At 71.1% G+C, this 56325-nt stretch carries 52 protein-coding genes (2 of these 52 running past the window's edge); 32 read left to right on the top strand and 20 right to left on the bottom strand.

Annotated features, from left to right (window positions below):
- Together EHO50_RS32745 and EHO50_RS32740 are read right to left on the bottom strand one after the other, a co-directional pair.
- Window positions 1-2774, bottom strand: the 5' portion of a protein-coding gene (locus tag EHO50_RS32745) for an alpha-L-rhamnosidase (RefSeq protein ID WP_425472294.1). Its footprint begins 283 nt before the window's first position; 2774 of the gene's 3057 nt are visible here — the first part of the coding sequence; its start codon is at window positions 2772-2774; its stop codon lies off the left edge, out of view.
- Between the two features lie 189 nt (window positions 2775-2963).
- Window positions 2964-4352 (bottom strand): glycoside hydrolase family 43 protein, encoded by a 1389-nt coding sequence (locus tag EHO50_RS32740; RefSeq protein ID WP_128434868.1) that lies wholly within the window; start codon window positions 4350-4352, stop codon window positions 2964-2966.
- Between the two features lie 267 nt (window positions 4353-4619).
- Here EHO50_RS32740 and EHO50_RS32735 point away from each other — a divergent pair, with 267 nt between their 5' ends.
- The 4 genes from EHO50_RS32735 to EHO50_RS32720 all read left to right on the top strand — a co-directional run bounded on the left by EHO50_RS32735 (window position 4620) and on the right by EHO50_RS32720 (window position 8470).
- Window positions 4620-6044, top strand: coding sequence for an amidase (locus tag EHO50_RS32735; RefSeq protein ID WP_128434867.1), 1425 nt, complete (start codon window positions 4620-4622; stop codon window positions 6042-6044).
- A 62-nt stretch (window positions 6045-6106) separates the two neighbouring features.
- Entirely contained in the window at window positions 6107-6325 is a 219-nt protein-coding gene (locus EHO50_RS32730; RefSeq protein ID WP_246101628.1) for a hypothetical protein, read from the top strand.
- Between the two features lie 133 nt (window positions 6326-6458).
- On the top strand, window positions 6459-7928 hold the full coding sequence (locus tag EHO50_RS32725; protein ID WP_128434866.1) for an SPFH domain-containing protein: 1470 nt from the start codon (window positions 6459-6461) through the stop codon (window positions 7926-7928).
- A 95-nt stretch (window positions 7929-8023) separates the two neighbouring features.
- Window positions 8024-8470: a type II toxin-antitoxin system PemK/MazF family toxin gene (locus EHO50_RS32720; RefSeq protein WP_128434865.1), complete on the top strand. Its 447-nt coding sequence runs from the start codon at window positions 8024-8026 to the stop codon at window positions 8468-8470.
- On the opposite strand, the gene EHO50_RS32715 is transcribed toward EHO50_RS32720, so the two are convergent.
- Entirely contained in the window at window positions 8424-9278 is an 855-nt protein-coding gene (locus EHO50_RS32715) for a TIGR02452 family protein (protein WP_164905010.1), read from the bottom strand. The genes EHO50_RS32720 and EHO50_RS32715 overlap by 47 nt on opposite strands.
- Before the next feature lie 325 nt (window positions 9279-9603).
- Between EHO50_RS32715 and egtA the strand changes: the two genes are divergently transcribed.
- From egtA to EHO50_RS32690, 5 genes are all read left to right on the top strand, one after another.
- Window positions 9604-10908 carry an ergothioneine biosynthesis glutamate--cysteine ligase EgtA gene (gene egtA / locus EHO50_RS32710; protein WP_128434864.1) on the top strand — a complete coding sequence of 435 codons (1305 nt, stop codon included), beginning with the start codon at window positions 9604-9606 and terminating at the stop codon, window positions 10906-10908.
- The gene (gene egtB, locus EHO50_RS32705; protein ID WP_128434863.1) at window positions 10905-12224 is read left to right on the top strand and encodes an ergothioneine biosynthesis protein EgtB; all 1320 of its coding nucleotides are present in this window, start codon (window positions 10905-10907) and stop codon (window positions 12222-12224) included. Before egtA ends, egtB begins: the two co-directional genes overlap by 4 nt.
- Window positions 12224-13015: an ergothioneine biosynthesis protein EgtC gene (gene egtC, locus EHO50_RS32700; RefSeq protein WP_128434862.1), complete on the top strand. Its 792-nt coding sequence runs from the start codon at window positions 12224-12226 to the stop codon at window positions 13013-13015. The genes egtB and egtC overlap by 1 nt, the downstream gene beginning before the upstream one ends.
- Complete coding sequence (gene egtD, locus EHO50_RS32695; RefSeq protein ID WP_128434861.1) at window positions 13012-13974, top strand: L-histidine N(alpha)-methyltransferase; 963 nt, start codon at window positions 13012-13014, stop codon at window positions 13972-13974. The genes egtC and egtD overlap by 4 nt, the downstream gene beginning before the upstream one ends.
- 66 nt (window positions 13975-14040) lie before the next feature.
- Window positions 14041-14256: a dodecin gene (locus tag EHO50_RS32690; protein ID WP_128434860.1), complete on the top strand. Its 216-nt coding sequence runs from the start codon at window positions 14041-14043 to the stop codon at window positions 14254-14256.
- Window positions 14257-14286: 30 nt separating this feature from the next.
- On the opposite strand, the gene EHO50_RS32685 is transcribed toward EHO50_RS32690, so the two are convergent.
- On the bottom strand, window positions 14287-14778 hold the full coding sequence (locus EHO50_RS32685) for a phosphatase domain-containing protein (RefSeq protein WP_128434859.1): 492 nt from the start codon (window positions 14776-14778) through the stop codon (window positions 14287-14289).
- Between the two features lie 70 nt (window positions 14779-14848).
- Here EHO50_RS32685 and EHO50_RS32680 point away from each other — a divergent pair, with 70 nt between their 5' ends.
- The 10 genes from EHO50_RS32680 to EHO50_RS32635 all read left to right on the top strand — a co-directional run bounded on the left by EHO50_RS32680 (window position 14849) and on the right by EHO50_RS32635 (window position 25455).
- On the top strand, window positions 14849-15637 hold the full coding sequence (locus tag EHO50_RS32680) for an MBL fold metallo-hydrolase (protein WP_128434858.1): 789 nt from the start codon (window positions 14849-14851) through the stop codon (window positions 15635-15637).
- Window positions 15638-15732: 95 nt separating this feature from the next.
- The gene (locus EHO50_RS32675) at window positions 15733-16956 is read left to right on the top strand and encodes a right-handed parallel beta-helix repeat-containing protein (protein WP_128434857.1); all 1224 of its coding nucleotides are present in this window, start codon (window positions 15733-15735) and stop codon (window positions 16954-16956) included.
- A 30-nt stretch (window positions 16957-16986) separates the two neighbouring features.
- Window positions 16987-17691: a DUF485 domain-containing protein gene (locus tag EHO50_RS45895; RefSeq protein ID WP_342787016.1), complete on the top strand. Its 705-nt coding sequence runs from the start codon at window positions 16987-16989 to the stop codon at window positions 17689-17691.
- A 2-nt stretch (window positions 17692-17693) separates the two neighbouring features.
- A complete protein-coding gene (locus EHO50_RS32665; RefSeq protein ID WP_425472310.1) occupies window positions 17694-19289 on the top strand; it encodes a solute symporter family protein in 1596 nt (531 codons plus the stop codon).
- A 14-nt stretch (window positions 19290-19303) separates the two neighbouring features.
- Entirely contained in the window at window positions 19304-19711 is a 408-nt protein-coding gene (locus tag EHO50_RS32660; protein WP_128434854.1) for a (2Fe-2S) ferredoxin domain-containing protein, read from the top strand.
- 82 nt (window positions 19712-19793) lie between these two features.
- A complete protein-coding gene (rpmF, locus tag EHO50_RS32655) occupies window positions 19794-19964 on the top strand; it encodes a 50S ribosomal protein L32 (RefSeq protein ID WP_003996023.1) in 171 nt (56 codons plus the stop codon).
- Window positions 19965-19970: 6 nt separating this feature from the next.
- On the top strand, window positions 19971-21152 hold the full coding sequence (locus EHO50_RS32650; protein WP_128434853.1) for a GTP-binding protein: 1182 nt from the start codon (window positions 19971-19973) through the stop codon (window positions 21150-21152).
- A gap of 74 nt (window positions 21153-21226) precedes the next feature.
- The gene (locus tag EHO50_RS32645; RefSeq protein WP_128434852.1) at window positions 21227-22900 is read left to right on the top strand and encodes a LuxR family transcriptional regulator; all 1674 of its coding nucleotides are present in this window, start codon (window positions 21227-21229) and stop codon (window positions 22898-22900) included.
- A gap of 136 nt (window positions 22901-23036) precedes the next feature.
- Window positions 23037-24422 carry an FAD-binding oxidoreductase gene (locus EHO50_RS32640; RefSeq protein WP_128434851.1) on the top strand — a complete coding sequence of 462 codons (1386 nt, stop codon included), beginning with the start codon at window positions 23037-23039 and terminating at the stop codon, window positions 24420-24422.
- 34 nt (window positions 24423-24456) lie between these two features.
- Entirely contained in the window at window positions 24457-25455 is a 999-nt protein-coding gene (locus EHO50_RS32635) for an LLM class flavin-dependent oxidoreductase (RefSeq protein WP_128434850.1), read from the top strand.
- Window positions 25456-25476: 21 nt separating this feature from the next.
- On the opposite strand, the gene EHO50_RS32630 is transcribed toward EHO50_RS32635, so the two are convergent.
- The gene (locus EHO50_RS32630) at window positions 25477-26793 is read right to left on the bottom strand and encodes a phytase (protein ID WP_128434849.1); all 1317 of its coding nucleotides are present in this window, start codon (window positions 26791-26793) and stop codon (window positions 25477-25479) included.
- A 167-nt stretch (window positions 26794-26960) separates the two neighbouring features.
- Here EHO50_RS32630 and EHO50_RS32625 point away from each other — a divergent pair, with 167 nt between their 5' ends.
- Window positions 26961-29297: an ATP-binding cassette domain-containing protein gene (locus tag EHO50_RS32625; protein WP_128434848.1), complete on the top strand. Its 2337-nt coding sequence runs from the start codon at window positions 26961-26963 to the stop codon at window positions 29295-29297.
- Here the strand turns inward: EHO50_RS32625 and EHO50_RS32620 are convergent.
- From EHO50_RS32620 to EHO50_RS32600, 5 genes are all read right to left on the bottom strand, one after another.
- The gene (locus EHO50_RS32620) at window positions 29287-30297 is read right to left on the bottom strand and encodes a lysophospholipid acyltransferase family protein (protein ID WP_128434847.1); all 1011 of its coding nucleotides are present in this window, start codon (window positions 30295-30297) and stop codon (window positions 29287-29289) included. The two genes, EHO50_RS32625 and EHO50_RS32620, sit on opposite strands and share 11 nt — an antisense overlap.
- A gap of 14 nt (window positions 30298-30311) precedes the next feature.
- A complete protein-coding gene (locus EHO50_RS32615) occupies window positions 30312-31082 on the bottom strand; it encodes a GNAT family N-acetyltransferase (protein ID WP_128434846.1) in 771 nt (256 codons plus the stop codon).
- Between the two features lie 301 nt (window positions 31083-31383).
- Window positions 31384-32130, bottom strand: a complete 747-nt coding sequence (locus EHO50_RS32610) for a succinate dehydrogenase/fumarate reductase iron-sulfur subunit (RefSeq protein ID WP_128434845.1) — start codon at window positions 32128-32130, stop codon at window positions 31384-31386.
- Window positions 32127-34076 (bottom strand): fumarate reductase/succinate dehydrogenase flavoprotein subunit, encoded by a 1950-nt coding sequence (locus EHO50_RS32605; protein WP_128434844.1) that lies wholly within the window; start codon window positions 34074-34076, stop codon window positions 32127-32129. Before EHO50_RS32605 ends, EHO50_RS32610 begins: the two co-directional genes overlap by 4 nt.
- Window position 34077: 1 nt before the next feature.
- The gene (locus EHO50_RS32600; RefSeq protein ID WP_128435059.1) at window positions 34078-34749 is read right to left on the bottom strand and encodes a succinate dehydrogenase; all 672 of its coding nucleotides are present in this window, start codon (window positions 34747-34749) and stop codon (window positions 34078-34080) included.
- A 119-nt stretch (window positions 34750-34868) separates the two neighbouring features.
- On the opposite strand from EHO50_RS32600, the gene EHO50_RS32595 reads away from it, so the two are divergent.
- Window positions 34869-35753, top strand: a complete 885-nt coding sequence (locus EHO50_RS32595) for a LysR family transcriptional regulator (protein WP_128434843.1) — start codon at window positions 34869-34871, stop codon at window positions 35751-35753.
- Between the two features lie 13 nt (window positions 35754-35766).
- Window positions 35767-36519, top strand: coding sequence for a hypothetical protein (locus EHO50_RS32590; RefSeq protein WP_181449735.1), 753 nt, complete (start codon window positions 35767-35769; stop codon window positions 36517-36519).
- 4 nt (window positions 36520-36523) lie between these two features.
- Here the strand turns inward: EHO50_RS32590 and EHO50_RS32585 are convergent, their stop codons facing one another.
- The 3 genes from EHO50_RS32585 to EHO50_RS32575 form a co-directional block, all read right to left on the bottom strand.
- Window positions 36524-38659: a putative bifunctional diguanylate cyclase/phosphodiesterase gene (locus EHO50_RS32585; protein WP_128434842.1), complete on the bottom strand. Its 2136-nt coding sequence runs from the start codon at window positions 38657-38659 to the stop codon at window positions 36524-36526.
- Entirely contained in the window at window positions 38656-39468 is an 813-nt protein-coding gene (locus tag EHO50_RS32580) for an SAM-dependent methyltransferase (RefSeq protein WP_128434841.1), read from the bottom strand. The genes EHO50_RS32585 and EHO50_RS32580 overlap by 4 nt, the downstream gene beginning before the upstream one ends.
- A 307-nt stretch (window positions 39469-39775) precedes the next feature.
- Entirely contained in the window at window positions 39776-40759 is a 984-nt protein-coding gene (locus tag EHO50_RS32575) for an SCO0930 family lipoprotein (RefSeq protein WP_128434840.1), read from the bottom strand.
- Window positions 40760-41085: 326 nt separating this feature from the next.
- Between EHO50_RS32575 and EHO50_RS44570 the strand changes: the two genes are divergently transcribed.
- From EHO50_RS44570 to EHO50_RS32560, 3 genes are all read left to right on the top strand, one after another.
- Complete coding sequence (locus tag EHO50_RS44570; protein ID WP_164905009.1) at window positions 41086-41628, top strand: hypothetical protein; 543 nt, start codon at window positions 41086-41088, stop codon at window positions 41626-41628.
- A 15-nt stretch (window positions 41629-41643) separates the two neighbouring features.
- Complete coding sequence (locus tag EHO50_RS32565) at window positions 41644-42408, top strand: bestrophin-like domain (protein WP_128434839.1); 765 nt, start codon at window positions 41644-41646, stop codon at window positions 42406-42408.
- A gap of 254 nt (window positions 42409-42662) precedes the next feature.
- The gene (locus EHO50_RS32560; RefSeq protein ID WP_128434838.1) at window positions 42663-43217 is read left to right on the top strand and encodes a hypothetical protein; all 555 of its coding nucleotides are present in this window, start codon (window positions 42663-42665) and stop codon (window positions 43215-43217) included.
- A 103-nt stretch (window positions 43218-43320) separates the two neighbouring features.
- Here the strand turns inward: EHO50_RS32560 and EHO50_RS32555 are convergent, their stop codons facing one another.
- Window positions 43321-43812, bottom strand: a complete 492-nt coding sequence (locus EHO50_RS32555; RefSeq protein ID WP_128434837.1) for a hypothetical protein — start codon at window positions 43810-43812, stop codon at window positions 43321-43323.
- Window positions 43813-44142: 330 nt separating this feature from the next.
- Between EHO50_RS32555 and EHO50_RS32550 the strand changes: the two genes are divergently transcribed.
- A complete protein-coding gene (locus EHO50_RS32550; protein WP_128434836.1) occupies window positions 44143-44808 on the top strand; it encodes a class F sortase in 666 nt (221 codons plus the stop codon).
- 29 nt (window positions 44809-44837) lie between these two features.
- Here the strand turns inward: EHO50_RS32550 and EHO50_RS32545 are convergent, their stop codons facing one another.
- Window positions 44838-45686 (bottom strand): polysaccharide deacetylase family protein, encoded by an 849-nt coding sequence (locus EHO50_RS32545; RefSeq protein ID WP_128434835.1) that lies wholly within the window; start codon window positions 45684-45686, stop codon window positions 44838-44840.
- A gap of 121 nt (window positions 45687-45807) precedes the next feature.
- Entirely contained in the window at window positions 45808-49086 is a 3279-nt protein-coding gene (lysX, locus tag EHO50_RS32540; protein WP_128434834.1) for a bifunctional lysylphosphatidylglycerol synthetase/lysine--tRNA ligase LysX, read from the bottom strand.
- A gap of 88 nt (window positions 49087-49174) precedes the next feature.
- Between lysX and EHO50_RS32535 the strand changes: the two genes are divergently transcribed.
- Window positions 49175-49636, top strand: a complete 462-nt coding sequence (locus tag EHO50_RS32535; RefSeq protein WP_128434833.1) for a universal stress protein — start codon at window positions 49175-49177, stop codon at window positions 49634-49636.
- Window positions 49637-49696: 60 nt separating this feature from the next.
- On the top strand, window positions 49697-50158 hold the full coding sequence (locus EHO50_RS32530) for a pyridoxamine 5'-phosphate oxidase family protein (RefSeq protein WP_128434832.1): 462 nt from the start codon (window positions 49697-49699) through the stop codon (window positions 50156-50158).
- 12 nt (window positions 50159-50170) lie between these two features.
- On the opposite strand, the gene EHO50_RS32525 is transcribed toward EHO50_RS32530, so the two are convergent.
- Window positions 50171-51007: an alpha/beta fold hydrolase gene (locus tag EHO50_RS32525; protein WP_246101626.1), complete on the bottom strand. Its 837-nt coding sequence runs from the start codon at window positions 51005-51007 to the stop codon at window positions 50171-50173.
- Window positions 51008-51064: 57 nt separating this feature from the next.
- Between EHO50_RS32525 and EHO50_RS32520 the strand changes: the two genes are divergently transcribed.
- Window positions 51065-51538, top strand: a complete 474-nt coding sequence (locus EHO50_RS32520; protein ID WP_128434830.1) for a MarR family winged helix-turn-helix transcriptional regulator — start codon at window positions 51065-51067, stop codon at window positions 51536-51538.
- A 10-nt stretch (window positions 51539-51548) separates the two neighbouring features.
- On the opposite strand, the gene EHO50_RS32515 is transcribed toward EHO50_RS32520, so the two are convergent.
- Window positions 51549-52697, bottom strand: coding sequence for a CapA family protein (locus EHO50_RS32515; RefSeq protein ID WP_128434829.1), 1149 nt, complete (start codon window positions 52695-52697; stop codon window positions 51549-51551).
- A 211-nt stretch (window positions 52698-52908) separates the two neighbouring features.
- Here EHO50_RS32515 and EHO50_RS32510 point away from each other — a divergent pair, with 211 nt between their 5' ends.
- The 3 genes from EHO50_RS32510 (at window position 52909) to EHO50_RS32500 (ending at window position 54924) form a co-directional block, all read left to right on the top strand.
- Window positions 52909-53457 (top strand): sigma-70 family RNA polymerase sigma factor, encoded by a 549-nt coding sequence (locus EHO50_RS32510; protein ID WP_128434828.1) that lies wholly within the window; start codon window positions 52909-52911, stop codon window positions 53455-53457.
- A gap of 146 nt (window positions 53458-53603) precedes the next feature.
- The gene (locus EHO50_RS32505; protein WP_128434827.1) at window positions 53604-54119 is read left to right on the top strand and encodes a hypothetical protein; all 516 of its coding nucleotides are present in this window, start codon (window positions 53604-53606) and stop codon (window positions 54117-54119) included.
- Between the two features lie 151 nt (window positions 54120-54270).
- Window positions 54271-54924 (top strand): zf-HC2 domain-containing protein, encoded by a 654-nt coding sequence (locus EHO50_RS32500; RefSeq protein ID WP_128434826.1) that lies wholly within the window; start codon window positions 54271-54273, stop codon window positions 54922-54924.
- A gap of 2 nt (window positions 54925-54926) precedes the next feature.
- Here the strand turns inward: EHO50_RS32500 and EHO50_RS32495 are convergent, their stop codons facing one another.
- Entirely contained in the window at window positions 54927-55790 is an 864-nt protein-coding gene (locus EHO50_RS32495; RefSeq protein ID WP_128434825.1) for an Fpg/Nei family DNA glycosylase, read from the bottom strand.
- Between the two features lie 71 nt (window positions 55791-55861).
- Window positions 55862-56325, bottom strand: partial view of a SpoIIE family protein phosphatase gene (locus tag EHO50_RS32490; protein ID WP_128434824.1) — the final stretch only. Its footprint extends 1612 nt past the window's final position; 464 of the gene's 2076 nt are visible here — the last part of the coding sequence; the start codon falls outside the window, past its right edge; it ends in the stop codon at window positions 55862-55864.

Here is a 56325-nt window from a genome sequence, read left to right as displayed (position 1 = left end):
CGCGTGATCCTTCCCGTCGGATCGATGTGGGGTTGGAGCAGGAAGTGCTTGAAGCCGGGGCTGTCCGGGTCGCGTGCGATGCCGGCCATGTAGGCGTACATCCACTCCATGACGGCGCCGTAGGCGTAGTGGTTGAAGGAGTTCATGCTGACCGGCCCGAACCCGTCGTCCTTGGAGTAGGAGTTCCATCGCTCCCAGACGGTGGTGGCGCCGTTCTTCACTGAGAACAGCCAGGACGGCAGCTGGTCCTGGTGGAGCAGCTCGTACGCCAGGTCGGCGCGGCCCTCGTCGGTGAGGACGGGGGCGAGGACGTTGACGCCGAGGAAGCCGACGGAGAGCGTGTTCTCGGCGTACCTGACCCGGCTGCTGTTCGGGTGGGCCGCCTTGTAGGCCTCGTCGTTGCCGATGTTGTCGGCGAGATGTCCGACGAGCATGCGGCGTTGGGCCTCCGTTTCGTAGAAGCCGAGCTTGAGGACCCAGAGCAGTGCCGTCTGGCTGTTGTCCTCCGTCTTCTGGTTGGGGTCGGAGCCCGGTTCGATCGGAGAGGCGTCGCCGAGGCTGGACTTGACCGTGGCCGTGCCGCCCTCGGTGCTCAGGTACTTGGTGACGAACGCCTGCTTGATGCGTCCGAAGAGCCGGTCGTACTTCTCCCCCTCTGCCGTCCTGCCGATCGCGCGGGCCATCTGCGCCATCAGTCGGGTGCTGTAGCCGTAGTAGACGTCGCTCATCAGCTGGGCGCTGGTCTTCTGCGGCGCCAGCCAGTCGCCGGTGAGGGAGCCCTGTCCGGCGTAGGTGTCACCGGTCTGCTCCTGGATCCAGTCCAGGTACCGGGTCATCGCCGACCAGTTGTCCTTGACGATGGTCGCGTCGCCGGTCATCTGCCACACGGTCCAGGGCACGATGACACCGGCGTCCGCCCAGCCGCTGCCGCCGCCCGGGAAGTTGAAACGTCCGGTGGGGGCCACCCCGGTGAACTGTGCCTTGTCCATGCCGTAGATGGCCTGGGAGTCGACGACCGTGTCCTGGAAGTGGCTGAGGAAGACACCGGCGTCCACGTTGTACAGACCGGTCGTGGAGAAGACCTGGGTGTCGCCGGTCCAGCCGAGCCTCTCGTCGCGCTGCGGGCAGTCGGTCGGCACCCAGAGGTAGTTGCCGCGCTGGCCCCAACGGATGTTGCTCGCCAGCTGGTTGATGTCGGGATCGTTGGTGGTGACGGTGCCGATCTCGCGGATCGCGGACGTGGCGACCTTCCCGGTCAGGCCGATGATCGTGACGGTGTCCGTCGCGGTGACGGACACGTAGCGGAAGCCGTAGAAGGTCAGGGAGTCCTGGTGGGTCTCGCCGCGCCGGTCGCCCTTGAGGATGTACGTGCTGGTGGCCTTGGCGCTGCGGAGGTTGGCCCGGTAGAGGGAGCCCTCGGGGCCGTCCGCGCCGGCGCTGTCGTCGTTGAGCATCTCGCCGAACTTGAACTCGACCTTGGCTCCGGCGGGGCCACGTAGGCCGTATCGGGCCACGCCGACCATGTTCTGGCCGAGGTCGAAGACAGCCGTCTCGCCGCTGGCGATCGTGACCGAGGCGGAGGCCGCCGTCGCGGGATCGGTCACCGTCCGGGCGGGGTCCACGACGATGCGGCCCCTGCCGTTGGGGCTGCCGTCCTGTCCGGTCACCCCGGTGGCAACGGTGATCGACTGCGGTCGCCGGTCCCAGCGATGCATGAAGCGTGCGGTCTCGCCCGGGTAGGCGAGAAGTTGCGCGTCCGGGTACTTGTCGTCGAAGGCGACTCGCTCCACGTCCGACCATGCGGAGTCGTCGAACCCGCGTGCCGTCCAGCCCGGCAGTTCCATCCGGGCGTCGTAGGTCTGGCCGTCGTAGATGTCGTCGGCGCGGTAAGGGCCGGTGTCCGTGGCCTTCCAGCCGCCGCCCGGCCCGGTGACGACCGTCTGCGAGGTCCCGTCGGCATACCGGATCAGCAGCTTGGCCTTGACGGCCAGGGCGTTGCCGTCCTCCGAGTAGTACGTACTGCCCTCGGATATACGGCCGTTGTACCAGCCGTTGCCCAGGACGACCGCGAGGGTGATGTCCGGCTCGCGTGTCACGAGGCCGGTGACGTCATACGTCATGTAGTTGACGCGCGCGTCGTAGTTCGTCGAGCCCGGGGGCAGCAGTTCGGTCGTGGTGTCGCCGTCCTGTTCGACGGTCACATGCTGTCCGTTGACGTAGGCCTCGTACACGCCGAGGGCCGAGACGTACAGCCGCGCCGCGCGGACCTTGGGCCGGTCCTTCAGGGCTGCTTCCTTGCGCAGCATCGGTGCCCCGGCCGAGTTGGGGGTCTTGCCCTTCATACCGATCCACTGCGCGCCCTCCCATCCGCCGACGCCGTCGGTGCTCATGAGGCCGGTCTCGAAGAAGGCGGGGGGCGCCATGCCGACCGGACGGCCTTCGGCGTCCCAGACGGTGACGGTCCAGTGGTAGCGGGTCGAGGCGCGAAGTGCCCGGCCCGCGTAGGGGACAGCCACGGAGTCGGCGGAGCGCACGCGGCCGCTGTTCCAGACGTCCGCGCGACCGGAGGTCAGCCTGTCCGGTGAGCTCGCCACCAGGATCTGGTACGCCCCCTGGCTCCGCCCGCGCACCGCGGACCGCATGCGCCAGCCGAAGCGCGGCCGGTCGGCGTCCACGCCGAGGGGGTCTGTGCGGTGTTCCACGGTGAGTCCCCACACCGGACCACGCTGCGGACGGGCGGACGCTTCGGCCGCCGCACTCGTTCCTCCTGCCATGGCAGCGGCCCCTAGCGACATGGCGCCGGCCGTTGCGGCGAGCACGGTTCGACGACGGACAACATGGCTCACGCCTCGTTCCTTTCACAACTAGTGCACACTCGACCGGGAACTCCTGGGGAATCCCTGGAACTGGAGGGAGTGCTCCGCAACCACCAGCACGATTGCCCAGGTCAGCAGGTGTGCAGGTCAGGCCCAGGCCGTCACCGGCACGAACGAACTGTCCTGCCGGAACAGGTCCGTTCCGTCCGACCGTTCCACCCGCAGCTGGTAGCTGTAGTGCCGCAGGTAGTAACCGGGGTAGTTGTACGACTCGAAGCGGATCGAGCCGCTCGACGTGCCCGTGCGGGCGACGAACGTGGCGTCCTTGGCGAACGTCGACGTCCCGTCGTTGGCGTCGAAACGGGCCCGGAAGTCCCAGTGGCGCAGATACCTGCCGGACGAGTCGCGGAAGGAGTAGCCGTTCGCGTCGGCGAGGCCGGGCACGACCGTGAACGTCGAGGCCTGCTTCTCGGCGGTGGCGCTGGTGCTGCTGACCACCGGCAGGTTGAGCAGGGAGGACTGCACCTGCCAGTAGCGGGTGGAGTAGTTGGCCGACTGGAAGGAGCGGGTGACGTTCTTCGCCAGGGTCGGGCCGCCCGAGACGGTCTCCTTGATGACCGTGAAGTGGCGGGCCGTTCCCGAGACCGCGGGCAGGGCGGCGGGGGCGGACCAGGTGGCGAAGGCGTCGTAGCTGTCGCTGTAGTAGTACGTGCCGTCGCCGTAGCCGTCGAAGAAGAGCCGCCAGCCGCCGTTGTCGAGCTGGACCAGCGCGGGGCCCTCGCGGTAGCTGCCCCAGCCCGCCCAGTTGCCGGTGCGGGAGATCGTGTAGGGGCCGGTGAGGTTCGACGCCGTGGCGTACTCGATGTACTTCGTCGTCTCGTTCTTCGTGAAGGCGTGGTAGGTGGAGCCGATCTTCACGATGAAGGTGTCGATGTGGTTCGCGCCGATGCCGGACAGCGCCACCGGTGAACTCCACGCCGTCAGCGCGGAGTTCGTGGCCTTCAGCAGATACGGCGTGAAGATCCACTCGTCGTTGGTGGTCGAGCAGGACACAATGACGTTCACGCTGCCGTCGCTGTCGACGAACCACTCCGGCGCCCAGGCCCGGGAGAGGTTGGTGATCGGGACCGTGTAGTCGTACAGGAACGTCCAGTTGACCCGGTCGGTGCTGCGCGCGAAGCCGATGGTGGTGCTGGTGTCCTGCCAGGTGTGGGTCGTGTAGGTGATGTAGTAGTAACCGTTGGTGTGCTTGAAGATGCTCGCGTCGCGGATGCGGTTGCTCGGCGGCGTGTAGGCGGAGGCCTTGGCCAGCCGGAAGTCGGTGGCGTCGTCCGACTGATAGACGTTCACGGTCCCGTCGTTGCTGTTCAGGAACGGCACGATCGTGTAGCGAGTGGCCGAGCCGCTGGGCGGTGCGGCCGCCAGTGCCGTGCCGAGCAGGCCGGGGGCCTCGCCCAGGATCAGCGCCGAGGCGGGCAGGACGGCCATCGCGCGCAGCAGGCTGCGGCGGGACGGGGTGTGGGGACGTCTGGTCACGTGCGGCTCTCCCTAACGGTTCAAGGGACCATTCCGAATGCCTGCAGTCGGCCTGCGTTCAACCTATGTTCGGAGTTTCGAACGCAGTTCGGAAATTCGATCAGAAGGTAGAGGTGAGGTACCGGCGCGTCAATGGTTTGCGCATGAGGAAGCGAGGCCCAGGAGAAACCTGTGAAGAACCTTGGTGCCGCGCCCGGCGAGAGCGTTCCACCACCGGCCCGCGGACGTTACCGTTCGGTAGACGACGTCGTCCCGGAGGTGACCCGTATGACGCCCGACCGTGCCGTAGGCCTCGCCGAGTCCGCCCGCGCGCTGGCTGACGGGGAGGTGACTTCGCGGGCGCTCGTCGCTCAGGCGCTGGCGCGGATCGAGGCGACCCAGGGATCCGTCAACGCGTTCCGGGTGGTCAGGGCGGAGGCCGCGCTCGCGGAGGCCGAGGCCGCGGACGAGGAGCTGGCCGCCGGAGTGCGCCGGCCGCTGCTCGGTGTGCCGGTCGCGGTGAAGGACGACATGGACGTGGCGGGCGAGCCGACCGCGTTCGGCTGCGGCGGGGAGTTCCCGCCGGTCGCCGAGGACGGCGAGGCGGTACGGCGGCTGCGCGCGGCCGGTGCCGTGATCGTCGGCAAGACCAACACCTGCGAGCTGGGGCAGTGGCCGTTCACCGAGGGACCCGCCTTCGGCGCGACCCGCAATCCATGGCACCCGGAGCACACGCCGGGCGGCTCGTCCGGCGGTTCCGCGGCCGCCGTCGCCGCCGGTCTGGTGCCCGCCGCGCTCGGCTCGGACGGCGCCGGCTCGGTACGGATCCCCGCGTCCTGGACCCATCTGATCGGCATCAAGCCACAGCGCGGCCGCATCTCCACCTGGCCGCGCGGCGAGTCGTTCCAGGGCATCACCGTCAACGGCACCCTCGCCCGTACGGTGGCCGACGCGGCCCTCCTGCTGGACGCGGCCGCCGGCAACCACGACCTCGACCCGCACCGCCCACCGGCGATCAACGCCTCCGAGGCCGTGGGCCGCGAACCCGGCCGGCTGCGCGTCGCGCTCTCCCTCAAGCCTCCGTTCACCGCCGTGCCCGCCCGCCTGCAGCCTCAGGTGCGGGCCAGGGTCGTCCAACTCGCGGAGAAACTCAGCGCGTTGGGGCACACTGTGGAGGAGGCGGATCCGCCGTACGGCCAGATCGGACTGACCTTCGTTCCCCGCGCGACGGTCGGTATCGCCGAGTGGGTGAGTGCGACGCCGTTCCCCGCACTCCTCGACCCGCGCACCCGGGGCGCCGCCCGGCTGGGCCGGCTGCTCGGCGGGGCACCGCTGCGGGCGGCCAGGCGCGCGGAGGCGGTTCTGCACCGTCGTATCGGCACGTTCTACGAGTCGTACGACGTGATCCTGGCCCCCACCACGGCCGCTCCCCCGCCCCGGATCGGCGCGATGCTCGAGCTCGGCGGATTCGCCACCGACCGGGCGATGATCGCCGCCTGCCCCTACGCCTGGCCGTGGAACGTGCTGGGCTGGCCGGGCATCAACGTCCCGGCCGGGTTCGTGGGTGGGCTGCCCGTCGGTGCCCAGTTGCTGGGGCCGGCGAACAGTGAGCCCCTGCTGATCTCGCTGGCCGCGCAGTTGGAGGCGGAGCTGCGCTGGCACGAGCTGTGGCCGCCGCAGCAGGGCGAGGAAGAACCCGTCGCGGTCGGCTGAGGCACACCAGCCCTCGGGCGCAAGCCCACGCCAACTCTGCGCGCAGGCCCTACCCTGTGGCCATGAACGACGCGTCGATGGTCGGGCTCATGGGGCGGGTCACGGGGACGGTCGGGCCGGGACTCGTCGGCGAGGTGATCGTTCGGGTGCGCGGCGGCGCCGAGCACTTCCTCGCCTATCCCGCGACCGGCACGGACCGCATCGACCGGGGCACGGTGGTGATGGTGGTGGAGTATCTGCCGCCGAGAACCGTCTACGTCCAGGCCGCATACGACAGTTGAGCCCGCGCAGGCGCAGGTGAGGGCCGTCTGCGTCAAGGTTTCGACAAGGATCCGTCAGCGCCTGTACCCGGGCCCCGCGCAGGCGCACACTCCCTTCGTTCGGTGCCGAAAGGGCACCATGCAAAGGGGGCGTATGCCGATGGTTGTCGGCGTCGTTGCGGGGGCGGCAGTTGCCGCCGTCCTCGTTCTGATCGGTGTGTTCAAGATGATGTGGCGGGTCGCGGAGCCGAACGAGGCGCTCATCATCTCCGGCTCCAAGCACCGTACGGAAGGCATCGAGGAGGGCATGGGCTTCCGTATCGTCACCGGGCGCGGCACGCTGGTGCTGCCCGGTGTGCAGGCGGTGCGCAAGCTGTCGCTCGACCTGAACGAGACCGAGCTGCACGTGGATTGCGTGACCCATCAGGGCATTCCGCTGAAGGTGCGCGGCGTGGTCATCTTCAAGGTCGGCGACGACTTCGTGTCGATCGCGAACGCGGCCCGCCGCTTCCTGGACCAGCAGAAGCTGATGTCGGAGCGGGTGCACAACGTCTTCGCCGGTCATCTGCGGTCCATCGTCGGCGGGTTGACGGTCGAGGACATGATCCGCGACCGCGAGAAGCTCACCGGGCAGACGCGTGCGGCGTGCGGTACGGAGATGGAGAAGCTGGGGCTCATCGTCGACTCGTTGCAGATCCACGAGATCGAGGACCCGACCGGCTACATCCGGAATCTCGCCATGCCGCACGCGGCGGCCGTCCAGCGGGACGCGCGCATCGCGCAGGCCGAGGCGAACCGGCTGGCCACGGAGGCGGAGCAGCAGTCGTTCGCGCGGATGGCCGAGGCGACCCGGGACAGCGAGATCCTCCAGGCCGGCTACCAGGCCGAGCGCGACAAGGCGGGCGCCAAGGCCCGGCAGGCCGGTCCGCTCGCCGACGCGGCCGCCCGGCAGGAGGTCGTCGTCCAGGAGACGCGGGTCGCCGAGCTGGAGGCGCACCGGCGCGAGCAGCAGCTCCAGGCCGATGTCCGCAAGCCCGCCGACGCGCAGGCGTATGAGAAGCGCACGCTGGCCGAGGCCGAGCGCGACGCGCGGATCTCGGCGGCGCAGGCCAAGGCGAAGGAGACGGAGCTGGCTGCCGCGGCCGAGGCGACCCGGGTCAAGACGGCCGCGGGCGCCGAGGCCGAGGCGACCAAGACGCGCGGTGCGGCCACGGCGGCCGCCACCCGGGCCACCGGTGAGGCCGAAGCGGCCGCGGCCCAGGCCAGAGGTCTGGCGGAGGCCGAGGCGACCAAGGCGCAGGGCCTCGCGGAGGCGGAAGCCATCAAGGCCCGTGCCGCCGCCCTCGCCGAGAACCAGGAGGCCGTCGTCGCCCAGCAACTCGCCGAGAACTGGCCGGAGATCGTCAGGGCCGGTGCGTCCGCCTTCGGCAACGTCGACAACATGGTGCTGCTCAACGGGGCCGACGGCATGGCGGACATGTTCGCCAAGGCGCTCACCATGGGCGGTACGGGGCTGGGGCTGGCGCGTCAGCTGCTGGCGTCGATGAACCAGAACGGGCAGGCGTCGAAGGAGGCTTCGCCGCTCAACGGGCTCGCCCAGAAGGTGCCGATGGACGACAAGTGACCCTTCACGAGACGTGACCCTTCACGAGACGTGATTCTCCACGCGGAGCAGACCCTTCACGCCTGACTCACGGGGGCAGCCCTTAGGGTGCCCCCGTGAGCACGTTTACCGACGAGAATGTCCCGGGCCGCTACGGCCCCACCGCCACCGCCGAAGCCGACCCGCGCGCGGTCGGCAAGGTCCGCACCGAGTACTCCCCCGCGCACGACGGCGACCCCGACCCCGGGGAGATCGTCTGGACCTGGGTGCCCTTCGAGGAGAACGACGGGCGGGGCAAGGACCGCCCGGTGCTCGTGGTGGCCCGGGATGCCGCCGGTACCTTCCTCGCCGTGCAGTTGTCGAGCAAGCGGCACGACGGGGACCGCGAGTGGGTGGCCATCGGCGGCGGACCGTGGGACCGGTCGGGGCGCGACTCCTGGGTGGACGTCGACCGCATCCTCCGGCTGCACGAGGAGGGCATGCGCCGGGAGGCGTGCGCGCTGGACCGCGGGCGGTTCAACCTGGTGAGGCACCGGCTGCACGAGCGCTACGGCTGGACCTGACGCTCGGGAACGCCCGTACGAACGCGGCTCGAACCGGGCTGTCCGGCGTGCGGTCCAGGATCCCGAACACCACGTGCTCGAAGGCGGCGGCGAACCGTCCGCCGGGACCGAGCAGCGCCCGGAACGCCCCCGCCACCTGCGCCGGGTCGTTCTGGAACACCCCGCAGCCCCACGCACCCAGCACCAGTCGCCGGTACCCGTGCGCCGCGGCGGTCTCCAGCACGCGCTCGGCCCGTGTCGCGAGCGCGTGCGGCAACTCGGCCGTGCGATCCGGGGCCGTACGCCGTACGACGCCCGCGTTCGGCGCGGCGGCGGTCAGGAAGCCGGTGGTGTACGGCTCGTCCAGGAGGCGGCCGCGGTCGTCGCGGAAGACGGGCACGCCAGGTGAGTGGATGACACGGTGCGTGTAGAACGGGTCGCGGTGGGCGCGGTGGTGGTCGTAGAACTCACGGGCCCCGAGCAGACAGCTGTACAGCGCCGAGGCGCGGCACAGGGCCTCTTCCTGGGCCTGGGCGCCGTTCAGGTAGCCGCCGCCGGGGTTGCGGGCCGAGGCGAAGTTCAAAACGGCCACCGGGCCGGAGATCCGACGGGCGGCCTCCAGGCTGCTCTCGCCCGTGACCTCGAAGGACGTCTCCACTGCGGAGATCCGCGGCACCGGCACCGGGTCCGGCCCGTGCATCCGGGTGCCGTCCCGCGCGGCGTCGAGCGCCGCCGCGACGGACACCTCGCGGCCGTCCGGCGCGCGGTACGTCCCCGCCGCCACGATCTGTTCCGTCTGCTGCGCGATGGCGCGCAGACGCGCGCTCATGGCGCCACCCCCGTGCGCGCCATGACCGTGCGACCGCGTCGGCTGCTCGCGATCTCCCCCGTGGTGATCTCCCCCGTCGTGCTCACCCAGGCATCGTGAGCGATGCTGGTCGTGCGGTGCAACAGAGTTTCCCGGGCCCCACAGCCGACCGAGAACGACCGGGAAAGTCCTCGCGAACGCCCGGAGAGCGGAGATTACCGACCCGGAACGTGGCGGTACGCACTCTTGTGCGAAGCGACGCGAGGGTCTTGGGTGGGACGAGTGTGCCGGCCCGCCCACAAGATCCGGGCCGGTCGGCATCGTGGACTCTCAGGAGGATCCCGACATGTCAGATTCGGTGAGTGACTGTACGGAGCAGCCCCGCACCGCAGTCACCGAAGCAGAGGTGGAGGCCCTGGTCAGGGGCATCTGCTTCAAGACCGGCCCACCCCGCACCCTCGGGGTCGAAGTGGAATGGCTCGTCCATGAGCTGCGAAACCCGCGGCTCCCCGTGACACCCGAACGACTCGAAGCGGCCTACGCCGCACTACGGACCGTGCCCCTGAGGTCGGCGCTCACCGTCGAGCCCGGCGGCCAGCTGGAGCTCAGCTCGCCGCCCGCCGCCTCCCTGATGGAGTGCATCGGTACCGTCTCCGCCGACCTCGCCGCCGCCCGCGCGGTACTGCGCAAGCACGATCTCGGCCTCGTCGGCATCGGCAACGACCCCTGGCGCTCGCCCCGCCGGTTCCTGCGCGAGCCGCGGTACGACGCCATGGAGGCCTGTCTGGACCGCACGGGCCCGGCCGGCCGCGCCATGATGTGCACCTCGGCCTCCGTGCAGGTGTGCCTGGACGCCGGATACGAGGAGCCCGGCCCGCTCGGGCACGGGCGGCGCTGGTGGCTGGCGCACCAGCTGGGCGCGGTCCTGGTCGCCGCCTTCGCCAACTCCCCGCTGGCCGGGCGCGAGCCCACCGGCTGGCTCTCCACCCGGCAGCTGCTGTGGATGGAGATCGGCGCGGCCCGCGCGGGCGCACCCCCGCTGAACGGCGATCCGCGGGCCGCCTGGGCGCGGCACGTGCTGGACGCGCCGGTGATGTGTGTGCGGCAGGACGGTGGCCCGTGGCATGTCCCGGACGGGCTGACGTTCCGGGAGTGGACCAGATCCGGGGTGCCCAGGCCGCCGCTGCCCGAGGACCTGGACTACCACCTCACGACCCTGTTCCCGCCGGTCAGGCCGCGTGGCCATCTGGAGCTGCGCATGATCGACGCGCAGCCCGGCGAGGACGGCTGGATCGTGCCGCTGGCCGTGACGACCGCGCTGTTCGACGACCCCGAGGCCGCCGAGACCGCCTATCGCGCCGTGAAGCCGCTGGCCGAGCGCTCGCTGTCGCTGCCCGCGCCGCACAATCCGCTGTGGATCGACGCGGCCCGCTCGGGCCTCGCCGACGCCGAGCTGCGGGAGGTGGCGGACACCTGCTTCGCGGCGGCGCTGGAGGCCCTGCCCCGGCTGGGGGCCACGACCGAGGTCACGGACGCCGTGGCGGCGTACCGGGACCGCTATGTCAGCAAGGGCCGCTGCCCCGCCGACGACCTGCTGGACGAGCTCTACGGCACGGACCGCACCCTGCACGGGAAGGACTTCCGGACATGACCGACCCCGCCCTCGACGCCGAGACGCTCCGCGAGCGGGCACTGACCACCCTCACCACCGCCCGTGCCCGGACGACCCTGCTCACCAGCTGCGTCGACGACCCCGACCTGACCGCCCAGCACTCCCCGCTGATGTCTCCGCTGGTGTGGGACCTCGCGCACATCGGCAACCAGGAGGAGCAGTGGCTGCTGCGGGCGGTCGCCGGGCGGGAGGCGATGCGGCCCGAGATCGACGGCCTCTACGACGCCTTCGAGCACCCTCGCGCCGAACGCCCCTCGCTGCCCCTGCTGCCCCCGACCGAGGCCCGTCACTACGCGTCCGAGGTGCGCGGCCGCGTCCTGGACATCCTGGAGAGCACCGCGTTCCACGGGACGCGGCTGACCGAGGCGGGCTTCGCCTTCGGGATGATCGCGCAGCACGAGCAGCAGCACGACGAGACGATGCTGATCACCCATCAGCTCCGCAAGGGCCCGCAGGCCCTGACCGCCCCCGACCCGGAACCGGCCCCCCTGCTCACGGGGCCGTCCGAAGTGCTGGTCCCCGGCGGCCCGTTCACCATGGGCACCTCGACCGAGCCGTGGGCGCTGGACAACGAACGCCCGGCGCATGTGCGCGAGGTGCCGGCGTTCTACATCGACACGACGCCGGTGACGAACGCCGCGTACCAGGCGTTCATCGAGGACGGTGGCTACGACACCGAACGCTGGTGGACGGCGGAGGGCTGGGCGCACATCCGGCAGCACTCCATCCACGCCCCGCTGTTCTGGCGCCGGGACGGCAAGCAGTGGCTCAGGCGCCGCTTCGGCGTCACCGAGGTCGTACCGCCCGACGAGCCCGTGCTGCACGTGTGCTGGTACGAGGCCGACGCCTACGCCCGCTGGGCCGGGCGCCGGCTGCCCACCGAGGCCGAGTGGGAGAAGGCCGCCCGGCACGACCCGGCCGGGGACCGCTCGATGCGCTACCCGTGGGGCGACGCCGACCCGGCGCCCGAGCACGCCAACCTCGGCCAACGGCATCTGCGCCCGGCGCCGGCCGGAAGCTACCCGGAGGGCGAATCGCCGCTCGGCGTACGGCAGTTGATCGGTGACGTGTGGGAGTGGACGGCGAGCGACTTCCTGCCGTACCCGGGGTTCCAGGCGTTCCCGTACAAGGAGTACTCGGAGGTGTTCTTCGGGCCCGAGCACAAGGTGCTGCGCGGTGGTTCGTTCGCCGTGGACGCGGTCGCCTGCCGGGGCACCTTCCGCAACTGGGACTATCCGATCCGGCGGCAGATCTTCTCCGGGTTCCGTACGGCCCGCTCCGCGGGGGACGTCTGATGTGCCGTCACCTCGCCTATCTGGGGCCCGAGGAGCCGCTCGGCCGGCTCCTCGTGGAGCCCGCGCACGCCCTGTACCGCCAGTCGTGGGCGCCTCGGCGACAGCGGTACGGCACGGTCAACGCCGATGGTTTCGGGGTCGGTTGGTATGCCGAGGGGGACCCGGTGCCGGCGCGGTACCGCCGGGCCGGGCCCATCTGGGCGGATCTGTCCTTCACCGATCTGGCCCGGGTGGTGCGCTCCACCGCGCTGCTGGCCGCCGTACGGGACGCGACGCTGGCAGGCGCCGACGCCGAGGCCGCGGCGGCGCCGTTCGCCGCTGGCCCCTGGCTGTTCAGCCACAACGGCGCCGTGAAGGGCTGGCCGGGCTCGCTGGCACCGCTCGTTTCGACCCTGCCCGCGGTGGACCTGCTGTCGATGGAGGCCCGCAACGACTCGGCGCTCGTGTGGGCGCTGGTCCTGGCCCGGCTGCACGGCGGCGACGAGGAGGGGCAGGCGCTGGCCGACACAGTTCTGGAGGTCGCCGAGGCGGCCCCGGGTTCCCGGCTGAACCTGCTGCTCACCAACGGCGAGACCATCACGGCGACCGCCTGGGGCGACACCCTCTGGTACCTGCAACGGCCCGGCGGCGGCACCGTCGTGGCCTCCGAGCCCTACGACGACGATCCGCACTGGCAGGAGGTCCCCGACCGCACCCTCCTCGCGGCGAGCCGCACCGACGTCCTGCTCACCCCGCTCAAGGAACCCAACGACCCCCTGGCATCCGCACCACCGAAGGAGCCCAGCACGTGAGTCCGTTCCTTCTCACCCGCACCCTGCCCGAGGACGCCACCGACGCCGCACTGCGCGCCGACGTCCTGAAGGGCCTGACGAGCACGCCCAAGACGCTGCCGCCGAAGTGGTTCTACGACGCGAGGGGCAGCGAACTCTTCGAGCAGATCACCGAGTTGCCCGAGTACTACCCGACCCGCGCCGAGCGCGAGATCCTCGTCGACCGGGCCGGCGAGATCGCCGCCGTCACCGGTGCCCGCACCCTGGTCGAGCTGGGCTCCGGCTCCTCGGAGAAGACGCGGTACGTCATCGACGCGCTCACCGAGTTGCACACGTACATCCCCGTCGACGTCAGCGACAGCGCGCTCACCCAGGCCGGGCACGCGCTCATCGAGGAGCGGCCCGGGCTGGACGTGCACGCGCTGATCGCCGACTTCACCGGCGGGCTGGCCCTGCCGAAGACGCCGGGGCCCCGGCTGGTGGCGTTCCTCGGCGGCACGATCGGCAATCTGCTGCCGGTCGAGCGCGCGGCTTTCCTGGCCTCGGTGCGCGCCCTGCTCTCCCCCGGTGACGCGCTGCTGCTCGGCACGGATCTGGTCAAGGACGAGAAGGTCCTGGTCGAGGCGTACGACGACGCGGCCGGGGTGACGGCCGCGTTCAACAAGAACGTCCTGACGGTGATCGACCGCGAGTTGGGTGCCGACTTCGATCCCGGCGCCTTCGACCACGTGGCGCTCTGGGACGCGGACAACGAGTGGATCGAGATGCGGCTGCGCTCCCGTACCGCGCAGACCGTGAAGGTGCCCGCGCTCGACCTGGCCGTCGACTTCGCGGCGGGCGAGGAGATGCGCACCGAGGTGTCGGCCAAGTTCCGCAGGGACGGCGTCCGCGCGGAACTGTCGGCGGCGGGGCTGGAGCTGGCGCACTGGTGGACGGACGGTCAGGGCCGTTTCGCGCTGTCGCTGAGCGTCGCGCGGTGACGGACGGCTCGCGCGTTGCTCCGCCGTGGGGCACGGTGGAGTGACGCGTGTGAGAGGAGCACCCACATGTCGAACCACACCTACCGGGTCACCGATATCGTCGGCACCTCGCCCGAGGGCGTGGACCAAGCCATCCGCAACGGTATCGAGCGCGCCTCGCATACCCTGCGCAACCTGGACTGGTTCGAGGTGACCGAGGTGCGCGGCCAGCTCGACAACGGGCAGATCGCGCACTGGCAGGTGACCATGAAGGTCGGCTTCCGCCTGGAGGAGGCCGAGTAGAGCAGCAACCCGCCGGTCAGGGCCTCGCCCTCAGGTCCGCCCCTCCCGCTCCTGCGCCACCTTCAGCGCGGCGGACGGGGCGGTCCAGCGCGCCCGTACGACGGTGAAACCGGCCCGTTCGGCGTCCTCGCAGACCAGTTCGTCGTCGTCCACCAGCACGCGGATCTCGCGGGTGCGGGCGAGGCGTTGCAGGATCTCGAGCTTGGTGCGCCGGGCGGGCCTGCGGTCGTCGTTGCGCCGCATGTACACGCGCCCCTCGGGCAGCCCGTGGGCCGCGAGCCAGTCGAGCGTGTCCCGCCGGCAGCGCTCGGGCCGTCCGGTCAGATAGCGGACCTCGCACTCCTGCGCGCTCCGAAGCACCAGCGCGATGCCCTCCGCGAGGGGCGGATCCTGCGGGGCGGCCGCGAAGAAGGCGTCCCAGTCGCGCGGTTTGCGCTCCAGGAAGTGCTGTCGGTGCGCCGTGTCGGCGAGGGTGTTGTCCAGGTCGAACACGGCGAGCGGGAGTGTTTTGGTGTCGGTCACAGCACTCACCCTAGGACGGGCACGGAAAATCGCCTGCTCCCTGCCAGTTGCGGCACTAGGGTCCCGTGCCATGCGACTGACGGTTCTCGGCGGCTGCGGTGCGTGGCCGACAGCGACCCAGGCGTGCAGTGGCTACCTCGTCGAGTACGCCGGGTTCCGGCTGCTCATCGACCCCGGGTATGCCACGCTGCCGCGCCTGCTCCAGCACAGTACCGTCGACGCGGTCGACGCCGTGCTGATCAGCCACGGGCACCCGGACCACTGCGCCGACCTCAACCCGTTGCTCCGAGCCCGAGGGCTCAGCGACCACCCGCCGCCGGCGCTGCCCGTCCACGCCCCGCGCGGCGCGGTCGATGCCGTACTCGCCCTCGACAAGCCGAGCATGCTCGCCGAGGCGTACCACCTCCATGAGTTCGACCCCGGCGACCGGTTCGAGATCGGCCCCTTCACCGCGGACACCTGGCTCCTGCCGCACTTCGTGCCCAATGCCGGCATTCGGCTCGCCACACCCGAGTCCGTGCTGGCCTACACCGGCGACACCGGTCCCAGCCCCGAGATCCCGCGCCTCGCGCACGGCGCCGATCTGTTCTTGTCGGAGGCCACGTACATCCACCGGGTGCCGACCGCCGACGCACCGTACCTGCTGACCGCACGACTGGCCGGCCAGTACACCCACCAGGCAGGCGCCGCTCGGCTCATGCTCACTCATCTCTGGCCGGGCACAGATCCGGTAACCGCCCGGGAAGCGGCCGCAGAAGCCTTCGAGCACCTCATCGGTGTCGCCGCGCCCGGTCTCGTCACCGACCTCGGCGACGCGGTTCAGACGTTCGACAGGCTCGGCCGCCACGCCACCGATTGAGACGAGCCCCACCGGGCCCCGCACCCCGGCAACCTCCGCGTGCCCGGCGGCCACTGCTCTGCGACACGGCACGCAGGCGGAGGCGGGAGGCCCCGATGGGCAGCACAGCGAGCGGTATGCGCGGTACGGCGATCTGGACGGCGGCAGCGGTGGGTGCGGCCCTGCTGACGGTGTGGGGGCCGGCGAGCGAGGCGTCCGGCGCGACGACGCTGGTCGTGGCGACCGACGGGAGCGACTCGGCGCCGGGCACCCTGGACCGGCCGCTGCGAACCATCCAGCGGGCCGTCGACCTGGCGAAGCCCGGCGACGTCATCACCGTACGCGGCGGCACCTACGCCCTCACCGACAACATCACCGTCACTACCTCGGGCACCGCCTCCCAGCCGATCGGCCTCGGCCCCTACCAGGGCGAGCGCGTGGTCGTCGACGGCGAGCAACTGCCCGCCAGCCACACGCCGGTGGGCGGCAGCATCCCCAGGGCCGAGCGCGGGGCGATCCACATGGAGGCCTCCCACTGGCGGATCTCCGGTCTGGAGCTGGTCAACGGCCCGTACGGCATCTACTGCGACGGATGCAACAACAACGTCTTCTCCCGGCTGTCGACGCACGACAACTACGAGTCCGGCTTCCAGCTCCAGGGATCCTCCAGCAACAATCAGATCCTGAATCTGGACAGTTACGGCAATCGCGACCCGCGCAAGAACGGTGAGAGCGCCGACGGTCTGGCCATCAAGGAAGGCAGCGGAACCGGGAACGTGGTGCGCGGCGCCCGGTTGTGGAACAACGTCGACGACGGTTTCGACGCCTGGAAGTTCGCCTCGCCGATTCAGATCGAGAACACGATCGCGTACGGCAACGGCTACAACCGCTGGAACTTCCCGGACTTCTCGGGCGACGGCAACGGCTTCAAGATGGGCGGCGGCAGTCCGGCCCCGGCGGTCGCCCATACCCTGCGCAACACGGCCTCCTTCAAGAACGCGGCGCACGGTGTCACGGACAACGGCAATCCCGGCGCCCTGGCCCTGACCCGCAACACCACCTGGGCCAACGCCGGCACCGGCTTCGACTTCGACGTCTCGGGCGGCACCGCCACCCTGACCGCCAACCTGTCCGTCGCCGACGCACGCGCGGCAGCCGTCGGCTCGGGAACGGTCGCCAGCGGCAACTCCTGGAATCTCGGCGGGACTTGGAACGCGTCCTCGGTGCTCAGCACCGACCCGACCCCGATCACCGGCCCGCGCCGGGCCGACGGATCGCTGCCGTCGGCCCCGAGCTTCCTCGTACCGCGGAGCGGCACGGCTGTCGGCGCCCGGCTCTGAGCCGCTCGGCCGGACTGTCCCGCACGGGTCGTGTTTGAGACAGTCCGGCTCAAAGAACTGGTCCGGACTATTTCCCGGCAGGCGCTTTTCGCAGGCCACACAAGGCCACGAAATGATCACAAGGGGCGCGAATGCGCCACCGGAGTACGGCAATTCATCTCGGCGGTTGATTCTTCAAAGAGCCCGCTGCCATACTCCGGCTTCCGGACCCGCCGCCGCTCCCCACTCCCCCTCGCAAAGCCCGCGCCCCCCGTATGTCCGGCATGCCGCAGCAAAGAAGGTGCGCCTGTGCCCGAGTTTTCACCTTGGCACGACAATTCTTTCACACACAGTTCCCCGCATAATGAACCCGCGCCGTGCCGGCGCATATCCGAAGATCCCGAATTTCACTCACTGCGCCGCGCCCAGCGCCGGTTCGGTGTCCGCGCGACGGTCCTGTCGGTCGGTGGATTCCTGCTGTACGTACTGCTTTCGCATTCCGTCCCCGGCCTGATGAACCAGCGTCTACTGGGCAACCTCACGCTCGGTCTCGCCCTGGGTCTCGGGCAGTTCGTGGTGATGGGCGTGACGGCCTGGTGCTACGTCCGGCACATGCGCACCCGGGTCGACCCGCTGGCCCGCGGCCTGGGCTCACGGCTGGACCAGCACGAGGCCAACTCGCTCCGCTCCGCCGCGCACCGCGGTGAGAGTGCGCAGACCGTCCAGCCCGGCTCCAGGGGGTACCGCACGTGGTGACCATGTCCGCAGGCATCGTCGACCGGTTCAGCCTGAACCTGACGTTCGTGCTGTTCCTGTCGGTGGTCGTGGTCACGCTGTTCATGGCGCTGCTGACGGCCCCTCAGCGTGACGAGCTCGGCGAGTTCTACCTCGGCAACCGCACCATGTCCCCGCTGCGCAACGGCCTCGCGATGTGCGGCGACTATCTGTCGGCCGCGACACTGCTGGGCAGCACCGGCCTGGTCGCCCTCAACGGCTACGACGGACTGCTGTACCTCGGCGGCACGGTCGTCGCCTGGATGATGGTGCTGCTGCTGATCGCCGAACCTCTGCGCCGGACCGGCAAGTTCACGCTGGGCGACACACTGGCCCTGCGCCTGACCCGGCTGCAGCGTCCGGCGCGGCTCGCCCTCGCCGTGTGCACCCTCGCCATCACGACCCTGTACCTGGTGGCCCAACTCGTCGGCAGCATGGCCCTGTTGACCCAGTTCACCGGCGAACCCAGCGCCGCCACACGTACCTTGTGCGTGGTCGTGATCGGCACCATCGTCATCGTGTACGCCGCCATCGGCGGCGCGCCCGGTGCCACGGTCATCCAGATCATCAAGGCCGTGATGCTGGTGGCGGGCGTGACCGTCACCGCGGTCATGGTGCTGCACCACTACGACTGGAACCCGGGCGCCCTGCTGTCCGCGGCCGCGAACCACAGCGGAACCGGCACACAGTTCCTCGAACCCGGACTGCGCTACGGCGTCAGCACCACCAGCAAGCTCGACTTCTTCAGCCTGGAACTGGCCATCGTGCTCGGCCTCGCAGCACTCCCCCACGTCCTGATGCGCCTGCTCGCCCCGCGCAAGGTCGACGTGCTGCGCTCCTCCCTGGTGTGGGCGGTGGGCCTGGTCGGCCTGGTCTGTCTGGCCGCCGGCATCCTCGGCCTGGGCGCCACCGCCATCGTCGGGCGGGAGACCATCGCGGAGACCGACCACAAGGGCGACTCCGCGGTCCTGCTCCTGGCCAACGCGCTCGGCGGCGGCATCCTCACGGCCCTGCTGTCCTGCCTCGCCTTCGTCACGCTGCTCGCCGTCGCGGCCGGCCTCACCCTCGCCGCCGCCTCGTCCCTGGCCCACGACCTGTACGGCGAGGTGATCCGCAAGGGCCGCGCGAGCGAGACCGAGGAACTGATGGTGGCCCGGCTCTCCGCGGCCGTCATCGGTGTCCTCGCCATGATGCTCGCCCTCGTCTCCTGGGGCGCCAACACCGCGACGCTCGCCTTCCTCGCCTTCGCCATCGCGGCGTCCGCGATCCTGCCGACGATCGTGTACACCCTCTTCTGGCGCCGCTTCACGGGCCAGGGGGCACTGCTCAGCCTCTGGGGCGGCCTGATCTGCTCGGTCCTGCTGGTCCTGTTCTCCCCCGTCGTCTCCTCCACGCCGGGCTCGTTCTACCCGGAGTCCGACTTCGCCTGGTTCCCGCTGCAGAACCCAGGCATCGTCTCCATCCCGGCGGGCTTCCTCCTCGGCTGGCTCGGCACCGTGCTGGGCGACCGCCAGGAACCGCAGGAGGCGGCCGCCTACGAGGAGTTCGAGGTGCGGATGCTGGTGGGCGCCAAGGAGTAAGAGATGCTTCTGTCATGCCCACTCATACGTTCCTGATCGGCGCCGCCCGCGAGCGCCCCTGCACGCTCGTCGTCTGCCGGGGCTGCTGCTGCGGCAATCCGCGCAAGCACCCCGGCACCGATCACGCCGGGCAGGTGGACCGGCTGCGCGCCGCCGGCGCCGAGCACGGGTTCCAGGTCCGTACGACCGACTGTCTGGGCCCCTGCGACCAGGCCAATGTGATCGTCGTCCAGCCGTCGGCCGCGGGGCGCCGGGCCGGCGGGCGGGCCACCTGGGTCGGCTTCGCGATGGACGACGACGGCACGGAGGAGATCGTGCGGTGGGCGGCCGCGGGCGGACCGGGCCTCGCCGAGCCGCCCGTCACGCTGGAGCTGCAGTTCATCCGGCCGCCACGGGACGCACGGGTGCGCTCCCGTCGCTGACCCACCGCCGGACTTCGAGCAATTGTTAATGGGATCCATTTTCATGTAGCGTCTCGGTGTTCACCCACCGAGGAGGTCCGTCATGGCTGTCCCCAAGCGGAAGATGTCCCGCAGCAACACCCGCCACCGCCGCGCCCAGTGGAAGGCGAGCACGCCGCAGCTCGTGCCCGTCACGATCGACGGCGTCAGCCACCTCGTGCCGCAGCACCTGGTCAAGGCGTACGAGCGCGGGCTGCTGCGCCCCGAGGGCTGACCGGGGATGCCGTACGACCGCCGTCTGCCCGTCACCGTCCTGTCCGGCTTCCTCGGGGCGGGCAAGACGACCCTGCTCAACCATGTCCTGGCGAACCGCGAGGGACTGCGAGTGGCGGTCATCGTCAACGACATGAGCGAGATCAACATCGATGCCACGCTGGTGCGGGGCGGCGAGGCCGCGCTGTCGCGGACCGAGGAGCGCCTGGTCGAGATGACCAACGGCTGCATCTGCTGCACCCTGCGCGACGATCTCCTCCAGGAGGTCGACCGCCTCGCCCGCGAGGGCCGCTTCGACCATCTCCTCATCGAGTCGTCCGGCATCTCCGAACCCATGCCGGTCGCGGCCACCTTCGCCTTCGCCCGCGACGACGGCGCCACCCTCGGCGATCTCGCCCTGCTGGACACCATGGTCACGGTCGTGGACGCCGCCAACTTCCTGTCCGAGCTGGACAGTGGCGACGAACTCGCCGAGCGCGGCCTCGACCAGTACGAAGAAGACGAGCGCACCGTCAGCGATCTCCTCGTCGACCAGGTCGAGTTCGCGGACGTCATCGTGCTCAACAAGCTGGACCTGGTCGACGACGAGACGGCGGTCCGGCTGCGGGCGGTCCTGGGCCGGCTCAACCCCGCCGCGCGGGTCGTCGACGCCGTACAGGGGCAGGTCGCGCTCCAAGAGGTGCTCGGCACGCGGCTGTTCGACCTGGAGCGCGCCCAGCAGGCCCCGGGCTGGGTGCGGGAGCTCAACGGCGACCACGTCCCCGAGACCGAGGAGTACGGGATCTCGTCCACCGTCTTCCGCTCCGAACTTCCCTTCCACCCCGAGCGGTTGTGGACCTTCGTCACCGAGGAACTCGACAGCGGCTCGTACGGGAAGGTGCTGCGCTCCAAGGGCTTCTTCACTCTCGCCAGCCGCCCGCAGGTGACGGGGCTGTGGTCACAGGCCGGTTCCGTCGCCCGCTTCGAGCCCAGCGCCGCGCGGGACACCGACGCCCCGTACGCGCAGGAGCTGGTCTTCATCGGCACGCATCTGGAGGCGCAGGCGCTCCGGGCCGCCCTGGCCGGGTGCCTCATGGCGGACGGCGAGGGCCTTCCGTCCGCCGATCCGTTCCCGGCCTGGGACACGTACGGCATCGACGACGCCTGCGAGCACGAGCACGCGGCGCCGCTGGAGGTGTCCGTTCACTGAGTCCGGCGGCTCTCGGCCTGCCTATTCTGGTGAGAGGCCGGTCCTGCTCGCAGAGCGCGAGAAGGGAGCCGCGAGTGACCGAGCGGACGATCGACAGGGCGGCCGCGGACACCTTGCGGCGGGCCAGGGAGGCCGCTGCCCGAGAGGGGTGGGGCGAGGCGTACCGGCTGCTGGGCTGCCTGGACGCCACACGCCTGAGCCCCGACGACTGCGCCGCGTTCGCCGACGCCGCCTGGTGGACGAGCCGGATCGAGGAGTCGATCGCCCAGCGGATGCGGGCCTACGCCGGGTATGTCGCGGCTGGCGCGGCCCGGCAGGCGGGGCTGATGGCCTGGCTCCTCTTCTACGAGCATCAGCTCGCGGGGCGCACGGCCGTGGCCGCCGGCTGGCTGCGCCGGGCGCGGCGGCATCTGCGGGGTGAGCCGGAGTGTGTCGAGCAGTGCTACCTCGCCTGGATCGACGCGGAGCACGCTCAGGAGCGCGGTGCGTTCGACGAGGCGATGGCCGCGGCACGGCGCATGGCCGGGATCGCCCGGCGCTGCGGCAGCCCGGATCTGCTGGCCATGAGCGTCCAGGCGCAGGCGGGCGTCCTGGTGGCCCAGGGGCGCGTCGGGGACGGGCTCGATCTCCTGGACGACGCCATGTGCTCGGCCATGGCGGGTGAGCTCAAGCCCTTCTTCACCGGGTGGGTCTACTGCCTGGGCCTGCAGCAGGCCATGGCCTGCGTCGATCTCGAACGCGCCGCCGAATGGACCGACGCGGCCATGCGGTGGTGCTCGGCGATGCCGGCCGAGAACAACTACCGCGGGTTGTGCCGGGTGCACCGGGTGGAGGTGCTGGAGCTGCGCGGAAGCTGGCCCGAGGCGCTGGCGGAGGCCGTGCGGACCTGCGAGGAACTGCTGCCGTACGAGCGGCGGATGGCCGCCGAGGCGGTGTACCTGGTCGGGCAGATCCAGCGGCGGCGCGGAGAGCTCGCGGCGGCCGAGGAGTCCTACGACCGTACTCACGAGCTCGGTCGCGATCCGCAGCCCGGCCTCGCCCTGCTGCGGCTGGCCCAGGGGAAGGCCGAGGCCTCGGCCACGGCCCTGCGGCTCGCCGTCGCGAGCGGAGCCGAGGCCGGCGGTCTCGCTCGGTGCAGGCTGCTCGCGGCCCAGGTGGAGGTGTGCCTGGCGCTGGGCCGGACGGCCGAGGCGCGCACGGCGGCCGAGGGACTCCAGGCTCTGGCCCGGGACTGGCAGCGGCGGTGCGGCTCGGAGTCGACCCTGTTGCACGCGAGTGCCGCGGCGGCCTCGGGCGCGGTGGCGTTCGCCGCCCGTGATCTCGACGGTGCGCTGTCTCTGCTGCGCCGGGCGCTGGCGCTGTGGCTGGAGCTTCGGGTGCCGTACGAGGCCGCCCAGGTGCGGATGACGCTGGCCGCCGCCGACCGGGCCGCCGGGGACGACGAGGGCGCCCGGATGGAGCTGCGGGCCGCGGAGCAGGCCTTCGGGCAGCTCGGTGCCGTGCCCGACGTGCGCCGGGCGGCGGCCCTGCTCGCCGATGTGCGCCGACGGCAGCCCGGCGGGCTCACCGAGCGTGAGATCCAGGTGCTGCGGCTGGTCGCCGCGGGCCGCACGAACCGGGCCATCGCCGGGGAGCTGGTGATCAGTGAGCACACCGTCGCCCGCCACCTCAACAACATCTTCGCGAAGCTCGATGTGTCCTCGCGGGCGGCGGCGACGGCGTACGCGTACGAGCACGGCCTCACCTGAGGCCGCGCATGGGCCGTTCTGCCCATGCCGGGTCCACGGAGGATGGGTGATTCCGGCGATGAGCGCGCCCCCGCTCCGGCGTAGACCTAAGGGGTGACCCCTTCCCGACCCCGCTGTGGAAAGGCAGGTGGCGATCATGACCACGTACACACCGACCCTCGACGACAGGCTGCTGGACCGGCTGCGCGGGGCCGTGCGCGGCAAGATCGTCGAGCCCGGCGACCCGGCCTACGACGAGGCCCGCAAGGTCTACAACGCCATGCACGACAGGCGGCCGGCGATCATCGTCAGGGCCGTCGACGCGGGCGACGTCATCGCCACGGTGGACTTCGCCCGCGACCAGGGCCTGCCGCTCGCGGTGCGCGGCGGCAGCCACAGCGTCCCCGGCTACGGCACCTGCGACGGCGGCGCCGTCCTCGACCTCGGCCTGATGCGCGGCATCCGCGTCGATCCCGAGACGCGGACGGCCTGGGTCGAGGGCGGCTGCACCTGGGCGGACGTCAACCACGCCACGTACGCCTTCGGCCTGGCCACCACCGGTGGGGTCGTCTCCACCACCGGTGTGGGTGGCCTGACGACCGGCGGCGGCATGGGCTATCTGTCCCGCCGCTGCGGTCTGGCCTGCGACAACCTGGTCTCGGTGGACCTGGTGACGGCCGATGGGTCCTTCGTGACCTGCACGGACGAGCAGCACAGCGACCTGATGTGGGCGGTGCGCGGGGGCGGTGGGAACTTCGGGGTGGTCACGTCCTTCGCGTACCGGCTGCACCCCATCGCCGACATCCTCGGCGGGCCGGTCTTCTTCCCGCTCGACGGCGATGTGATCCGCCGCTACCGGGAGCTGATCGCCGAGGGGGACGAGAACCTCGGCGCGCTGCTCGTCGTAGGGCTCGGGCCGCCGGTGCCGTTCCTGCCCGAGCGCTGGCACGGACGGCCGCTGTGCGGTGTGATCGGCTGCTGGACCGGGTCGCAGGACGAGGACGACCGGATCCGGGCCCGCCTCGCCGCGCTCGGGCCGGTGCTGGGCCAGTACCTGGAGCGCATCCCCTACCCGGTGATCAACACCCTCTTCGACGACCTGGTGCCACCCGGGCTCTACCACTACTGGAAGGGCACCTTCACCCAGGGCCTGTCCGACGGCGCTGTCGAGACCTGCGTCGAGTACGGCGCCACCACCCCGTCCATCCAGAGCGTCACGGTCGCCTTCCCCCTCGACGGCGCATGCCACCGGGTGGGGCCGGAGGAGACCGCCTTCTCCTACCGGGACGCCGACTACTCGTTCGCACTCAACGGGACCCTCACGACCCGTGCGGACTGCGAGGCCCAGAAGGACTGGGTGCGCGGCTTCCACCAGGCGCTCGAACCGCACTCCATGGAGGGCGGCTACGTCAACTTCATCGACGCCGACGACCAGAACCTCGTCGGGGCCAACTACCGCACGAACTACGCCCGTCTCAGGGATCTGAAACGGCGCTACGACCCGGGCAACCTGTTCCGCCTCAACCACAACATCGCACCGTGAGGAATCCTGCGGGCTCCCAGGTGTTGAACCCGGTATGAGCTCCGTGATCGCCGCGACCCGCTTCTCCGTTCTCGACCGCTCCCGCACCCGCGAGGGCCACCCGAACGGAGAGGCGCTGCGCGACACCGTACGGCTGGCGCAGGAGGTCGAGGCGCTCGGCTACCACCGCATCTGGGTCTCGGAGCACCACGGCGTACCCGGCGTCGCCGGCTCGGCGCCGACCGTGCTGGCCGCCGCCGTCGCCGCCGCGACCCGCACGATCCGGGTCGGGACCGGCGGGGTGATGCTGCCCAACCACCAACCGCTGGTCGTGGCCGAGCAGTTCGGGGTGCTGGAGTCCCTCTTCCCGGGCCGCATCGACATGGGCCTGGGGCGGTCCGTCGGCTTCACCGACGGGGTGCGCAGGGCGCTCGGGCGGGACAAGGGGGACGCCGACGACTTCGCGGCGCAGATCCAGGAGCTGCTCGGCTGGTTCCGCGGCACCTCGGCCACGGGAGTGCACGCGCGGCCCGCCGAGGGCCTGACCGTGCCGCCGTTCGTGCTGGCCATGGGCGAGGGCGCGGACATCGCCGCCCGCGCGGGCCTGCCGATGGTCATCGGTGACTTCCGGAACCGGGCGAAGATGCAGCGCGGCATCGACCATTACCGCGACCACTTCCGCCCCTCCCCCTGGGCGAGCGAACCGTACGTCGTGATCTCCGGCACGGTCGCGGTGGCCGCCACGCCCGAGGAGGCCCGGCGACTGCTCGTGCCGGAGGCCTGGTCGATGGCCTACTCGCGCACGCACGGCACCTTCCCGCCGCTCCCGCCCGCCGAGCGCGTCGAGGGGCTCACGATGACCGACAAGCAGCGCGGCTTCTACGAGGGCGGCCTCGCCGGGCACATCGCCGGCACGGAAGAGCAGGTCGCACACGAGCTGGAGACGCTGCTGAAGGAGACGGGGGCGCAGGAGGTGCTGGTCACGACCAGTACGTACGACCGTGCGGCTCTGCTGGACTCCTACCGCAGGCTCGCCCGGATCACATACGCATGATCCGGGCGGGCGGCCGTCGGGTCAGTCCGTGTCGCGCGGGTCGAACGACTTGGTGTCGATGGTCAGCGGCTTCGGGAAGGCGCCGGCCAGCGACTCCCATCCCGTGAACTTGAAGTCGGTGCCCTCACGGTCTCCGTCCGCGGGCGTGGCCTCGCCGTCGTGGGTGACGAGCAGGCCCTTGGGGAAGGACCGGCCCAGCGGGACGTTGGCCACGGTGGACCCGTCGGAGTGCTGCACCCCGTCGGTGGCGGCGCTGTCGGTGACGGTGAAGGAGCCCAGGTAGGCGTTGCGGCCCTGGCGCTCGTACACGGCGAAGGTGTTGTCGCCCTGGCTGGAGGCGAGCAGGTATCCCTTGCCGTCGGCGGCGTGGTAGATCGCGGCGCCCTCGGCGTCGGCGCTCAGGTGCTCACCGCCGTAGCCGGGGTCGTTCGCGGTGTCGAGGACGCACTCCTCTTCCTCGGCGTCGTACGTCCACGGAGTGCCGTACTCCCGCACCCGGTCGATCAGTTCGGGCCGCTCGAACTCCTCGTCGTCGAGGTCGACCCGCCACAGCCCGACGTCCTCCTGGGCCGCGTACAGGACGTGCTGCTCCTGGTCGACGACCATGCCCTCGACCTGTGCGTGGTCGCCGGGGTCGGCGCAGGGGGTCCAGCTCGTCCCGTTCGGCAGTGTGAAGGCGCCGGGCAGGTCGAGGGTGTCCTCGGTCTTGTAGCCGACGCGCCCGTTCCGGTCCTCCAGTCGGAGCAGCCGTACCCGGGTCTCCGAGCGGCGCGACACCACCACGTAGGCGTTGTCGTCGTCGCTGAAGGCGGCCAGGCCGTAGGCGGTGCGCTGGTCGTCGACCTCGGCCTCGCTCGCGGAGAAGACCGGCGCGGCGTCGGTGGCCGTCACGTCCCTCAGCGGGGGTCTGCCCACCGCCACGGCCGCCGGGTCGATCGCGTAGGCCCGGACCCGGTCCCGGCCGCGGTCGCTGACGAGGGCCAAGTCGGTCTTCCTGCCGCCCAGTTCGAAGCCGTAGACGACGTCGACGTTGTTGAAGCGGCCGGGCGCGGCGTCCTCGCCGGGCGCCGCCGGCGCGGCGATGTGCTGCAGGCGCCTGCCGTCGAGGCCGTACACGTCGAGGCCGGCCTCCTTGAGGGTGCCGATCACGAGACTGCGTCCGGGGTCGTGGGGGTCGACCCAGACGGCCGGGTCGTCGGCGTCGGCGTTGCCGCCCGCCTCGTCGTCGTACACGGCGGGGGTCTCCACGCGGGCGGAGACGGAGACCGGCTGCGGCGCGGCGGCGCCCGAGACCATCAGCAGCGCGGCGGTGAGAGTGCTCAGAGCTGAAGCGCTCACGATACTCCTCGGTAGGAAGCGAGACTGGCGAGACGTTATGGGCGGCCGGTGTGAGTGAGCCGACGGCCTCGTGAACATCAGGTGGCTCGAACGGGCGAGCGTCTGGTTCGCTTAGAATCGCGGCGTTTGCCCACGCCCCCGACTCGCGCATCCCGGAGCTCGTACCCATGCACTCCCCGCACGACCCGTACGTCCGCGTCCGCGGCGCCCGTGAGCACAACCTCAAGGGCGTGGACGTCGACATTCCGCGGGACGTGCTGGCCGTGTTCACGGGCGTGTCCGGGTCCGGGAAGTCGTCCCTCGCCTTCGGCACGATCTACGCGGAGGCCCAGCGCCGCTACTTCGAGTCGGTCGCGCCGTACGCACGCCGGCTGATCCACCAGGTCGGCGCGCCGAAGGTGGGCGAGATCACCGGCCTTCCGCCTGCCGTGTCGCTCCAGCAGCGGCGCTCGGCGCCGACGTCGCGCTCGTCCGTGGGCACGGTCACCAACCTCTCCAACTCCCTGCGGATGCTGTTCTCCCGCGCGGGCGACTACCCGCCCGGCGCCGAGCGGCTCGACTCGGACGCCTTCTCGCCGAACACGGCGGCCGGGGCGTGCCCGGAGTGCCACGGGCTCGGCCAAGTGCACCGCACGAGCGAGGAGTTGCTGGTCCCCGACCCGTCGCTGTCGATCCGGGACGGCGCGATCGCCGCGTGGCCGGGCGCCTGGCAGGGCAAGAACCTGCGCGACATCCTCGACGCGCTCGGCCACGACGTCGACCGGCCGTGGCGCGAGCTTCCCGCCGAGCAGCGGGAGTGGATCCTGTTCACCGACGAGCAGCCGGTCGTCACCGTCCACCCGGTGCGCGACGCCGACCGCATCCAACGGCCGTACCAGGGCACCTACATGAGCGCCCAGCGGTACGTCATGAAGACCTTCTCCGACTCCAAGAGCCCCACGCTCAGGGCCAAGGCGGAGCGGTTCCTCGCCTCCGCGCCCTGCCCGGCGTGCGGCGGCAGCCGACTGCGGCCCGAGGCGCTGGCGGTGACCTTCGCCGGGCGGACCATCGCCGAGCTGGCCGCGCTGCCGCTCGCGGACCTGGCGAGCACGCTGGACGGCGAAGCCTCGTCGGAGACGGCCCGTGTCCTCACCGAGGACCTCAAGTCCCGTATCGCGCCGGTCGTCGAGCTCGGCCTCGGCTACCTCAGCCTCGACCGCGCCACCCCCACCCTCTCGGCCGGCGAACTGCAGCGCCTGCGCCTCGCGACCCAGCTCCGGTCCGGGCTCTTCGGTGTCGTGTACGTCCTCGACGAGCCGTCCGCGGGACTGCACCCGGCGGACACGGAGGCGCTGCTGACGGTGCTGGCGCGGCTGAAGGCGGCCGGGAACACGGTGTTCGTCGTCGAGCACCACCTCGACGTCGTGCGCGGCGCCGACTGGCTGGTCGACGTGGGGCCCCGTGCGGGAGAGCACGGCGGGCAGGTGCTGCACAGCGGGCCGGTGGCGGAGCTGGCGGCGGTCGAGGAGTCGGCTACCGCGCGCTTCCTGTTCGACGACTCCCCCGCCGTCGTACGCCAAGTGCGCGCCCCGCACGGCCAGTTGAAGGTCGGCCCGGTCACCCGGCACAACCTGCGCGGGGTGACCGCCGAGTTCCCGCTCGGGGTGTTCATGGCCGTCACCGGTGTCTCGGGTTCGGGCAAGTCCACGCTCATCGGCGAGATCACCGAGGACCTGGCGGGCGTGGGCCGCCTGGTCTCGGTCGACCAGAGGCCGATCGGCCGCACCCCGCGCTCCAATCTCGCCACCTACACCGGCCTCTTCGACGTCGTACGCAAGGTGTTCGCGGGCACGGACGAGGCGCGGGCGCGTGGTTACGGCGTCGGCCGCTTCTCCTTCAACGTCGCCGAAGGGCGCTGCGAGACCTGCCAGGGCGAGGGGTTCGTCAGCGTCGAGCTGCTGTTCCTGCCGAGCACGTACGCGCCGTGCCCGGACTGCGGTGGCGCGCGCTACAACCCCGAGACGCTCCAAGTGGCGTACCGGGGACGGAACATCGCGCAGGTGCTGGACCTCACGGTCGAGGCGGCCGCGGACTTCTTCGCGGACACCCCGGCCGTGGCCCGCAGCCTGGTCACCCTCCTCGACGTCGGCCTCGGCTACCTGCGGCTCGGCCAGCCCGCGACCGAGCTGTCCGGCGGTGAGGCGCAGCGCATCAAGCTGGCGAGCGAGCTGCAGCGCGGCCGTCGCGGCCACACGCTCTACCTCCTCGACGAGCCGACCACCGGCCTCCACCCGGCCGACGTCGAGGTGCTCATGCGCCAGCTGCACGGGCTGGTCGACGCCGGGCACACCGTCGTCGTGGTCGAGCACGACATGTCCGTCGTCGCGGGCGCGGACTGGGTGATCGACCTGGGACCGGGCGGCGGTGACGCGGGCGGACGGATCGTGGTGTCGGGTCCGCCCGCTCGGGTGGCCCGGGCGAGAGGCAGCGCGACGGCGCCGTATCTCGCCCGCGTCATGCCGTGAGGGCCTCGCGGGGCGGGGCCGGCGGCTGGTCCTCCGTGTCGGCGGCGCGTGCCGTGTGGACGACGCCGGGCGCCGGGAAGGGCACGGTGCGGCGCGGGCCGGGGACTTGGACCTGCCGTGCCCCGAGGAGCGCGGACACTTCGGCCGCCCGGGCCAGGGAGCGCCGGTCGGGGCGGCTGCCCGGCGCTATCGGCTCCGGCACCTCCACCTCGGCGACCAGCTCACGGGCCCGCACCACCCGCCACACCGAGGTGAGCAGCGAGTCCTCGCCGACGAAGGCGGCCGCCGTGCTGGGCGCGCCCTGGGCCGTGCGGTAGCGCAGGCGGACCGGCTGGACGGGGACGCCCGCGTCGAGGGCTGCCTGGAACGCGGCCCGGCGGAAGTGGCCCTGGGCACGGCCGCACCAGGTGCTGCCCTCGGGGAACAGGGCGACCGCTTCGCCGGCCCGCAGCGCCTCGGCGATCCGGCCCACGGTCTCGGGCAGGGCGCGGATACGGTCCCGGTCGATGAACAGGGCGCCGCTGCGGGCGGTCAGCCACCCCGCCACCGGCCACTGACGGATCTCCGACTTGGCGACCATCCGGGCCGGGCGGACGGCGGCGAGCAGCGGGATGTCCAGCCAGGAGACGTGGTTGGCGACCAGCAGCAGGCCGCCGTCGGGCGCGGCACCGCCGTCGATCCGTACGCGGACGCCCGCGGCCCGTACGACCCACAGACACCAGCGTCGGACGAGTCCCGCGGGTATCCGGCCGCCGAGCGGGGTGACCAGGAACCCGGCGACCAGCAGGGCCAGGACCGCCGCGATCCGCAGGACGGCCAGGGGCCGTGCTCTGGCCGGTCCCGTCACCTGCACGCACGCGTGCGGGGTGCAGGGGGCGCTGGGCCGCCAGAGGGTCGCCGCCTCGGCGGGGTGGGCGCTCGCGGCCGGTGCGGCGGTCGCCCCGGCCGTGAGAGTGGTCGCCGTGGGCAGACCCAGGGCGCCGAGGGAGTGGGTGCTCATGGCCGCCACGTCCGTCACGCCGGGACGAGGGAGAGGAAGTGCCGCAGGTAGCGCGAGTTGACCCGGCGCATCGACAGCAGCACGTACATGTCGGCGACCCCGAACTCCGGGTCGTGCGCGGGCTCGCCGCAGACCCAGGCGCCGAGGCGGATGTAGCCGCGCAGGAGGGCCGGGAGTTCGGTGCGGGTGGCGGGGGCGGGGGCGGTCGGCTGCCAGGGGCGCAGCGGGCGTACCCGGTACTCCTCCGGAGCCAGGTGCTTGGCCTGTACCCGGTCCCAGGTCCCGGCCGCGAGGGTGCCGCCGTCGGCCAGCGGGATCGAGCAGCAGCCGGCCAGCCACTCGTGGCCGCGGTCGACCATGTAGCGGGCGATGCCGGCCCAGATGAGGCTGATGACCGCGCCGTCGCGGTGGTCGGGGTGGACGCAGGAGCGGCCGACCTCGACCAGGTTCGGGCGCAGGGCGTCGATGCGGGTGAGGTCGAACTCGCCCTCGGAGTACAGCCGGCCCGCGACCGCGGCCCGCTCCGGCGGCAGCAGCCGGTAGGTGCCGACGACCTGCCCGGACACCTCCTCGCGGACCAGCAGGTGGTCGCAGTACGCGTCGAAGGCGTCGATGTCGTGGCCCGGCTGCGGGGTGGACAGCAGGGCTCCCATCTCGCCGGCGAAGACGTCGTGCCGCAGCCGCTGGGCGGCGCGCACATCCTCCTCGTTGCGGGCAAGGCCGACGGTGTAGCGGGTGGGTGCCGTGGGCTGCGGGGGACGTTCGACGGTCAGTACGCCGGTCATGGCTTACTCCTGGTCACGGGCCGGGGACGGCGAGCGGAGAGCGGTGGGGCGATGAGATGTGCCGCCCCTGTTCTTCCGATGCCGGTTGGCGTATGCGTGACCTGTGCCAGGAGAGTGGATGTGCGAATGTTGAACGGCGTGGGCCGGTACCGGCCGTCCACCTTCCGGTGCCCGACCGGTCAGCCGGGTGCTCCGGTGCCGTTCACTTGGCGGGCGCGAGAACGCGAGACGGGGCCGGGGAGCACCACTCCCGGCCCCGTCCGTCCGCACCTGTCGGCGAACGTCTGCTGTGCGGCCCGGCTTACCGCTTCACCTTCCGCGTGGCCCGCAGCCACTCCTTGTTCATTCCGGTGATGGACATGAGCGGGATGCCCTTGGGGCAGGCGGTGGCGCACTCACCGGTGAGCGTGCAGCCGCCGAAGCCCTCGTCGTCCATCTGCGCCACCATGTCGAGCACGCGCGTCTCCCGCTCGGGAGCCCCCTGTGGCAGCACGTTGAGATGGTTGATCTTGGCGGAGGTGAACAGCATCGCCGCTCCGTTCGGGCACGCGGCGACACACGCCCCGCACCCGATGCACTCGGCGTGCTCGAAGGCGAAGTCGGCATCCGGCTTCGGCACCGGCGTGGCGTGGGCTTCGGGAGCCGCGCCGGTCGGCGCGGTGATGTACCCACCGGCCTGGATGATCCGGTCGAACGCGGACCGGTCGACGACCAGATCCTTGATCACCGGGAACGCCGACGCCCGCCACGGCTCGATGTCGATCGTGTCGCCGTCCTTGAACGACCGCATGTGCAGCTGACACGTGGTCGTCCGCTCCGGCCCGTGCGCATCGCCGTTGATCACGAGCGAGCACGCACCGCAGATGCCCTCACGGCAGTCGTGGTCGAAGGCGACCGGGTCCTCGCCCTTGAGGATGAGTTCCTCGTTGAGGGTGTCGAGCATCTCCAGGAAGGACATGTCGGAGGAGATCCCGTCCACCTCGTACGTGGACATGGCGCCTTCGGTGTCGGCGTTCTTCTGCCGCCAGACGCGCAGGGTGAGCTTCATGCGTAGCTCCGCTGGGTGGGGTGGACGTACTCGAAGACCAGGTCTTCCTTGTGCAGGGTCGGCGCCTCGCCGGTGCCGGTGAACTCCCAGGCGGCCGCGTAGGCGAACTCGTCGTCCCTGCGGGCCGCTTCGCCGTCCGGCGTCTGCGACTCCTCGCGGAAGTGGCCGCCGCAGGACTCGCTTCGGTGCAGTGCGTCGAGGCACATGAGCTCGGCGAGCTCCAGGTAGTCGACGACGCGGTTGGCCTTCTCCAGCGACTGGTTGAACTCCTCGCCGGTGCCGGGGACCTTGATGCGCCGCCAGAACTCCTCGCGGATCTGCGGAATGCGTTCCAGGGCCTTGCGCAGTCCGCTGTCGGTGCGGGCCATGCCGCAGAACTCCCACATCAGCTCGCCGACCTCGCGGTGGAAGGAGTCGGGCGTGCGGTCGCCGTCGACGGACAGGAGCAGGTTGAGCCGGTCCTCCGTCTCGGCCAACACCTCCTGTACGACGGGGTGTTCGGCGGTGACGGCCTCGTGGTGCGGGTTGCGGGCGAGGTAGTCATTGATGGTGGCCGGCAGCACGAAGTAGCCGTCGGCCAGGCCCTGCATCAGCGCGGAGGCGCCGAGGCGGTTGGCGCCGTGGTCGGAGAAGTTGGCCTCACCGATCGCGAACAGGCCCGGGATAGTGGTCTGGAGGTCGTAGTCCACCCACAGTCCGCCCATCGTGTAGTGCACGGCCGGGTAGATCCGCATCGGCACCTCGTACGGATCCTCGTCGGTGATCCGCTGGTACATGTCGAAGAGGTTGCCGTACTTGGCTTCGACGGCCTTCCGCCCCATCCGCTTGATGGCGTCCGCGAAGTCCAGGTACACACCCTGCCCGCCGGGGCCCACTCCCCTGCCCTCGTCGCAGACGTTCTTCGCGGCGCGGGAGGCGATGTCGCGCGGGACGAGGTTGCCGAAGGACGGGTAGATGCGCTCCAGGTAGTAGTCGCGCTCGTCCTCGGGGATCTTGTTCGCGGGACGGTCGTCGCCCTTGGCCTTGGGCACCCAGATCCGGCCGTCGTTGCGCAGCGACTCGCTCATCAGCGTCAGCTTGGACTGGTGGTCGCCGGTGCGCGGGATGCAGGTCGGATGGATCTGGGTGAAGCAGGGGTTGGCGAAGTAGGCGCCGCGCCGGTGGGCCCGCCAGATGGCGGTGGCGTTGGAGTTCATGGCGTTCGTCGACAGGTAGAAGACGTTGCCGTAGCCGCCACTCGCCAGTACGACGGCGTCCGCGAAGTACGTGTCGATCTTCCCGGTGATGAGATCCCTGGCCACGATCCCGCGCGCCCGCCCGTCGACGACGATCAGGTCGAGCATTTCGGTACGCGGGTGCATCTCGATGTTCCCCGCGGCGATCTGCCTGCTGAGGGCCTGGTAGGCGCCGAGCAGCAGCTGCTGTCCCGTCTGGCCGCGGGCGTAGAAGGTCCGGGACACCTGGACGCCACCGAAGGAACGCGTGTCGAGCAGACCGCCGTACTCCCGGGCGAACGGCACGCCCTGCGCCACGCACTGGTCGATGATCTCCACCGATATCTGCGCGAGCCGGTGCACGTTCGACTCCCGCGCCCGGAAGTCGCCGCCCTTGACGGTGTCGTAGAAGAGCCGGTGGATGGAATCGCCGTCGTTGCGGTAGTTCTTGGCCGCGTTGATGCCGCCCTGTGCAGCGATGGAGTGGGCGCGGCGCGGGGAGTCCTGGTAGCAGAACTGGACGACGTGGTAGCCCTGTTCGGCGAGGGTGGCGCCCGCGGAGCCGCCGGCCAACCCCGTCCCCACCACGATCACCGTGTGCTTGCGCCGGTTGGCGGGGTTGACCAGCTTGGCCTCGAAGCGACGCTTGTCCCAGCGCTCGCCCACGGGGCCGGACGGGGCTTTGGTGTCGGCGACCGGCTCACCGGTCGAGTAGTCGACGTAGGTAGTCATGTCAGCTCACCACTCCGGTCATGACGCCCACGGGTACGGCGATGAAGCCGGCCGTGAGCAGCAGCGCGAGGACGTTGGCGGAGGTCTTCAGGGCGCGGTCGCGGGTGCGGCTGCCGGCGCCCAGGGTCTGGGCGGCGCTCCAGAAGCCGTGCCGGATGTGCAGGCCGAGGGCGAGCATCGCGACGATGTAGATGACGTTGCCGTACCAGGTGGAGAAGGTGTCCACGACGTTCTGGTACGGGTGCCCCTCCTGGAAGCCGCCGGAGTGCACGGTGCCGGTCGTCAGGTCCAGGACGTGCCAGACGATGAACAGGCCGAGGATGATGCCGCCCCAGCGCATGGTGCGGGTGGCGTAGGAGGCCCGCGGCTTCTTGTGCACGTACTTGCTGGGGCGCGCCTTGATGTCGCGGCGGCTGAGCTGGTACGCCGAGGTGGCGTGGGCGACGACGGCGACGACCAGCACGACGCGGATCAGCCAGAGCGTCCACTCGTAGTGCATGAACGGCTCACCGACCGTGCGCAGCCAGTGGCCGTACTCGTTGAACTCGCCCGCGCCGAAGTAGATCTTCAGGTTGCCGATCATGTGGGCGACCAGGTACAGCAGCATGATCAGCCCGCTGACCGCCATCACGGTCTTCTTGCCGACGGTGGAGTCCCACACGGTGCGTGCCATGGACGGCCGTCGATCCGTCCGCGTTGCCAGAGCCATGGACAGGACGCTAGAGCCGAACGACCCCATCGGTCCAAGACATGCTCCGGCTCGTTTCGATAGGCACTGGCTATGCTGGCTGGATGCAGTTCCAGCAGCTCCAGTACTTCGTGGCGGTCGCCGAGACCCGGCACTTCACCCGGGCCGCCGACCTGGTGCATGTCGCGCAGCCCTCGCTGTCTCAGCAGATCAAGGCGCTGGAGCGGGAGTTGGGCGCGGATCTGTTCCTGCGGGCACGCGGCAACATCACGCTGACGGACGCCGGAGAGGCCCTGCTCCCGCTGGCCCGGCGCATCCTGGCCGACGCGGACACCGCACGGCACGAGGTGCAGGAACTGATGCAGCTGCGCCGGGGCCGGATCCGGCTGGGCGCGACCCCGAGCCTGTGCACGGGCCTGCTCCCGGACGTGCTGCGCGCCTTCCACGACCGCTATCCCGGCATCCAGCTGCTGATCGAGGAGGGCGGCTCGCACGACCTCGTACGAGAGCTGGCACGCGGCGCCCTCGACCTCGCCCTCGTCGTGCTGCCCCTGCCGACCCCGTCCCCGGCGCTGACCACGGTGGAGCTGCTGCGCGAGGACCTGGTGGTCGTCTCCTCACCCGAGGCGCCTCGCCCCGGCGGCGGCCGACGCACCGTGCGCATCGCCGACCTGGAGGGCGAACGCCTGGTGATGTTCCGGCACGGCTACGACCTGCGCGAACTGACCGTCGCCGCCTGCCGCGCCGAAGGCTTCGAGCCGGACTTCGCGGTGGAGGGCGGGGAGATGGACGCGGTGCTGGGGTTCGTCCGGGCAGGGCTCGGCGTGGCCGTCGTACCGCGCATGGTGGCGGCACGCTCGGGCCGGGGGCTACGGGTCACCCCGCTGGCCCGACCGGGGTTGCACCGGACCATCGCACTGGCCCACCGCAGCGATGTGGCCCCGCCGCGGGCGGCGCGGGAACTGCAGCGTATGTTGCTCGAACGCTGAGACGGAGGAACCGTTGAACCCCGCTGCACGGCAGGACACCTGTTTCCGGCCGGGCGACGTCCTGCGCGTCAGCTGCCCGGACGCCCCGGCCAGGGTGGCCGGGATCGGCCGCGACCACATCTGCCTCGAGTGGCCCTGGTGGCAGGTGGACCCGGCCTGCGACTGGATCCGCTGGAACGGCCAGGTGGCCCTGCCGCTGCGGAACGAGCCCGGCGACCGTGAGACGTCGCTCTTCCGTACGGATCCGCCGACGGACCGCCTCACGGCCGGGGACACCTGCCGGGTCGGGATCCCCTCGACCGTCGTCCACGTCGCCCGGGTCGACCGCTTCGACCCGCCGCTGGAGACCGGGCGGCTGCCCCGGCCGCATCTGTCGCTGACGCTGTTGCGCGCCGGTGAGGCCCATCACCCCGAGCTGGAGGAACAGGGGGAGGAGTTCGTCCCCGAGGACGACATCCCCTTCGTCCTCGAACTCCTGCTGCGCCCCTACGCGTTCCTCGAACCCGGCGACGAGGTCTCCGACGCGGCCGGGCGGGCCTGGCGCTTCGACGGGCCGTGGGCCTGGGAGCCCTTCGACGGGGCCGAGCCGCACACCCCGGTGTGGCCGCTGACCCTGCTGACCCGGGAGGGCAGTCCTCTCGACCCGGACGCGCCGGATCCGGTCGCGCGGGCCACCGCGACCGGATCCCATGCGTCGGAGGCGACGCGGTGGCAGGCGCTGACGGGGGTGTCCCCGCACAGCGCCGGCCACGGCGAGGGGCCGTGACGCCTCAGCCCGCCGCGTCCACCAACGCCAGTTCGTGCAGCCGCTCCGGTGGGCCCGGCCTGGCGTAGTACCACCCCTGGGCCGTGTCGCAGCCCAGGAGGCGGAGTTGCTCGGCCTGGGCGCCGGTTTCCACGCCCTCCACCGTCACCGCGAGGCTCAGGCTGTGGGCCAGGGAGACGATGCCCTCGACGATCTTCAGGTCGACGGGGTCGGCCGGGAACTGCTGCATGCTCTGGGTGAAGGAGCGGTCCAGCTTGAGGACGCTCACCGGCAGCCGACGCAGGTTGGCGAGGTTGGAATAGCCGGTGCCGAAATCGTCCAGGGCGATGTCGACGCCCATCTCGGCCAGTCGGCGCAGGGGCTTGAGCAGGTCGTCGTCGGCGCCGATGAGGGCCGACTCGGTGACTTCCAGGCAGAGGGCATCCGGTGCCACGCCCGCGCGCTCCAGGATGTCGACGGTGTCCTGGACCAGTCCGGGGTGGGTGAGCTGACACGGCGAGAGGTTGACGTTGATGCGGAGCGGGCCCGCGTCGTCATGGCGTTCTCGCCACTCGCGCGCCTGACGCACCGACTGCTCCAGGACCCAGCGGCCGAGCGGAACGATCAGGCCCGTGTGCTCGGCGAGCGGGATGAACCGGTCCGGGCCGAGGACACCGTGCTGCGGGTGCAGCCAGCGCACCAGAGCCTCGGCGCCGCGCACGCTGCCGTCACCGAGGTGGACCAGCGGCTGGTACTCGATGAAGAACTCGCCCCGGTCCAGGGCCGTCGGCAGCGCCGTGGTCAGCCCGTGCCGGGTGATGGCGCGGGCGTCGGCCTCCGGGTCGGCCAGCTCGAAGCGGTTGCCGCCCGCCGACTTGGCCCGGTACATGGTGATGTCGGCACTGCGCAGCACCTCCGCCGGGCTGCGCTCCCCGGCCGGCCCCTCGACGATGCCGATGCTGCCGCGCACGCTCAGCTCCCGGCCGTCGACGCTGATCGGGGTGACCAGCGCGTTCATGATCCGGGCGGCCAGTTCGTCGACCTCGCGCTCGGTGTCGGCGCCGGTGGTCAGCGCCACGAACTCGTCGCCGCCGAGCCGCGCGACCATCTCGCCCGGCGCGGTGGCACAGGACTGCAGGCGGTCGGCGACCTCGACGAGCAGCCGGTCGCCGGCCGCGTGACCGAGGCTGTCGTTGACGGTCTTGAAGCCGTCCAGGTCGAGGTAGCACAGGCCGAACCGCTGGCCTTCCCCGGCGCCCAGTGCCTTCTCCAGGCGCTCGAAGAAGAAGGTGCGGTTGGGCAGTCCGGTCAGCGCGTCGTGCGTGGCCTCGTAGCGCAGCCGCAGGTTGAGCAGCCGCCGCTCGGTGGTGTCCTCCATCAGGGCCAGCTGGTACTGGGGTTCACCGTCGGCGTCGCGCAGCAGGGAGACCGTGAGGTTGGTCCACAGGACCGTTCCGTCAGGCCGGTAGAAGGCCTTTTCGACGTGGTAGTGCTCGCGCTCGCCGCGGACGAGTTCGTCGTAGAGCTTCCAGGTCTGCGGCGCGTCCTCGGGGTGGGTCCACTCCATGACGTTGCGGCTGCGCAACGCCTGTTCGGAGACGCCGAACATGCGCAGCAGGGCGCCGTTGACCTGGAGGATGTTGCCCTGGAGGTCGGCGATGCCGATTCCTATGGCCGCGCCCTCGAACACCGCGCGGAAGCGGGCCTCGGTGGCGTGCAGCGCCTGTGCGACCACGCCCTGCGCCTTGAGGGCGGCCGCGGAGATCGCCTCCTGCTCGGCCAGCGTCCGCTCGCGCAGCGCCTGGGCGAACCCGGCGGCCATGGCGTGCTGGAGCCGCGACGAGCGGGCCCGCTGGTCCTCTTGGTCGCCCTCGGTGCCGCAGTAGAGCACCAGGTAGGCGTCCACGCAGTCCAGTGAGCGGCTGAGCGCCTCGGGATCGGTGCAGTGCGCGGTGACCAGCGCGGCACCGACCGCCTTGCCCGCGTTCGCGTCGAAGGTCCTGGCCCGGAGCGCCTCGCTCAACCGCCGGGCCAGCGGCAGCAGTTGCTCCTCGAACTCCGGCCGGGTCGACGACGTCGAGGTCACCGGGAAGACCGCCCGGCTCCAGATCGTCGCGAACCGGCGCACTCTGTCCTCCGGCCCGTCCGGCCCCGCGCTCACGCCGTACGCCCCACGCCGGCGAACCCGGAGAAGGCATACGGATCCTCGTCCTCCGGTGCTGTGTCCGGCCGCCAGAGCGGCATCGGCACCAGTCCCGGTTCCACCATGTCGTACCCCTCGAAGAACCGCGCGATGGCCTCGCGCGAGCGCATGATCAGCGGGTTGCGAATGTCCTTGTACACGTCGACCGTGCCCTTGGCCCGCTCCTCGGACAGCGGAATTCCCTCGTACGAGGCATGCGTGAGAACCAGCAGGCTGCCGGGCGCGAGCGCGTCGCGCAGCTGGGCCACCGCCTCGTACGGGTCGTCCTCGTCCTCCACGAAATGCAGTATGGCAACGAGCAGCAGCGCCACTGGCCGGTTCAGGTCGATGAGGCTCTCGACCTCGGAACTGCCCAGGATCTCCTGCGGCTTGCGCAGGTCCGCGGCGACGATGTCCGCGCCGTCGTTGCCCTCCAGGACCGCCTGGCTGTGCGCGACGGCGACCGGGTCGTGGTCGACGTACACCACGCGTGCGGCGGGGTCGGCCGCCTGGGCCACCTCATGGACGTTGCCGAACGTCGGGATGCCGGAGCCGATGTCCAGGAACTGGGTGATGCCCTCGTCGACCGCGAAGCGCACCGCGCGGCGCATGAAGGCCCGGTTGGCCTGCATGATCTTGGGGAGGCCCGGCATGAAGTCCATGGCCTTGCGGGCCGCTTCCCGGTCGACCTCGAAGTTGTGCGAACCGCCCAGGTAGTAGTCGTAGATTCGCGAGACACTGGGCACCGAGATGTCGATGCTCCGTGGGGCCCAGGCGGGACGCTCCATCTATCTCTCCAAGGCGTAGGCGATCCGGTGTTCGAGCTGAGGCTACTGATCGCCCGCCAAAGGAGCGAGCGGAAACGGAAATTGACCATCCGTTCCCGGTCACTGCCAGCGGCACGTGCCGAATTGATGCCCCGCGCAGCCTTCTGCCAAAAGCATCCGAAGCATTCCACAGAGCTGCGAACCATGGCGAAAGAGGCTGAAGAATCATGGTGAATGACGGCAAACCGGCCCGCCCCCTGGGCGTGGAGCTTCAGGGGGCGGACCGGTGGTCGGGCGCGGGGCGATCTACCTGGGGAGGTGTGATCTTCTACGACGCGCCGACCGGCTTGCCGTCCGGGCGAATGGCGAACCAAGTGCCGCCGACGCCCTGACCGTTGGTGTCGCCGGGCTTCTTGTCACCGGCGAAGGTGTAGATCGGCACACAGTCGATGGTCTGCTGCTTCAGCCCGTCGGGCCGGTCGAAGACCACGTAACCCTGCCCCCGGGGGCCTGACCCCTTCAGATCGATGCCCTCGGTGTTCTCGGCGTCGACCGGCTCGATGACCGGCCACTTCTCCAGGCACTCGCCGGTGCACGCCGTCTTCATCGGCCAGGGCGAGTCCTTCATGAAGCGGTAGACCGTGTGGCCGTTCTTGTCGATGACGATCTCGCCGAGCTTGGGGTCCTTGCGGGTGGACAGACCGGGCAGGTCGGCCGCCTCGGCACCGCCCCCACCCTGCGCCTTCTTGCCGTTGGGGGCCAGCGCGTACCAAGTGCCGCCCACGCCCTGGCCGTTGACGTCACCGGCGTTGCGGTCCTTCACATAGCGGTACACCGGCCAGCCGTCGACCGTCAGCTGCTTGCTGCCGTCGGAGCGGGTGACCGAGCCCAGCAGCGCCTTGTCGATACCGGCACCGGCCGTGGCGTCATCGGCGGGGACCGGCGGCCACTTCGTCGCGCAGTCGCCGTCGCAGTTGGACTTGGCCGGGTCCGCGGTGTCCTTGTCGAAGCGGTAGAGAGTCAGACCGGCGCTGTCGGTCAGCACCTCGCCGAGTTCCTGGTTGGTGGCAACGGACAGCTCACCGGCGGAAGCGGCCTGCGTGGCGGCGCTCTCCTGGCCCGCCGCACCGGCGTCGTAACCGGATCCGTTCCCGAGGCCGGTACCGGCGCTTCCGTAATCACCGGCCGCGGCCGTGGCACCCACGTTCTGGCTGCTCGCCGGCGGCGCGGTTTCCGAGCCGCATGCCGTCGTCAGCGCCGCCACCGCCACGGCGCTCACCACGAGCGAGGCGCTCCGCCACGAGGTCTTCATCTTCAACTCCCCAATAATCACAAGGGTGTTGCAGCGCCCTGCTGCGCCGCCGCACGACAAGGGGTACGCACGAAAGCCATGGTCGTGTTCAACCGACGCACAAATTTCTTTCGGAAAGCTGTGACACCACCCGTCTCGCGTCGCACACGCGTACGCCTCGGCGGCCATGCCCGCGCCCGCCGGGCAAACCTTTCGCGGGCCCACCGTCGCCCGTTCGGGGCAATCCACCCGTACTCCGGCCCGTGAAGGCGCGCTCCGGCCTCAAGATCTTCGTCGTGTATGGACTCGAACCGACCCAATCCACCCTGACGTCAAGGGTGTTGACGGTGGTGACGCTGACCTGGCTCCTGATGGCGGCACCGGCCGGGGTGGCGGTGGCCGACGTCTGCGCGTACGCCGACACCGGCCCGGACGGCGCGAGCGCGGTGGCGGTCGTCGGAACCCTCACCTGGCCGACTCCCCCGCAGTGCCCGATGCCGGCGCCGACCCCCACGCCCACACCTACGCCGACCCCTACGCCCACTCCGACGCCGACGCCGGACCCCGCGCCATCTCCGAAGCCCACACCCACCCCGAAACCGGAGCCTCCGCCTCCCCCACCACCTCCGCTGCCCCCGGCTCCCCAGCCGGCGCCCCCTCGCGCGCGGCCGGCCCCCGCGCCGACGCCCACGCCCACCCCGACACCCACGCCGACGCCCACGCCGTCGGTCAAGCCCACCCCGAGTCCGTCCATGGCCCCGGTGCACTACCCGCCCTACCGCGCCATGCCGCACCGGCGGCCGGCGCACGACGCCCCGTCACCCCTCACCTTCGTCCTGCTCATCGCGGCGCCCGCGATCGTCGCCGTCGCCGCACTGCGTCCGCGCTGACCCTGGAGGCTTCTGTTGCCGGAATGGCTTGTTCTCACCCTCGCGATGCTGGCCGCCTGCGCCGTGGTCGTCATCATCACCCTGCTACGGCACCGCACGGCCCCCGAGGACGAGGATCCCTCCGAGACCCCGGACGTCATCGAGTACATGACGATGTGGATCGGCGTGGTGTACGCCATCGTCCTGGGCCTGGCCATCGCCGGCGTGTGGGAGGGCCGCAGCGCCGCCGAGGACCATGTGCAGGCGGAGGCCGTGGCGCTGCACGAGATCTCGGAACGCGTCCGGGTCTACCCGCCCGATATCCGTGACCGTATTCGAGACGATGTCAACGCCTATGTCGGACACGTCGTCACCACCGAGTGGAAGACGATGAGCGAGGACGGCCGGGTCACCGAACGCGGCACCGAGCTCCTGCAGCGCGTCCGCGAGGACGTCACCGACTACGAGCCGAGGTCGGACTTCGAGGCGCAGGCCTACCAGCCCCTCGTCGATCAGGTGACCGCCGCCGACCAGGCGCGCAACTCCCGCGCGAGCTCGACCGGCGAGACCATGCCGGGCGTGGTGTGGTTCGGGCTGATCGCCGGCGGCATCGTCACCATCGGGATGGTGTTCGCCCTGCAGATCCGGCGCACACCCCGCGAGCTGATCCTCGCCGGGCTGTTCTCCGCGCTGATCGCCTTCCTGCTCTTCCTCATCTGGGACTTCGACGCTCCCTACAGTCGCGGGGTCACGGCGTCGGCCGAGCCGTTCCTCGACCTGTTCCCGCACATCAAGGGCTGACAGGGCCTCACCTGACGGACCGCCGGGGGATGCGGGCGAGAGGCGGCGTCGGCACTCGATGCGAAGCAGCCACGCCGCTCCCGTCCCCCGATCGCGGGAACGCCGTCCCCTGAGCGGCCCACACCCTTGCCCCATTCGTACGACAGCGATCGCGCAGGTGTGCGCACCTTTCTAGCGTTCCGATCATCGAGGTGCATTTCCGGCGCAAGCGGAACAGGTCCGCGGCTGCTCCTCGGGGACCCGGAGGAAACACCATGCGCGCGATACGCATCGCTTCGGCCGCGCTGCTGGGCGTCAGCGCCCTCGCCGTGACCGCCCCCGCCGCCCAGGCGCGCGGCGACGCCTCGGGTTTCTGGGTCAACGTGCTGCCCACCAGCGTCGCACCCGGTGAGCAGGTCAGGCTGCGCGCGACCGGCTGCGACCAGAGCGTGGCCGTCTCGTCGGGGGTCTTCGACACGGTCACCATCCCCAGGGGGCGGACGACGACCAGGGCCACGGTCGACTGGGACGCCAGACCCGGTGCCGTGTACGAGGTGTCCTTCTACTGCGGCACCTTCTGGCAGAGCGTCGACCTCACCATCGCCGGCGGCCGACCCGCACCGGTGCGCCCGGACCCGCACCTTCGACCTCACCCCCACCCTCACCCTCACCCTCACCCTCACCCTCAGCATGGCGTGCACGCCGGTGAGGGCGGCAGTCTGGCCGGGCTGGACCTGAAGGACATCGGCCTGGGAGCCGCGCTCATCGCGGGCTCGCTCGGGACGGCGTACCACTTCTCCCGGCGCCCCAGCGGCGAGGACGACACCTGACACGGTCAGTCACCCGCCCGCGCACGCCTTCGCCCCGGTTCCCTCTGGAGAGGGCCGGGGCGAAGGTCTGTGAACGTGCGGCATGTCTCCTACGGGCAGCAGCTCAGACCCGCTTCTCGGACCGTCGGCGCATCCAGAACACCCCGCCACCGACGACGGCCAAGGCGATGAGCCCACCTCCGATGGCCATGTCGGTCGGCGTCGCGCCCGTGGAGCTGCTGCCGCCGAGGCCGCCCTGGACGCCGCCGATGACGGTGAAGGCGTTCGGCTTGGTCAGTGTCATGCCGCCGCAGTTGACCGTGATGCTGTGCGCACCCGGCCTGGCGTGGTGATGGACGGTCGCCGTTCCCCTCGCCGTGCTGCCGCCGGGGACCGGGGTCAACGTCGTGGGCCGAAACGCGTCCGAGGTCGCGGTGCCGCCCTGCGGGCAGCCGTCGACGGTGATGGTCAGCTGCCCGCCGCGGGCGATGACGCTGGGCATGGCGACGATGTTGCTCAGGCCGGGCATGCCGTCCCGCGCGACGGCCGCCGGGGCGGCGAGTCCGAGGGCGGCGACCGCGGTGGCAGCGGCCGCCAGGGCACGAGTTCTACGCATGTGATCCTCCGCGGGAGACGCCCCGGGAACCGTCCCCGGTCGATCGGCGAGAAAGCGCCTCCCAGAAAGACCCTCAGATGCCGTGACCGAGGCCGCATTTCGGCGATGGTCCGTCCTGGTGAGAGGACACGCCGACCAGTGATCCCACAATCGGAATTGCCGCAGGTCACACACCGTCAGAATTTTCCGGCCGGTGGCAACTCGGATGGCGCACCGCAAGAGTTCGGGCCACCCGTTCGCATCCGCCCCGTCGCCGGTTGCGCGCACCGGACTTAGCGTTTTCGTATGCGCGAATGACGTGGCGACGGCCGCGTCGAGAGGGGAAGGCGAATGTACGAGTCCGAGCTGGCCGAAGAGGAGGAGCGGCGAAAGAAGCGCGCTCCTTGGGGCGTGATAGCGCTTGTTCTGCTGACCGGTCTCGCACTCGTTCGCAATGGCTCGGGAGAGTTCGACGTGGGGCCTCCGCAGCCCGCGTCGGCGGCCGCCCCCGACAACAGCCAGGTGCGCGGCAGCGTCTTCGCCGATGCCGTGCAGCCGCTGCCGTACGCCTTGCCGGAGCGGGTCCGGATCCCCTCGATCCAGGTCGACGCGCCGATGATCCTGGTCGGCCTGGACGCGGACGGCTGGGTCGGCGCGCCGCCGCCGGAGGACCCGAACCTGGCGGGCTGGTTCACCGGGTCCGTGTCTCCCGGCGAGAAGGGCACGGCGGTGGTCGTCGGTCATGTCGACAACAGTCAGGGCCCCGCCGTGTTCTACAGTCTCGGGGCCCTCAGCCCGGGGAATCGCGTCGAGATCTCCCGGCAGGACGGAAAGACGGCCGTGTTCCAGATCTACGGCGTGGAGGTGTTCGAGAAGAACAACTTCCCCGGCGACCGGGTCTACGCCTCGAAGGGAACCGCCGAATTGCGGGTCATCACCTGCGGCGGCGGTTTCTCCAAGCAGAACGGATATGACGGGAACGTCGTCGCTTTCGCCAGCCTGGTCGAGGTCCGCTGAGCTTTCCTCGGCCGGGCGGGCGAACGCCGTCAGCGGTATTTCCGTTCGGGGACGGTGATGAAATAGCCGGAGTCCAGCAGCTGCGGCAGATAGGCGCGCAGTGCGCGGACACTCTGGGATCGGTCGCCCCCGGCGTCGTGCGAGAGCACCACGACACCGGGGGCCGCGCCGTTCTCCACCCGGTCGACGATCGCGCGGGTGCCGGGGGTGGTCCAGTCGAGGGTGTCGACGGTCCAGGCCAGCGGTTCCATGCCCAGGTCGGCGCCGAGTTGGAAGGTGGCGCGGTTCCAGGCCCCGTAGGGCGCTCGGAACCAGGCGGGGCGTTCGCCGTACGTCTCCTCGACGACGTCGCAGGTGCGTTCCATCTCGGCGCGGATCCGGCCGCGGCTGAGGCGGGTGAGGAGTGGGTGGGACCAGGTGTGGTTGCCGACGACATGGCCCTCGTCGGCCATCCGGGCCACGAGTTCCTTGTTGTCGGCGACCATCTCGCCGCACACGAAGAACATCGCGCGGACGTCGTACTCGTGCAGGATGTCCAGGATGTGCGGGGTGTAGCGGGGGTCGGGTCCGTCGTCGAAGGTCAGCACCATGGTGCGGCCCCGTCCGGACACACGCAGGAACGGCGCTCGCCGTACGAGCGCGCGTCGGGGCGCCGCGCGGGGCGGACCGTAACCCGTCAGGGGCTCGAGGCGGTAGGCGGAGGGCTTGAGCGCGCGGCGCGCCTGCGGGCCCGCGGCCGGGGCGGCGGGCCGGATCGGCTCCTCGCCCGCGACCGTCGCGAACAGTCCGGCGGTGCCGGCGGCTCCGACGGCGGCGGCGCCGGCGAGCAGCGCGCGGCGTCGCGTGAGCAGACGGGTGAGCGACTGATCCTTCGTCATGAATGATCAGTCGCCCGGCGAGGGAGCGACGCACCACGTCGGCACCGGGACGGCGGCAGGAAAACGCCCGGCCGGACCAGCTCCGGTTGCGCAGACCGCAGGCCCGGCCTATGACGCCTGGTCAGCGGCGGCGCACCAGGGGGAACGGCAGGGTCTCACGGATCGTCAGGCCGGTGAGGAACATGACCAGTCGGTCGACGCCGATGCCGAGGCCGCCGGTGGGCGGCATGGCGTACTCGAGGGCGTCGAGGAACTCCTCGTCGAGTTCCATCGCCTCGGGGTCCCCGCCGGCGGCGAGCAGGGACTGGGCGGTGAGGCGGCGGCGCTGTTCGACGGGGTCGGTGAGTTCGGAGTAGGCGGTGCCGAGTTCGGTGCCGAAGGCGACGAGGTCCCAGCGCTCGGCGAGCCTCGGATCCTTGCGGTGCTGGCGGGTGAGCGGGGAGACGTCGGTCGGGAAGTCCTTGTAGAAGGTGGGCAGGTGGGTCTTCTCCTCGACGAGCCGTTCGTACATCTCCAGGACGATGTCGCCGTGGCCGTCGTCGGCCGTGTACGGCACGCCCGCGCGGTCGCAAGTCCGGTGCAGCCTCAGCAGCTCGGTGTCGGGGTTGATCTCCTCCCCGAGTGCCTCGGAGATCGCGCCGTACACGGTCCTGACCGGCCACTGCCCGGAGATGTCGTACTCCTCGCCGTCCCTGCGGGCGATCGGTGAGCCGAAGGCGGCGGTCGCGGCGCCCTGGATCAGCTCGCGGACGAGGTCGAGCATCACGTCGTAGTCGGCGTACGCCTGGTAGGCCTCCAGCATGGTGAACTCGGGGTTGTGCTCGTGGTCGACGCCCTCGTTGCGGAAGGTGCGGCCCATCTCGAAGACCTTCTCCAGGCCGCCCACGCACAGCCGTTTCAGGTACAGCTCGGGGGCGATGCGCAGATAGAGGTCGAGGTCGTAGGCGTTGATGTGGGTGATGAAGGGGCGGGCGTTGGCGCCGCCGTGGATCTGCTGGAGCACCGGCGTCTCGACCTCGAGGTAGCCGCGCTGCAGCAGGCCCTGGCGCAGGGCCTGTACGGCGGTGGAGCGGGCTCGGACCACGTCGCGGGCGGCGGGGCTGGAGACCAGGTCGAGATAGCGCAGGCGCACCTTGGCCTCGGGGTCGGCGAGGCCTCGGCGCTTGTCGGGGAGCGGCCGCAGGCACTTGCCGATGAGCTGCCATGAGATGACGAAGACGGTCGGCTCGCCCTTGTCGCTGACGCCGGCCAGGCCGGTGGCGGTGATGAGGTCGCCGATGTCGGTGTCGGTGGTGAATCGGTCGAGGGCGGCGCCGGTGTCCTTGCGGGTGAGGGCGAGTTGGTGGTCGCCGGACCAGTCGCGCAGGACGGCGAAGACGAGGCCGCCGAAGTCGCGTACGAGCATGATCCGGCCGGCCACGGTGACCTGCTCGCCCGCTCGGACGTCGGCGAGGGCGTGGGTGCGCACCGGAATACCCACCGGGTAGGGGTCGATGCCGTCGGCGCGCAACCGGTCGAGGGTGTGGTGCCGGATGCGGACCTGCTCCGGCAGGCCCGCATCCGGCCCGGCCGCCCCGGCCTCGTCCCCTCCGTCGAGGCCGAGCGCCGCCAGCGAGGGCAGTCCTTCGGTGGTCGCCGGACGCGGTCCGTTACGCGGGTGCCCTTTTCTGCGGAGTTTGTGCAGCGACGGTACGGAGACGAATCCCTCGGCGATGCCGGACGCCATGCCGATGCGGGCGAGGGAGGCGGCCTCGCCGTAGCAGATGAAGCGGGGGAACCACTGCGGTCGGTACTTGGCGTTGGAGCGGTAGAGGGCCTCCAGTTGCCACCACTTGGAGAAGAACAGCAGCAGGCGTCGCCACAGCCGCAGTACGGGTCCGGCGCCGATGCGGGCGCCCTCCTCGAAGACGGAGCGGAACACGGCGAAGTTCAGGGAGATCCTGCGGATGCCCGTCTTCGGCGCCATGGCGCACAGTTCGGCGACCATGAACTCCATGACGCCGTTGGGGGCGCGGCGGTCACGGCGCATCAGGTCCAGGGAGATGCCCTCCTTGCCCCAGGGCACGAAGGAGAGCAGGGCGAGCAACTCGCCGTCCTCGCCCAGTGCTTCTACGAGGAGGCAGTCGCCGTCGGCCGGGTCGCCGAGGCGGTCGAGGGCCATGGAGAAGCCGCGTTCGGTCTCGGTGTCGCGCCAGTGGTCGGCCTTGTCGATCACCTCCTCCATCTCCGTCTCGGTGAGGGCGGAGTGGCGGCGGATGCGGCAGTGGGCGCCGGTGCGGCGCACGCGGTGGACGGCCTGCCGGGTCACCCGCATGTCGCGGCCGTCGAGGTCGAAGTCCGGCACGTTCAGGATCGCCTCGTCGCCGAGTTGGAGGGCGCCGAGCCCGGCGCGCGCGTAGGCCCGGGCCCCGTCCTCGGAGGCGCCCATCGCGGCGGGCACCCAGGCGTACCGGCGGGCCGCGTCCAGCCAGGCGGCGATGGCGTGCGGCCATGCTTCCCGGTCGCCGACCGGGTCTCCGCCGGCGAGGCACACGCCGGCCTCGACGCGGTAGGTGACGGCGGCCTTGCCGCTGGGTGAGAAGACGACGGCCTTGTCGCGCCGGGTGGCGAAGTAGCCGAGGGAGTCCTGGTCGCCGTACGCCTTGAGCAGGGCGCGGATGCGGGCCTCCTCGTCGTCGTGCAGGGCGGCCTCCATGCGCTGCGAGCGGAACAGCGTCGCGGCGGCGTTGAGGAGGGCGAGGGCGCCGAAGAGGCCGAGCAGGAAGTACAGGGGGCGGGGCGGCCGTCCGTCGTAGGAGGCGCCGGAGACGAGGCCGCCGCAGACCCGGTCGGCGGCCCACGCGAGCCGCTGGCCGCGCGGCAGCGTGCCGGGGAACAGCTCGACGAGCCCCCAGCCGACCAGGATCCCGATGACGAGCCCGGCGACCAGGACGCCGAGGGCCCGTCGCACGGCGGCGCGGCGGGAGGCGGCGTAGAACTCTGCCCGGGCGAGGATCAGCAGGGCCAGGGCGAGGCCGCACACGATCAAGGACGGGACGGAGTCGGCGTAGTCGCCGAGGACCGTGCCGAGGATGTCGGACAGGACGAGCAGGCCCAGATAGACGACGACCAGCCACCAGGCGATCTTCTTGCGGGCGGCCGTCGCGGCGGCGAGCAGGAAGAGGAAGACCGCGTACGCGAGGTTGGAGCTGACGGGGACGATGATCTGGTCGAGGGCGTCCACGACCGGGCGGAGCGCGATGCGCAGCGGCGGTATGAGGGCCAGCACGACGCACAGCAGTCCGAGGGCGCCGAAGAAGGTCGCGAAACCCTCCGGCACCCTGCTCAGGAGGCCGTTCCCGGGCGACCGTATCCGGCCCGTGGTGTCCTTGTCCGGGACGGCCTCCACGGTGGCACTCATGTTCCGACTGTAGGAAGCCCCCGGCGTCCTCGCCCGTCGAGCACCCTGCCCGGCGGGCGGACCTGCGGTTTCCGATAGCCTCCGTGCCGTGACGGAACAGCACTCGCACCAGTTCGAGCGCGGCACGGACGGGCCCAAGGTCATCGTGGTCGGGGTGGACGGCTCCGACTCCTCGCTGCGCGCGGCGTCCTACGCCGGTGGCCTCGCCCGACGGCAGCACGCGCTGCTCGCCGTCGTGTACGTGCAGCCGGTGATGACGGCGGGCGCGGCCCTCGGGGCGCCGGTCGCGGAGACGACCGACGAGATCGCCGAGGACCTGATCGCCCAGATCCGGGAGGCGACCGAGCGGGTCAAGGGGATATTCGACGTCCGCTGGGAGTTCCACACCTTCCGCGGCGACCCCTACAACGGCCTTGTGAGGGCGGCGGACGACCTGAAGGCCGACGCCGTGGTGGTGGGCGCCTCTGAGCAGGCCGGGCACCGGATCGTCGGTTCCGTCGCGGTGCGGTTGGTCAAGGCGGGGCGGTGGCCGGTGACGGTGGTGCCGTAGGCCGGGCTGTACGAGGTGCCGTAGGCCCGGCCGTACGAGGTGCCGTAGGCCGGGCTGTACATGGCGCTCTTGCCACCCGAGGATGCTGCGGTGACTGCCTTCGACGTGGACGCCTTCCTCCAGCGGCCGCTGACCGCGCGGATCGCGACGAACGGGCCGACGGTGCGCCCGGTCTGGTTCCTGTGGGAGGACGGTGCCTTCTGGGTCCTGACCGGGCCGTGGGCACGGCTCCTCGGCCGGGTCCGGGACGACCCGGCGGTGGCTCTCGTGGTCGACGAGTGCGATCCGGCGACGGGTGTCGTGCGCCAGGTGATCGCGCGGGGCCCGGCCGAAGTCGTACCGTTCGACGTCCCTCGGGGCCGGCGCAAGCTCGCCCGGTACCTGGGGGCCGACGAGGGCCGCTGGGACCGGCGTTTCGTGCACTACCTGTACGACGACCCGGCCGAGCGCGGGACCGTGTGGCTGCGTCTGGCGCCCACGTCGCTCAGCGTGCAGGACCTGAGCTACGAGGTCGCACGCTGAACCGGCCGGCCGTCACAGGGCCCTGAGGAAGTCCAGCAGGGCCTCGTTGAAGGCCTCGGGCTTCTCCAGGTTCGGGAAGTGCCCGGTCTCCTCGATCGTCACCGAGCGGCCGTTCGGCACGGTTCGGACGAGCCGCTCGGCCATTTCGATGGCGTCGGCCGCGTCGAGCGCGCCGTGGACGGCGAGGACGGGTACGTCGATCTTCGGCACCCGGCTCCAGGGGTCGTCGAGGGGTACGTGCCAGTCCGTCTCGCCGACGGTGTGCTTGGCGACCGTGTGCGCCGCCATCTCCCGCATCCGCCGCACGTCGTCGGCGTCGACCTCGTCCACGGTGCGGTGCGGCCCGGCCACGTTCTTGGCGAAGGTCTCGATCCAGCCGACGACATCCCCGGCGCCCAGCATGCGGGCCGACTCGGCGACCCGCTCCAGCGTCCACGGATCGGAGCGGTCGAACTCGCTGGTCCCGCCGCCGCTCACGACCACCGCACGCACCAACTCGGGGTGGACCATAACGGTGTCGGTGACGACCGCCGCGCCCATGCACACACCGACCAGGACCGCGGGCCCGGCGTCGAGGTGGCGCAGCAGGTCGCCGAGGTCGTCGGCCCACCGGAACGGCTTGCTCGCGTTGGCGGTGAAGCCGTGCCCGCGTACGTCGGGTGCGATCACGCGGTAGCCGGCGGAGACCAGCGCCGGTATCTGGTCGTCGAAGACGCGGTGGTCGACGTATCCGGGGTGTACCAGGACCACGAGGTCGCCGGCACCGCTGTCGCGGTAGGCGACGTCGCCGTCCGCGGAGGCGAAGAAGCGCAGATCCGAAGCTGTCGTCGCTGTCGTCGGTGTCATCATGACAACCAAGGTGTCATCTTCTGGAGAGTTTGGCAACCCAGGTGTCATGATGGCCGGGTGAACGACTCCGGCAAGCCCCTCTCCCCCGACGACCTCGGCCACCGGATCAGCGAGGTCTTCGACCTGATCGGCGCGCTCTACCGGCGCGGCCTGCGCAAGCTCGAGCAGGGCGAGGAGGTCGAGGGGGTGTCCGTCGGCGTGCGCTCCGTCCTGGTACTGCTGCACAGGTACGGGCCCATGACGGTGCCTCAGATGGGCCGGGTCATGGCCTTGACCCGGCAGTTCGTGCAGCGCATGACCAACGACGCGATGGCCAGGGGCTGGGTCGAGGCCACGCCCAATCCCGCGCACCAGCGGTCCTCGCTGATCCGGATCACGGAGGAGGGCGCGGCCGTCATCACCGCGATCCTCGAGCGCGAGCACGCCCTGAACCGGCAGGTCGGCGGCGATCTCACCGACGACGAGCTCCGGGCGTGCGTGCACGTGCTGAAGCAGATGCTGAAGACCTTCGACCACGTGGACGTGGACTGACCGCCGCCGCCTACTCCCCCATGGTGAGCCCGTCCTTGGCCGCACCCCGGCTCAGCACGATGTCCCGGATCCGGTCCCGCACGCCGCGCAGTTCGGCGCCCTTGGCGAGCGCCCGGTTGAGGTTGATCACGCGGCCGGCGTCGATGTCGAACAGCTGCGGGATGAACTCGGCCTTCGACACCTCCCAGCGACCACCGGGCCTTTCGGGCGGGGCGAAGGTGAAGCGGCCGAGGGTGGACTGGTTGCCTCGCGGGTCCTGGACGCCCTGCCCGTTGTACATCGCGCCGGCGACCTGGTCGCCCATGCCGTAGATCACCCAGGTGCCGTTGACCTTTTCGTACGCCTGCGGGACATGGGCGTGGGTGCCGAGGATCAGGTCGATGGCGGGTCGGTCACCGGTGCGGGCGGCGGTGAGGTCGCGGGCGAGGTCCAACTGCGCGTCGTCGGGCGCGTCCTGCCACTCGGTGCCCCAGTGCAGCGACACGACGACCACGTCGGCGCCCGCCTTGCGGGCCGCGCGGGCGTCCGCCAGGATCTTCGTCTCGTCGATCATGTTGACCGCCCAGGGCTGCCCGGGCGGCAGCGGGAAGCCGTTGACACCGTACGTGTACGCGAGGTGCGCGACCTTGGCGGGGCCCGCGCGCAGCACCGTCACGGAGCGCGCCTCACCCTCGGTGCGCGCGCTTCCGGCGTGCCGTACGCGCGCCTCGTCGAGGGCGTTCAGGGTGCGCAGGATGCCGGCGGCGCCGTCGTCGAGGCTGTGGTCGGAGGCGGTGGAGCAGCCGTCGTAGCCGGTCGCGGCGACGCCCTTGGCCACCTCCGGCGGGGACTTGAAGGCCGGGTAGCCGCTGTACTGGCCGTCCGCACCGTAGATCGTCTCCATATGGCACAGCGCCAGATCGGCGCGGGACACGACGGGTTCGACACCGGCGAACATCGGGCGGAAGTCGTAGCCGGAGCCGCGTGCGTCGAAGCGCGCCCGGTCGATGACCGACGTGTGCGGGAGGATGTCGCCGGAGGCGACGAGCGTGAAGCCGCGGGGGCCCTTGGCGGAGGCGCCCGGCTGCCCCGGCGCCTTGTGGTCGTTGGCCTGGCAGGCGGCGCCCGCGGCGAGGGCGGCCGTCAGCGCGAGGGCCACGAGTCGACTGCGTGCAATCATCAGCTCACCCCGTGTGGTCGTATTACCCACCAATACGTATGAAATCGGGCGGACTCGCAAACAATCCGGCCGCTTCCATTAGCCCGTCCGGCACGCCTCGGCTAGGCGGAACGGACCGTTCGTCGTACCGTTCGCCGACGCGATCGACCGTCCGCCGCAGATCCGTGTGTGTGCTCTGTCCCACAACGGCCGCCTGCGATGCCATACGGCCATGACGGCCGGAACCACCCTCACCAATGGGACGACGACCGCCGAGCACGAGCTCGCCGCGCTGCAGCGCGAGCACGGCCGGCCCCTCTTCGCGCTTCTGCTCCGGCTCTGCGACGGTGACCGGCAGCGCGCCGAGGATCTCGTGCAGGAGACGCTGGTGCGCGCCTGGCAGCATCCCGAGGCCCTGCGCGCCGACGACTTCGACTCCGTACGGCCCTGGCTGCTGACCGTCGGGCGGCGCCTCGCGATCGACGCGCGGCGGGCCCGGCAGGCGCGGCCGCCGGAGGTCGGGGACGCGATTCTGGAGAACGCGCGAGTGATCTCCGACCACGCCGAGCGCGCCGCCGAGATGCTCGATGTGCGCGAGGCTGTGAAGACACTCACTCCCGAGCACCGTGAAGTTCTGGTGCTCGTGTACTTCCAAGGGGCGAGTGTTGCGGAGGCCGCGCAGGCCCTGGGTATTCCGCCCGGTACGGTGAAGTCCCGCGCTTACTATGCGCTGCGCGCCCTGCGCAGGGTGCTTCCGGGATACGCGGCCGACCTGCGGTGAAACCAATGGCTGAGTCAAACCTCCGTAAAGCGCCTTGCTGAACACCCCGGTTGAGTAATCGGCTGTCCTCATCCGTGTTCCGGATGGGGCCTGGCCCCAAGGGCCCGGGGTCGGGCGACGCACTCACCGGAGGAAGGCAGGAAGGGATGCTGCACAGAGGTCAAGAGAGCACGGACGGCACTGGCGGCGGCGAACTGGCCGTCCCCATGGCGTGGTTGTACGCCGAGTACATCGCCGACGAGCTGCTGCGGACCGGCGATCTCATGCCGCCGACGTCCTTCGAGTTCCGCGCCGGGCGCGATGCCCTGGCGCTGACCATCTTCCTGTCCGACACCGACGGCGAACTCTCCGGCATCCGGGTCGTCTCCCAGCTGGAGACCTGGCTGTCGCTGACTGCTTACGACCAGCCGTGGCAGGACTGGGTGCGCGAGCGCATGGCGGGCCTGGCAGCCGAGGCGGTCGAGTCCGGCGGGCCCGCGCCCGACCTCGAGCTGGCCGAGGCGGCCTGGCGCTGGCTGCAGGAGACCGAGCTGCTCGCGCCCGATCTGAACGCGGTGCCGGGCGGCGGTGCGCTGGTCGGGGAGGACGACGGGCCTAAGGTGTGGACTCCGGCGTGGCAGCTGGGGCTGCCGCTCGGGCACCTCGCCATCCATCTTTTTTAAGTTCTTTTCTCCCCGGACCAATCCTCGACGCCGGCCGCTCCGAATCCCTTGGTTGCGATTCGGTGTAGGCCTTGAGTGATTCGACTGCCTGGTGCGTACCAGTGGGCGCAAGGAGTAACACACCCCACACCCAACGGCACGAGGATTCGGCATGAGGTCCCTGGAGAGGCATCGCGACGTCGCCGCGTACGCGCTCGGCGTGCTGAACGAGGCGGAGGCGTTCCGCTTCGAGGACCACCTCATGGAGTGCGCGCGCTGCGCCGCACACGTGACCGAGTTCGGGCCCATCACCCGCCAGTTGCTGCTGTACCGGCGGGCCACGCCCCAGTTCGTGCACCCCATGGCCAAGCCGGGCCCGCAGATGCTGAACCGGCTGCTCGAGGCGGTGGCGGCCCGGCATCGCGCCCTGCGCCGACGCACGCTGTACGCCGTGGCGGCCTCGGTGGTGATCGCCCTCGCCGGGCCCGCGGTCGCGATCATGGGGGGCGGCGACGACAAGCCCGCACAGGTCGTCCAGGCGACCGACGCACGGTCGGGTGTGTGGGCGCAGGTGACGACCGAGAACGAGGCCTACGGCAGCCAGGTGGAACTGAAGGTGAAGGACGGCGCGGGTCCGCGCGCCTGCCATCTGGTCGCCATCGGCCGTGACGGCTCCGAGGAGACGGTGACCAGCTGGTCCGCCGCCCACCACGACGCCCGGGAGAACACCATGACGGGCGCCTCGGCGATGCACTCCGACGAGATCCTGCGCTACGAGGTGCGGACGGCCGGCGGCGAACACCTGGTGACGCTCCAGCCCCGGTGAACCTACTTCAGCAGCCGCGACAGCCTGCGGTCGGCCAGTGGCTTCCCGCCCGTCTGGCAGGTGGGGCAGTACTGGAGCGAGGAGTCGCTGAAGGAGACCTCGCGGATGGTGTCGCCGCAGACGGGGCACGCCTCGCCGGTGCGGCCGTGGACGCGCAGGCCGCTCTTCTTCTCGGCCTTCAGACGTCCGGCCGCCACCCCGCGTGAGCGCTCGACCGCCTCGGTGAGGGTCGTGCGCAGGGCCTCGTACAGTCTTGCCGTCTCCTCGGGCGTGAGTGCGGAGGCCAGTTTGAAGGGGGACATCTTCGCCGCGTGCAGGATCTCGTCGCTGTAGGCGTTGCCGACACCGGCGATGAGGCTCTGGTCACGAAGTGCGCCCTTGAGCTGGCGGCGCTCGTCCTTGAGCAGGGCCGCGAGACGCGTCTCGTCGAAGTCGTCTGCCAGGGGGTCCGGGCCCAGCCGGGCCACGCCCGCGACCTGCTGGGGGTCCTGGACGACGTACACCGCGAGGCGCTTTTGGGTGCCCGCTTCCGTCAGGTCGAAGCCCGCGCCGGTCTCCAGGGCCACGCGCAGGGCGAGCGGGCCCTTGCCGGGGCGGGGCATGCCGCTCGGGAGTTCGTCCTTCCAGTGCAGCCAGCCCGCGCGGGCCAGGTGGGTCACCAGGTGCGGGCCGTCCGCGGTGGCGAGGTCGAGGAACTTGCCGTAGCGGTGCACGGCGGTGACCTCGTGGCCCTCGACGGCGGTGACCGGCGGGTCGTACGTCTTGAGGACGCTGATCGCGACGGGCAGCACCCGGACGATCTCGTGGCCGACCAGGTTCTCGGTCAGGAAGTCCTTGAGCGCTTCGACCTCGGGCAGTTCCGGCATACGTCCAGAGTGCCACCCGGCACCGACAGCGCCAGGCGGGTCCGGTCATGCGCGCAGGCGGCGTACGGCGGTCAGGGTCGCTCCGGCACCACGAACTCGCACCACACGCACTTGCCGCCGCCCCGGGCCTCCACGCCCCACACGTCGGTGAGCAGGTCGACGAGGAGGAGGCCGCGCCCGGAGACGCCGGACTCCCCCGCCTCGCGGCGGCGCGGCAGGGCGCTGGAGGAGTCCTCGACCTCGACGCGCAGCCGGCGTTCGGAGCCGGTGAGGACCCGCAGGGTCACGATGGCGGAGCCCTCGGTGTGCATCAGGGCGTTGGTGATCAGCTCGTCGGCGACCAGCTCGACCTCGTCGGCCCGGTCGACCGCGCCCCAGGCGCGCACGGCGGCTCGGATCATGTGCCGGGCTCCGGTGAGGGCCTCGGGGTCGCCGGGGGCGACATGCTGCTGGAGGCGGCCGCCGGACTGCGGGGCGTCCAGGACGCGGCGGCGCAGCAGGAGCAGGGCCACGTCGTCGTCGCCGCCGCGTTCCT

Origin of the sequence: Streptomyces cyaneus (genome assembly GCF_004028635.1) — a bacterium.
In the GTDB taxonomy this organism is placed as follows: Bacteria; Actinomycetota; Actinomycetes; order Streptomycetales; family Streptomycetaceae; genus Streptomyces; species Streptomyces cyaneus.
The sequence above is the reverse complement of the archived record's forward strand: the minus strand, read 5'-3'. Positions and strand labels throughout refer to the sequence as shown.

Bases quoted from the DNA above. Each gene is read 5' to 3' on its own strand.
- EHO50_RS32635 (WP_128434850.1), top strand. From the start codon at position 24,457: ATGAGCTCCGTGATCGCCGCGACCCGCTTCTCCGTTCTCGACCGCTCC.
- EHO50_RS32615 (WP_128434846.1), bottom strand. From the start codon at position 31,082: ATGACCGGCGTACTGACCGTCGAACGTCCCCCGCAGCCCACGGCACCC.
- lysX (WP_128434834.1), bottom strand. From the start codon at position 49,086: ATGAGTGCCACCGTGGAGGCCGTCCCGGACAAGGACACCACGGGCCGG.
- rpmF (WP_003996023.1), top strand. From the start codon at position 19,794: ATGGCTGTCCCCAAGCGGAAGATGTCCCGCAGCAACACCCGCCACCGC.
- EHO50_RS32495 (WP_128434825.1), bottom strand. From the start codon at position 55,790: ATGCCGGAACTGCCCGAGGTCGAAGCGCTCAAGGACTTCCTGACCGAG.
- EHO50_RS32555 (WP_128434837.1), bottom strand. From the start codon at position 43,812: ATGCGTAGAACTCGTGCCCTGGCGGCCGCTGCCACCGCGGTCGCCGCC.
- EHO50_RS32515 (WP_128434829.1), bottom strand. From the start codon at position 52,697: ATGATTGCACGCAGTCGACTCGTGGCCCTCGCGCTGACGGCCGCCCTC.
- EHO50_RS32650 (WP_128434853.1), top strand. From the start codon at position 19,971: ATGCCGTACGACCGCCGTCTGCCCGTCACCGTCCTGTCCGGCTTCCTC.
- EHO50_RS32605 (WP_128434844.1), bottom strand. From the start codon at position 34,076: ATGACTACCTACGTCGACTACTCGACCGGTGAGCCGGTCGCCGACACC.
- EHO50_RS32730 (WP_246101628.1), top strand. From the start codon at position 6,107: ATGAACGACGCGTCGATGGTCGGGCTCATGGGGCGGGTCACGGGGACG.
- EHO50_RS32595 (WP_128434843.1), top strand. From the start codon at position 34,869: ATGCAGTTCCAGCAGCTCCAGTACTTCGTGGCGGTCGCCGAGACCCGG.
- EHO50_RS32550 (WP_128434836.1), top strand. From the start codon at position 44,143: ATGTACGAGTCCGAGCTGGCCGAAGAGGAGGAGCGGCGAAAGAAGCGC.
- EHO50_RS32580 (WP_128434841.1), bottom strand. From the start codon at position 39,468: ATGGAGCGTCCCGCCTGGGCCCCACGGAGCATCGACATCTCGGTGCCC.
- egtC (WP_128434862.1), top strand. From the start codon at position 12,224: ATGTGCCGTCACCTCGCCTATCTGGGGCCCGAGGAGCCGCTCGGCCGG.
- EHO50_RS32715 (WP_164905010.1), bottom strand. From the start codon at position 9,278: ATGAGCGCGCGTCTGCGCGCCATCGCGCAGCAGACGGAACAGATCGTG.
- egtB (WP_128434863.1), top strand. From the start codon at position 10,905: ATGACCGACCCCGCCCTCGACGCCGAGACGCTCCGCGAGCGGGCACTG.
- EHO50_RS32640 (WP_128434851.1), top strand. From the start codon at position 23,037: ATGACCACGTACACACCGACCCTCGACGACAGGCTGCTGGACCGGCTG.
- EHO50_RS32510 (WP_128434828.1), top strand. From the start codon at position 52,909: ATGACGGCCGGAACCACCCTCACCAATGGGACGACGACCGCCGAGCAC.
- EHO50_RS32600 (WP_128435059.1), bottom strand. From the start codon at position 34,749: ATGGCACGCACCGTGTGGGACTCCACCGTCGGCAAGAAGACCGTGATG.
- EHO50_RS32545 (WP_128434835.1), bottom strand. From the start codon at position 45,686: ATGACGAAGGATCAGTCGCTCACCCGTCTGCTCACGCGACGCCGCGCG.
- EHO50_RS32625 (WP_128434848.1), top strand. From the start codon at position 26,961: ATGCACTCCCCGCACGACCCGTACGTCCGCGTCCGCGGCGCCCGTGAG.
- EHO50_RS32530 (WP_128434832.1), top strand. From the start codon at position 49,697: ATGGCGCTCTTGCCACCCGAGGATGCTGCGGTGACTGCCTTCGACGTG.
- EHO50_RS32620 (WP_128434847.1), bottom strand. From the start codon at position 30,297: ATGAGCACCCACTCCCTCGGCGCCCTGGGTCTGCCCACGGCGACCACT.
- EHO50_RS32610 (WP_128434845.1), bottom strand. From the start codon at position 32,130: ATGAAGCTCACCCTGCGCGTCTGGCGGCAGAAGAACGCCGACACCGAA.
- EHO50_RS32560 (WP_128434838.1), top strand. From the start codon at position 42,663: ATGCGCGCGATACGCATCGCTTCGGCCGCGCTGCTGGGCGTCAGCGCC.
- EHO50_RS32505 (WP_128434827.1), top strand. From the start codon at position 53,604: ATGCTGCACAGAGGTCAAGAGAGCACGGACGGCACTGGCGGCGGCGAA.
- EHO50_RS32675 (WP_128434857.1), top strand. From the start codon at position 15,733: ATGGGCAGCACAGCGAGCGGTATGCGCGGTACGGCGATCTGGACGGCG.
- EHO50_RS32660 (WP_128434854.1), top strand. From the start codon at position 19,304: ATGCCCACTCATACGTTCCTGATCGGCGCCGCCCGCGAGCGCCCCTGC.
- EHO50_RS32690 (WP_128434860.1), top strand. From the start codon at position 14,041: ATGTCGAACCACACCTACCGGGTCACCGATATCGTCGGCACCTCGCCC.
- EHO50_RS32500 (WP_128434826.1), top strand. From the start codon at position 54,271: ATGAGGTCCCTGGAGAGGCATCGCGACGTCGCCGCGTACGCGCTCGGC.
- EHO50_RS32680 (WP_128434858.1), top strand. From the start codon at position 14,849: ATGCGACTGACGGTTCTCGGCGGCTGCGGTGCGTGGCCGACAGCGACC.
- EHO50_RS32725 (WP_128434866.1), top strand. From the start codon at position 6,459: ATGCCGATGGTTGTCGGCGTCGTTGCGGGGGCGGCAGTTGCCGCCGTC.
- egtA (WP_128434864.1), top strand. From the start codon at position 9,604: ATGTCAGATTCGGTGAGTGACTGTACGGAGCAGCCCCGCACCGCAGTC.
- EHO50_RS32575 (WP_128434840.1), bottom strand. From the start codon at position 40,759: ATGAAGACCTCGTGGCGGAGCGCCTCGCTCGTGGTGAGCGCCGTGGCG.
- EHO50_RS32665 (WP_425472310.1), top strand. From the start codon at position 17,694: ATGTCCGCAGGCATCGTCGACCGGTTCAGCCTGAACCTGACGTTCGTG.
- EHO50_RS32735 (WP_128434867.1), top strand. From the start codon at position 4,620: ATGACGCCCGACCGTGCCGTAGGCCTCGCCGAGTCCGCCCGCGCGCTG.
- EHO50_RS32525 (WP_246101626.1), bottom strand. From the start codon at position 51,007: ATGATGACACCGACGACAGCGACGACAGCTTCGGATCTGCGCTTCTTC.